Source organism: Frateuria terrea, assembly GCF_900115705.1.
GTDB lineage: Bacteria > Pseudomonadota > Gammaproteobacteria > Xanthomonadales > Rhodanobacteraceae > Frateuria_A > Frateuria_A terrea.
On sequence record NZ_FOXL01000006.1, the window covers coordinates 282,878 to 340,548 of the forward strand.

Sequence of the window (57,671 nt, forward strand, 5' to 3'; positions counted from 1 at the left end):
CAGCCTCGAACCAATGGCGCTCGGCCGTGCCCAGGGCGCAATCGCGCTCAAGCTCGCGCGTATTGATTTCCGCATTGGCCCTACCCGCCCGGGCCAACGCCCGTTCGCGCGCCTGGACCACTCGTGCGCGCACGGTGGCCGAGTCCTCGTCGTATGCGCTGCGTGGTGCACCCAGTTCTGCCAGCGGCACGCGCGGTACCTCGACGCACAGATCGATGCGGTCCAGCAGCGGGCCGGATATCCGCCCACGGTAGCGCTGGATCTGGTCGGGCGTGCAGCGACAACGGTCACGGGCATCGCCGGCATAGCCGCACGGGCAGGGGTTCATCGCCGCAACCAGTTGGAATTGGGCTGGAAAGGTAGACTGCCGTGCCGCGCGCGAGACCAGGATGTGGCCTGATTCGAGCGGCTCACGCAGCACCTCGAGCACGTGTCGGCTGAACTCTGGCAGCTCGTCGAGAAACAAAACGCCGTTGTGCGCGAGCGAGATTTCGCCAGGCCGCGGATGGGAGCCACCACCCACCAGCGCCACCGCCGAAGCGGTGTGATGCGGTGCGCGGAACGGACGCTGACGCCAGCGCGAGGGCTCTACGCGTTGGCCTGCGACGGACAACACGGCGCAGGTTTCAAGCGCTTCGGTTTCGCCCAGCGGCGGCAGGATACCGGGTAGTCGCTCGGCCAGCATCGTCTTGCCCGTGCCAGGCGGACCGATCAACAGCAGGTGATGCCCGCCGGCTGCAGCGATCTCCAGCGCACGGCGAGCCTGCAGCTGGCCACGCACATCGACCAGGTCGGGCACGCCAGGATCCACCGCCTGTCCTTCGTCGGCCTGACCTGGCAACGCAAGCTCCCCTGCGTTGCGCAGCCAGCTGCAGACGTCGGCCAGGGTGTCGGCCACCAACACGTCGGCTTCGGGCACCAGGGCGGCTTCGGCGGCGTTGGCACGCGGCACCACCACGCGCCGGCCGCGTGCGCGTGCGCGCAACAAGGCCGGCAGCACGCCGGAGACGCCGCGCAGGTCACCCGACAGGGCCAGTTCACCGAGGAATTCGCATTCGTCCAGTTTCTCGCGTGGCACCTGCCCACCCGCAGCCAGGATGCCCAGCGCAATGGCCAGGTCGAAGCGGCCGCCGTCTTTGGGCAGTTCGGCCGGCGCGAGGTTCACGGTGACCTTTCGGTTGGGATATTCAAACGCGGCGTTCTGGATCGCGACGCGCACGCGGTCGCGCGCCTCGCGCACGGCCGCCTCGGGCAAGCCAACGATATGCGTACCAGGCAGACCGCCGGAAAGGTGCACTTCGACCATCACCTGTGGCGCGGAGACGCCTTCCTGGGCACGGCTCAGCGTGACGGCGAGGCTCACGGCAGCATCCGCGGCAGCCAAAGCGCGGTCGTCCCTGACCGCAACGGCTGGAGAAACACGGTGCACCGGCTCTGCCCGTAAAGGGCAGACCAGACGGCCGATGGCATGACCGTGCCGCCAAGTCGGCCATACGCGATGGAGTCGCCGGAATGCATGGTGGAACGCGACTCCATCGACGAACAGGCAAAAATAACCGCCCCCGATCGCTTCTCGGGGTGAGGGTGACGGATCGGGGGCGGCTCCCGGGAGCTGGCAGCTAGAGTCCGCGGGCCGCGTCGGCCTCCAGTTCGGCGACGCGCCTTTCCAGTTCGTCGACCTTGGCGCGAGTGCGCGCCAACAGTTGGCTCTGGACTTCGAACTCCTCGCGGGTGACCAGCTCGAGGCGACGCAATCCTTGCATCAGGACATCGTGGAAGTTGGTTCGCAAATCCTGCTGCGCCTGTGCCAACCCTGGCGGTACCAGCGACACAAGTCGCAGGGCAATTCGGTCGATTTCCTGCCGATCCATCATGGACGGCGCCTCGAGCGGGTCGGTAGTAAGTCTAGGTAACGTGAATGCAGGTGCACCATCGGCCGGCTCCGCCAGAGAATGTAGGGATTGTCCTACACGCCCCGCCGGGGCGACAGCTCGCGGGCCGACAGGCACAATGGCGGCCGACCTTGGAAAAGCGAGCGAGGAACATCCATGAAGCTGGTCGTGGCGGTCATCAAGCCGTTCAAGCTGGACGACGTGCGCGAAGCGCTGGCCGAGGTGGGTGTCCAGGGGATCACGGTGACCGAGGTCAAGGGCTTCGGCCGGCAGAAAGGGCACACCGAGCTCTACCGCGGCGCGGAATACGTGGTCGATTTCCTGCCCAAGATCAAGCTGGAGGTGGCGGTGGCGGACGACCAGCTGGAGCGGGTCATTGAGGCGATCCAGCAATCGGCACGTACGGGCAAGATCGGCGATGGCAAGATCTTCGTCAGCCCGCTGGAACAGGTGATCCGCATTCGGACGGGCGAGCTGGACAACGACGCGCTTTGACTCGGCCCGCGCCTGTGGAGACTCAGCCCCGCGCCTGCACGAAACGCCGGTGATGCACCAGCAGGCCGGCGTAATAGCTAACGTAGTAACCGATCATCAGGCCCAGCACCAACAGGGTCAGCGGACTGTTGCCCAATGGCGGCGCAGTTGAGGCAGTCATTGCGCCGGTCATGCCTGCGTGCGGTACCACGGCCATGAAACGCCAGGCCAGCCGGGCAACCAGCAGAGCCGTCACGGTGGCGCCGATCCAAGGATTGGGCAGATACAGGTCGCGACCATCGGGGCCCCGCTCGAAGCGGGTCAACCGCAAACCGGCCAGGCCCAGTGCGATGCCGCCAAGCAGGCCGCCCGCCAGGCCTTCGAGCAGCCGCGGATCACGTATTCCGGCAAGCGAGATCAGGCCCGCCAGCAAGCTCAGAATCGCCACGCGGGCGATCATCGCGCCGCGACGCACCGGCTGGCGGCCGAACTGGCGACGCGCGCGGCGCCAGACCATGAAGGCCACCAACGGCGAGACCAGCGTGGGCATGAGCAGATTCGGCGCCATCACGTGCTCCAGGACCATGGATGGCCGAAGCCTAACCGTGCAGGAAGCCGCGCGCGATGGATGGGCGGCAGGCGGCTGGCATGACAAATGTCAATGAAGGTCTGGGCCAAGTGCCCTCATCCGCCTTTTCGGCACCGGGATGAGCAACTTTGCGAACTATCTGCGTTACTTTGCCCTGCCCTGGTTTGCCACGGCGGCCATCTTCGCCGCGATCGCCTCGGCGTCGCCCAGGTAGTAGCTGCGCAGCGGCTTCATCGTCTCGTCGAACTCGTACACCAGTGGCACGCCATTGGGCACGTTCATTTCGACGATCGCTTCGTCGGAAATATGATCCAGGTACTTGATCAGCGCGCGCAGCGAGTTGCCGTGCGCAGCGACCAGCACACGCTGGCCCGAAGCCACCGCCGGCGCCAGCACGTCGTGCCAGTAAGGCAGTACGCGGGCGACGGTATCCTTCAGGCACTCGGTATCGGGGATCATCGACGGGTCGAGCAGCGCGTAGCGCGGGTCGCTCACGGACGGGTTGTCGGCACGTGCTAGCGGCGGCGGCGGGATATCGTAGCTGCGCCGCCAGATCTTGACCTGGTCCTCGCCGTACTTCGCCGCCGTCTCGGCCTTGTTGAGGCCGGTCAGGCCGCCGTAGTGGCGCTCGTTAAGGCGCCAATCGGTAACCACCGGAATCCACATCAGATCCATCGCGTCGAGCACGCCCCACAGCGTACGCACCGCACGCTTGAGCACCGAGGTATGCGCCACGTCGAAGGTGTAGCCGGCTTCCACCAGCAGCCGCCCGGCTTCCTTTGCCTCGGCCATGCCCTGGTCGGTCAGGTCGACGTCGGCCCAGCCGCTGAAGCGGTTGTCGAGGTTCCACTGGGACTGGCCGTGGCGGATCAGGACGAGCTTGTGCATGGCGGCAACCTGGCGGCGGAAAACGCGAAATGGTGCGGCGCCCTTGCGACGGCGTCAAATCGCTCCATGCCGAAGGTCACGCTAAACCGCGGAGCGCGGTGCTGCATCTGATGTCCTATTCCCACGAAGGAGCACCACCATGCGCCACCTGCTCATCGCCCTCGCACTGGCCCTGCCGCTGGCGGCGGTCGCCTCGGACAACGACGTCGACAAGATCAACGGCGACATCCGCATCGACGCCGGCCAAAGCGCCGGCGAGCTCAGCACCGTCAATGGCGACATCTCGCTCGCCGACGGCGCCAGCGCGCGCAAGGCCGACACGGTCAACGGCGGAATCACGCTGGGCCAGCGCGCCACCATCGGTTCGGTCAATACCGTCAACGGCGGCATCGAGTTGCGTGAGGGCGCCAAGGTCAACGGCGAGATCGAGGCGGTCAACGGGCACATCGAACTGGCCAGGGGCGCCGACGTGAGCGGACAGGTGTCCAACGTCAACGGTCGCATCGAGCTGGATGCCGCGCACGTGGGCGGCGGCGTGGAAACCGTGGACGGCGACATCGACATCGGCGCCAATTCACGTGTCGAGGGCGGCATCCTGGTCGACAAGCCCAATGGTGGCTGGTTCCACCACAACCGTACACCGCACATCGTGATCGGCCCGCACGCCGTCGTGCAGGGCACCCTGGAGTTCCGCCACGAAGTGGTGTTGCAGGTCAGCGACAGTGCGCAGATCGGCCCGGTGAAGGGCGCCACGCCGGTGAAGTTCAGCGGCGCGCAGCCGTAAGACTCTTGCAGGAAATGCACCTGTGCGCGACCGGGATGTCCGCGGTCGGCACGGGTGCGCTCCTACAGCCAGTCGCGCGGCTTGAGGTAGTCCTGCAGGCGCGCCTCGGGCGAACCGGGTTCCGGCGTGTAGGCGTATTCGTAGCGCACCCGCGGCGGCAGGCTCATCAGGATCGACTCGGTGCGCCCGCCCGACTGCAGGCCGAACAGCGTGCCGCGGTCATAAACGAGGTTGAACTCCACGTAGCGGCCGCGTCGGTACAACTGGAACTCGCGCTCGCGTTCGCCCCAGGGCGTGTCGCGGCGACGTTCGGCAATCGGCAGATAGGCATCGAGGAAGCCCTGCGCCACGTCGCGGGTGAAGGCGAAGCAGCGCTCGAACCCGCCTTCGTTGAGGTCGTCGTAGAACAGCCCGCCGACCCCGCGCGTTTCGCCACGATGCTTGAGGTAGAAGTAGTCGTCGCACCAGCGCTTGTAGCGCGGGTAGACATCCTCGCCGTAGGGCGCACACAGGTCGCGCGCGACGGCGTGCCAGTGCCGCACGTCCTCGTCGAACGGGTAGAACGGCGTCAGGTCGAAGCCGCCGCCGAACCACCACACCGGCTCGACCCCTGGTTTGCTGGCCTCGAAATAGCGCACGTTGGCGTGCGTGGTCGGAACGTACGGATTGTTCGGGTGCAGCACCAGCGATACGCCGGTGGCGATGAAGCTGCCGCCGGCCAGCTCCGGCCGGTGCGCAGTGGCGCTGGGCGGCAGGGTGTGGCCATGCACGCGCGAAAAATTCACGCCTGCCTGCTCGAACATGGCTCCCTCGCGCAGCACGCGGGTACGGCCGCCGCCACCGGCTTCGCGGGTCCAGCGGTCCTCAACGAAACGTGCGCTGCCGTCGAGGCGCTCGACCGCAGCGCAGATGCGGTCCTGCAGTTCGCGCAGGAAGGTTTCGGCCTGGCCGGATTGCTCGCTCATCGGGACGGATGGATGCGGACGGGAGTGCCACAGAGCTTAGCAAGCGGATCCACGCCGGGGCTGTGGCGTGTCGACGCGGATCCGGGGTGGCTCAGCCGGCCGTGGCGGAAATCAGCTCGAGATTGCGCCCGATGTCGCCGGAGAGGTACTGCATCCAGCCCATGTAATTGGAATGGATCAGGCGGGTGCCATCGCGCTTGACCTCGTACTTGAGGTTCTTGCTGTCGACGTAGCGGATCTGCACCTGCCTGGCATCGAAGTCGACGCGGATCTTGGCGACCCATTCGTCGCGACTGAGTTGGGCGCTGATGCTGCTGGTCTGCTGGTCGGTGACGGTCCAGCCGCGACCGAGCAATGCGCCTTTTACGGCCTTGCCCACCTGCACGCCGTTGAGTCCGGCCGGCACGGCGATCGGTGCCGGGTCGACCAGGGGCGACTGGCGGAACGCCATGGTCAGCAGCAGGAGCGGGAGCAGCAATACCAGCACAAAGCGTGAATGGAACATCGGACTTCCCCTGTCGTGAGTGGCCGCGGAGTGCGGCGCGGCGAGTCTGCCGTGCCCGCCGTTGCACGCACAAGGGCGCCTCCGCCGATCCGCGCGGCCATGCGCGCCGTGGCCGATCGGCCGCGCCCTGCGCATGCCCAGGTCGATCCACATCAGTTAGGTCGCCTCCATCAACCGCAGGGCAGGTAGCGCAGCGTGCAAGGGAAGGTGTCCTCTGCCGCCACCGGATGGCCGCATCCAGCCGCCGGGCCAGCGCGAGGCAACGTTCCAGTGGCGGCGGCTGGCCGGTAGCGCCATCGGTGGCGGCATCTCGACGCGGTCGCCGCCCTGCAGCAGGCCGCGCGAGGCGCAGGTTCTCCGGTGCATCGGCCGACTCCTGTTCCAGCTTCGCCCGGAGCTTGGCGACCAGCGCTAACCACTGCAACCCGGCGAGTCCGGCCCGCGCCTCGCTGCGCGCCGCCGCTGTATCCGCCGAGCAGCAGCACGCCCTGGGCCGCCCCGGCGCCGACCAGCTGCTGCCCGAACACCAGCACCACTCATCGTCCCGGGAGCATGGTCGGCGCGCGCCGCGCGATGCGCCACACATGCACGATGTAACCCAGCCAGACCAGGCCTGTGCTCAGCAGCGCCCCGAGCAGCTGAACGCCGCCACGTGCAGCACGTCGGCATCGCGCAGGTAACACCAGGGACTGCCGGGGAATGAGGACGACGGCGCGGCAGATCGGCGTGAAGGCAAACCAGCAGCAGCCGCGGCTACCGCATACCGCATACCGCGTATTTCCTTCCACGCAGGCCCTGGGCGACAGGCCTCTTTCGCAAAGAATTCACATCTTCGCCACGGCTCGCTTGCGGCCATGGCGTGGGCCAGGACCTCGCCCGCCGCTACCGGGAAAGCGTCTTGCCTGAAGGAGGTAAACGCCGGTCGCAAGCAAGGCTAGGCAAGCTCGCGGCCCGCCGCTAGGCTGGTTCGATGTTGCAACCCATCACTCCCCTGGCGGTCACCGCCTTCACCGCCACCTCGGCCCTCGGGCGCGGCCTGGAAGCCCATCGCCTTGCCTTGCAGGACGCCCGCACGGGCCTGCGCGCCAACGATTTCAGCCTGGCCCCGCTGGCGTGCTGGGTCGGCCGCGTCGACGGCGTCGAACAGGCCGCGCTACCCGCTTCATTGGCTGTCTGGGAATGCCGCAACAACCGGCTTGCCTGGCTGGGCCTGAACCAGGACGGCTTCCTCGGCGCGGTGCACGCCGCGCGCGAGCGTTATGGCGCCGCCCGCGTGGCACTGCTGGTCGGTACGTCCACCGCCAGCATCGGCACCACCGAGGAGGCTTACCGCCGGCTCGACCCGGACGGCGGCTTCCCTGCGGACATGCTGCGTCCGCCGATCCATGCGCCGCACTCGCTTGCCGGCTTCCTCGCCGAGGCGCTGGGACTGGAAGGACCATGCCTGACCATCTCCACCGCCTGTTCCTCCAGCGCAAAGGTCTTTGCCAGCGCCGAACGGATGATCCGGCTGGGCCTGGTCGATGCCGCGCTGGTCGGCGGCGTGGACACGCTGTGCGAAAGCGTGCTGTTCGGCTTCAACGCACTGGAGCTGGTATCGCGCGCGCCCTGCCGCCCGTTCGATCGCACGCGTAGCGGCATCTCGATCGGCGAGGCTGCCGGTTTCGCGCTGATCGAGCGCGCCGAAGCCGCGCCGCGCGCGCCGCGCCTGCTCGGCTACGGCGAGGCGAGCGACGCCCACCACATGTCCACGCCGCACCCGGATGGCCTCGGCGCCGAACTGGCGCTCCGCGATGCGCTGGCGCGCGCAGGGCTGGAACCACGACAGGTCGACTACGTCAACCTGCACGGAACCGCGAGCCTCAAGAACGACGAAGTGGAGGCGGCACTGATCGGGCGCGTCTTCCCGTCCGGCACGCGCGCAAGCAGCACCAAGGGATACACCGGCCACACCCTCGGCGCTGCCGGCATCCTCGAGGCGGTCATCACCTTGCTGGCGATCCGGCACGGGCTGGTGCCTGGCAACCTCGGTGGCAATGAACCGGATCCGGCCTGCGGGCCGCAGTTCGCCTGGCGCAACGAGGCGCGGTCAATCGGGGTGGCGCTGAGCAACTCGTTCGGCTTTGGCGGCAACAACGCCTGCCTGGCCTTTGGCGGCGCGGGGAGTGGCGCATGAACGCGCTTGCCGTGCACGTCGATGGCGTCGGCCTGTGGTCGCCGCAGCTGGGTAGCTTCGCCGCATTGCGCGCGATATTGGGGGGTACCCCGGTGCCGCCGCCAGCCCGTCCGGCGGCCGCCCTGCTGCCGGCCGGCGAGCGCCGTCGCGCGCCGGAAAGCGTCTTGCTGGCGGTCGAAGTGGCGAGCCAGGCAGTGACGATGAGTGGTTGCAACCCGGCCGGCCTGCCGTGCGTCTTCGCCTCGTCGCACGGCGACCAGGCGATCATGGATTACATGTGCGCGACCCTGGCTGCCACTCCCGCGGAACTCTCGCCCACACGCTTCCACAATTCGGTGCACAACGCGCCGGCCGGCTACTGGACCATTGCCACCGGCTGCCACGCGTCCTCCAGCGCCGTCTGCGCCCAACGCGCCAGTTTCGGCGCCGGCCTGCTCGAGGCGGCCAGCCTGGCCCTGGCGGACGCGCGACCGGTGCTGCTGGTTTGCAGCGACACCGCCGGCAGCGGTCCGTTGGCCGAAGTCACCGGCAGTCCCTCGCCCTTCGGCTGCGCCATGGTGCTCAGCCCGCAGCCTGGCGCGTCCACGCTGGGCCGACTTGCTCTGCACCTTTGCCCCGGTAGCATCGCCGACGCACCGGCCGCATCGGCGGTGCCGGCCGACTGGGTGGCTGCTAGCCCGTCGGCTTCGGCGCTGCCTTTGCTGGCCCTGCTCGCGCAGGGCGCGGGCCGCTGCCGCGTAATGGCAGCCGGATCGCTCGGCATGGATATCCACCTGGAGGAATGTGCGTGAAAGCCACCCCACCGCGCTGGTGCGTACTCATCCCCTGCCTCAACGAGGAGGCGGCGATCCAACAGGTGGTGGAATCGGTGCTGGCGCTGAACGTGCCGGTGATCGTGGTCGATGACGGCTCGGACGACCGCACGCCCGACATCGTCGGCGCCATGCCGGTGACTTTGCTGCGCCACCCGCAACGCCGCGGCAAGGGCGAGGCCCTGCGGTACGGCTTCCGCGAGGCGCTGAAGCAGGGATTCGACGCCGTGGTGACGATGGACGGCGACGGCCAGCATCTGGCCAGTGACGTGCCACGCATCGTCGGCGCCGCCCTGCGCTATCCGGAACACATCGTGATCGGCGCGCGCCTGCTTGAGCGCGAGCAGCAGCCCAGGGGCCGTCGTCGCGCCAACGCGGTGGCCGATTGGGGCATCTCGTGGGCATGCGGTGTGCCGGTTGTCGATACACAGAGCGGCCAGCGCTGGTATCCGCGCGCGGCGCTGGAGCTGGTCGACCTGCCGGCCGAGAACTTTGTCTTCGAGGCCGCCATCCTGATCGCCGCCTGCCGCGAGAAGGGCCTGGGCGTCATCTCGGTACCGATCGCGTCGCGCTACCACGGCGAATTCCGCCTGAGCCACTTCAGCCCCGTGCGCGATGTGGTCCGCATCACCCTCTACACGATCGGCCGCGTGGCCCGCTACGGCGGCGTCCTCGCCAGCTACCGCCGCTCGCACGACGCTCCGCCGCTGATCATCGACGACGCCGGCCTGCTCGCCATGGAGGCCGGCGAGCCGGCGCGCGTGACCCGCTGAGGGCCTGCTGCGCCGGCAGCCATCCATAGGTGCAGCCAGACCCCGTCTGCTGCACCATCGCTCCATCCAGCCAGGGAGAGCGGTATGGCGGACGCGCACACAACGCATGACGCGGTCATTCTTGGCGGAGGCCTGGCCGGCTTGTGCCTGGCCCTGCAGCTTCGCCGCGAATTCCCGGAGTTGGACATCGTGGTGCTCGAACGCCACCGCCATCAGTTGCCCCTGGCCGCGCACAAGGTGGGCGAATCGACCGTGGAGATCGCCGCCCACTACTTCGAAGAAGAGCTGGGGCTGCGCGAGCACCTGCAGCAGGCCCAGTTGCGCAAGTTCGGCCTGCGGATGTTCTTCAGCGAGGGCCAGGACCGGCTCGACCAGTGCACCGAGCTGGGCGTGAGCCGTGTCCTGCCCACGCCCAGCTACCAGATCGACCGCGGCCTGTTCGAGAACTTCCTCGGCGAGGAGGCACGCCGTCGCGGCATCGACTTCCGCGACGGCACGACGGTGCGCGGGTTCGAGCTCGGCCGTGAGGGTGAACTCCATCGCGTCCGCTGCAACGATGACGCGGGCGAACACAGCCTCGCCTGCCGCTGGCTGCTCGACGCCTCCGGCCGCGCCGGCCTGCTGCGGCGTCGTCTTTCGCTGACCCGCGACAACGGGCACCACGTGAATGCCGCCTGGTTCCGGCTCGACTCACGCCTGCTGCTGGACGAATGGTGCGCGGACAACGCCGCCTGGCGCGACCGCTGCGAGCCGCCGGAGCGTTGGCGCTCCACCAACCACCTGTGCGGGGAGGGCTACTGGGCCTGGCTGATCCCGTTGTCGAGCGGGGCGCACTCGGTCGGCATCGTTGCGGACGAGGCGCTGCATCCGCTGGAGGGGTTCCAGGACTTCGCCCGCGCACGCGGCTGGCTGGCGCGCTACCAGCCCGCGCTGTCGCGGGCTGTGGAGCGCTGCGCGGACTCGCTGCTGGACTTCCATTTCCTGCGCGGCTGCTCGTACGGCTGCGCGCAGGTCTTCAGCGCCGATCGCTGGGCGCTGACTGGCGAGGCCGGCCTGTTCCTTGACCCGTTCTATTCGCCCGGGGGCGATTTCATTGCGATCGCCAACACCTACATCTGCATGCTGGTCGCGCACGATCGCGCGGGCCGACCGCTGGCGCCCCACGCGCGGTTCTACCAGCGGCTGTACTTCTCCTTTTACCAGAGCACCCTGGCGCTATACCGCGGGCAGTACGCGCTGTTCGGCAATGCCCTGGTGATGCCCGCCAAGGTCGCCTGGGACTACACCTACTACTGGGGCGTGCTCTGCCAGTTGTTCTTCCAGAAGCGGCTGGGCGACACGGTGCTGTTCGCCGAACTCGCCCCGCAGCTGGCGGCCGCGCAGCAGTTGAATGAACGCATGCAGGTGTTCTTTGGCCGTTGGCACGCCGCCTCGCACCGGCGCAACCAGGCGGGTTTGCTGGACCAGTGCCGTGTGCCCTGGCTGGTGGAAATCAATCGCGGCCTTCGCGACACGCTCGACGATGCCGGCGTACGGGAGAGGCTGAAATCCAACCTGGCGCTGCTGCATGAAGTGGCCGGCGCGATCGCCGCGATGGCCATGCGCGATGGCGTGCCGGTCGAGGGTCTGCCCATCTGCAACGGCCCGCCGCCAGCGCTGTACGAAGTGGCTGCGGCCGCGGGCATGGCTCCTGTCACCTGACCGCTGGCGGCAGCTGGCCTGTGCACGGCAAGGCCAGCATGCGCTGCCCCGGCCAGGCAAGGCCGGACCGGCTGTAGAGCGCCCCGACCTGGGCGCGGCCGATCACTGGCCGCGCCCGCAGCGACCTCAGTCCTTCGGCATCGTGAACTTGAATTCCTTCGGCGGCGTGTCGCCGGCGAGGTGGGTCACGAAGTAATCCCAACGACGGCGCATCGCGTAGGTGCCCTTCTCCACACCGTAACCGTGGTGCACGTTGGGAATCAGCAGGAGGTCGAAGTCCTTGTTGGCCTTGATCAGCGCGTCGGCCACCAGCAGCGTGTTGGACGGCGGCACGTTGTCGTCGATGGTGCCGTGCACCAGCATCAGCTTGCCCTTGAGATTGGCCGCGTGGTTCTCGTTGGCCTGGTCGTCGTAATTGGTGGTGCCGTCCTTGTGGGTGACCAGCGGGCCCTGGTACTTCTCGGCCCAGTCGTCCTCGTAGTTACGGTTGTCGTGGTTGCCGCTCTCGGACCAGCCGACCTTGAAGAAGTCCGGATAGCGGAACATCGCGTCCGCCGTGGCGTTGCCGCCGCCGGAGTGGCCCCAGATGCCAACGCGATGGGTGTCGATCCACGCGTAGCGCTTGCCCAGCTCCTTGATGGCGGCGACCTGGTCGGGCAGCGTGTTGTCGCCCATGTTGCCGTACCACGCATCGTGGAACGCCTTGGAACGCCACGGCGTGCCCATGCCGTCGATCGCCACCACGATGAAGCCCAGTTCCGCCAGCGACTGGTTGTCGCCGCGCGAAGGCAGGAAGTTGCGCCCGCGTACCGAGCCGGTCTGCGGGCCCGGGTAGATGTAGTCGACGACCGGGTACTTTTTGTGCGGATCGAAGTTCGTCGGCTTGAACAGCATGCCGTAAAGGTCAGTCTTGCCGTCGCGTGCCTTCACCGTGATCGGGGTCGGCGGCACCCAGCCGGCCGCACGCAGGCGGCTGACGTCGGCCTTGGCGACACTGACGAGCGTGTGGCCGTCGGCGCTGTCGCGCAGCAGGGTGACCGGTGGCGTGGTCGGCGTCGAATAGGTATCGACGAACGCGTGGCCGTCCGGCGAGAGGGTGATCTCGTGGTTGGCCGCTTCGGGTGTCAGCAGCACCGGCTTGCCGCCGTCCAGGCTGACCTTGAAGAACTGCTGGTAGTACGGATTCACGCCCGGGGTGCGGCCGACGCCGCGGAACCACACGGTGCGCGTCTTCGGATCGACCTTGAGCACCTCGGTGACGTTGCCCTCGCCAGTGGTGATGGCGTGCTTGAGCTTGCCCGTCTGGAGGTCGTACAGGTACAGGTTGCCCCAGTTGTTGCGCTCGGAGAACCAGACCGCCTCGTGGCTGGCGGGCAGGTAGAACCAGTTGACCTGGCCGTTGCCGCTCTCGTAGTAGGTCGGCACGTGTTCCTCGAACACGGTGCGCACCGCGCCGGTCTTCGGATCGGCGATGCGGAACCATTCGTCCTTGTGGTAGCGCGAGGTGGAGACGAAGGCCAGCGTCTTGCCGTCGTCCGCCCACTTGACGTCGTCCCAGCCGCCCTCGGGGCCGCAGCTGACGTCGTCACACAGGGTCGAGCGGTGCTGGTCAGGCGCCATCTTCAGGCGCACGACCTTCTTCGACGGCACGTCGATGACGACGCGCTCGATCATGGTCACGTTCTTGTCGCCGGCGAGCGGTCCCTTCCAGTGCAGCAGCTCGGAGTGGCCGACCTGCGTCTTGAGCAGGTACATGTCGCCGGTCTTGCGCTCGTCCTGCTGGAAGGTGGCGATCTGCTTCGAGTCGGGCGACCACACCAGGATCGCGTTGTCGGTGTGCTTCCAGCCGGCGTTGTCGGTGGCGTAGCCGAAGTTCTCCACGCCATCGGTGGTGAGCTGGGTCTCCTTGCCGGTGGCCACGTCGCGCAGCCACAGGTTCCAGTCGCGGATGAAGGCTTCGCTCTTCTTGTCCGGCGACAGCACGCCCGGCTCCTTGCCGGTCTTCTTCGCCACGCACTCGCCCTGCGCGGGCTTGAGGTCGCACAGGTAGTGCTTGCCGTCGAGCTGGACGTCCAGGCGGCCATCGGCGGCGACCACGTATTCGCGGATGCCGAGTTTGTCCGACTTGATGGGCTTGGCCAGCGCTTTGCCCAGGGCGGCGGCGAGCCGGGGCTGGTCGAACGCGTCGGTGGCCTTGCCGGTGGCCGCGTCCATCACCCGGTAGTGGTCGCCCTTGGCATCGTGGTCGACGTACCAGAAGTGGCCGTCGTCCAGCCAGGTCACGCGCTGGATCGCGTGGTCGACCAGCGGCGCGGTGTTGGGGCCGAGGAAGCGCTCCGCGCGTGCATAGTCGTCCGTGGTCAGCGTGTGGCCCTGCGCCAGCGCGCCGGTGGCCACCAGGCCAAGTGCCAGCGCGCCCGCCAGGCGCGAGCTGCCGATCATCGATGCCATCGTGTTTCCCCTTTGTCAGGACCTGCCAAATAGGCCGATCGTAACGTGCCCAAAGTCATGCCACCCATGCCATTAGTCGGGGGCGTTGACGGCGTGGCGCCGGCGCCGGCACGCTGGGCCTTCCTCGCCCCGGAGCGCGCCATGGCCTTCGTCGTGATCGGCAACTACCTCTCGCCCTTCGTGCGCAAGGTGCTGGCGTGCATGGAGCTGAAGGGGCTCGGGTACGAGATCGACCCGATCGTGCCGTTCGTCGGCAACGAGGCGTTCGAGCGGCTGAGCCCGCTGCGGCGCATTCCGTTGCTCATCCAGGACGGGCGCGTGTTCCTCGATTCCTCGGTGATCTGCCAGTACCTGGAAGACATCCATCCGGCGCCGTCGCTCTACCCGGCCGATCCGGCCGACCGCGCGCATGCCCGCTGGCTGGAGGAGTACGCCGATACCGCGTTGGCGGACGCCCTGATCTGGCGGCTGTTCTACCAGAAGGCGATCCGCCCCTACGTGTTCGGCGAGGAACGCGACGAGGCCGTGATCGGCGAAACGCTCGAGCGGCACGTTCCGCGGACGCTGGACTATCTGGAGACCCAGCTGCCCGCCGAGGGCTATCTGTTCGGCGCGTTGTCGATCGCCGACGTGGCGATCGCCAGCATGTTCCGCACGGCCGCTTTCGTGCGTTTCACCATCGATGCCGCGCGCTGGCCGCGCAGCGCCGCGTTCGTCGAACGCGTACTGGCGCACGAAGTGTTTCGAAGGCTGGCCGCATGGGAAGACGTGATGCTCCGTCTGCCCGTGTCCGAACAGCGTGCGGCCCTGGCCGCGGCGGCGGCGCCGCTCACGGCCGGGACGTTCGGGACGGCGCCGCCGCGGCATGGGCTGCCGCGTATGTGAGGGTGATCCGCACCCGACGGACTGTGCCGGTTTCGCCCGGATCGCCTACCCGCAGCACGCAGTCCACGCCCTCGCGCAGCAGGTCGACGAAGCGGTCGCCGGTACCCAGGTCCAGCTCGATCTGCGGAAAGCGCGCCATGAACTCGGGCAGCGCCGGGATCACCATCAGTCTTGCCAGCGCCGACGACAGATCCACCCGCAGCCGACCGCGCGGCACGACCGACGCCTCGCGGAAGTTGGCTTCCACCTCGTCCACGTCGGCGAGCAGGCGCACGCAGTGCTGGTAGTAGGTCTTGCCCTCGCAGGTCACGCGGACGCGCCGCGTCGTCCGCTGCAGCAGCTGCGCACCCAGCCTCGACTCGAGCGCCTTGATCGTATGGGTGACGGTGGCGCGCGGCAGGCCCAAGTCGTCGGCCGCGGCGGTGAAGCTGCCCAGCTCGACGATGCGGGCATACAGGCGCATGGCGTGCAGGCGATCCATTGTTGATCACGCTTGAAAGGTATTGTTGATTATTGAGCATTTATCGGCAGGCCGCCGGCGCGCACGATGCGCACACCTTCGGCGGCGTAGTTTCGCCACTTCTTGAGGAGTACCCCATGCAAATGCGCACGCTCGGCCGCAACGGCCCCCAGGTTTCCGCCCTCGGCCTCGGCTGTATGGGCATGAGCGATTTCTACGGCGCGCACGACGACGCCGAGTCGATCGCCACCATCCACCACGCGCTGGAACGCGGCGTCACCTTGCTGGACACCGCCGACATGTACGGCCCGCATACCAACGAGCAACTGGTCGGCCGCGCCATCAAGGGCCGGCGCGAGCAAGCCTTCATCGCCACCAAGTTCGGCATCGTGCGCGACCCGGCCAACCCGCAGGCACGCGGCGTCAGCGGCCGGCCAGACTACCTGCGCGCCGCGTGCGAGGGCAGCCTCAAGCGCCTGGGCATCGAAACGATCGACCTTTATTACCAGCACCGCGTCGACCCGAACGTGCCGATCGAGGAAACTGTCGGCGCCATGGCGGAGCTGGTGCAACAGGGCAAGGTGCGCTACCTCGGCCTGTCCGAAGCTTCGGCTCGAACCCTCGCGCGCGCCTGCGCGGTGCATCCGATCGCCGCACTGCAGAGCGAGTTCTCGCTTTGGACCCGGGATCCGGAGGAGAACGGCATGCTCACCGCCTGCCGCAAGCTCGGCGTCAGCCTGGTCGCCTACTCGCCGCTTGGGCGCGGCTTCCTCACCGGGGCGATCCGCTCGCCCGACGACTTCGAGGCTGACGACTTCCGCCGCAACAACCCGCGCTTCCAGGGAGAAAACTTCGCGCGCAACCTGGCGCTGGTCGATGAGGTGAAGAAGATCGCCGCCGACAAAGGCTGCTCGCCCGCGCAATTGGCGCTGGCCTGGGTACTGGCGCAGGGCGAGGACGTGTTGGCGATCCCCGGCACCCGCCACCGATCGCGGCTGGACGAAAACCTGGGCGCGCTGGACCTGCAACTCAGCACGACCGAGCGTGCTGCCATCGACGCGGTGTTCCCGCCCAACGCCGCCGCAGGCGAACGCTACGCGGGACCCTCGATGCAGATGATCAACGCGTAGACACCGAGGCCGCGCGCTGAAGCCCTCTCCCCGGGGGAGAGGGCGCGAAGGCTTACACTTGCCGCATGAGCACCCCCGAACATTCCCCCCTCGGCAAAACCACCGTCTACGCCGGCCGCTACGACCCTGCCCTGCTGTTTCCCATCCCGCGCGAGCAGAAGCGCGTGGAAATCGGCGTCATGGAACCGCTGCCGTTCCATGGCGTGGACATCTGGAATGCCTACGAACTGTCCTGGCTCGACGCTCGCGGCAAGCCGCAGGTGGCGCTGGCCGAGTTCCGTGTGCCGGCGCATTCGCCGAACATCATCGAATCCAAATCCTTCAAGCTTTACCTCAACGGCTTCTCGCAGGAGCGGATCGCCTCCGATGCACTGCAAGAGGCGCTGGCACGTGACCTCGCCGCCGCCGCCGGCGCCCCGGTAACAGTCACGTTGAGCGCACCTTCGGCACAGGGCCACGCCATCACGGACCTTCCGGGCGCACTGCTCGACGAACTGCCGCTGGAAGTGGACGACTACGGCCCGCCCAAGGCCGGCTACCTGAGCGCCAACCACCATGCCGCGCCGGTGGAGGAAATCCTGCTTTCAAACCTGCTGCGCTCGAACTGCCCGGTGACCGGCCAGCCGGACTGGGGCACCGTGCAGATCGCCTACCGTGGCGCACCGGTCGACCATGCCGGCCTGTTGCGCTACCTGATTTCCTTCCGCACCCACAACGAATTCCACGAACAATGCGTGGAGCGCATCTTCGTCGACCTGATGGCACGCTGCGCGCCGGAACGGCTGACCGTGTATGCGCGCTACACCCGCCGCGGCGGCCTGGACATCAACCCGTTCCGCAGCACGGACCCGGCGGCGGTGCCGGGCAACCCGCGCGGCCCACGCCAATAACGGGCCCGCAGACGCCCGGTAATCGGCGCTTCAGATCAACACCGCTAGCCTTTTTCGCCTGGCCGATCCGCGGCCCAAGACGACTGCAAGGGACTTTCGCCATGACGATCCATCCACGCTCCCTCGCCCTGCACGGCATGGCCCTCGCCGGCCTGTTGCTGCTCGCCGCTTGCGGCAAGCACGAAAACGAGGCCGCCACCACGCCGCCGGCCGCCAGCACCACGCCGGCACCGGCCGTGGCGCATACCGCACCGGCACCGGCGGCCTCCACGCCTGCCCCGGCCGCCGCGGGCACCGCCGCCATGCCGGCCAGCGCCGGCACCAGCGCGTCGGCCACGCCCACGCCGGCCAATGTGTTCAAGGTGGACCAGGTGCAGTTGGGCGAAGCGGTGACCGCCGGCTACAAGATCGCCAAGCCGACCACCTCCTTCGACGCCTCGCAGAACACCATCTACGCCAGCGTCGCCACCACCGGCACCACCCCCGGCGCGACCCTGAGCGCGCACTTCAGCTACCTGGAGGGCAAGGGCGAGGACGTCACCACGATCAGCCAGACCATCGCCACCGATGGCCCGGCCACCACCACCTTCAAGCTGCGCAACCCGAACAACTGGCCGGCGGGCAAGTACAAGGTGGAGATCGCCATCGACGGCAAGCCGGCGGCCAGCCAGACGTTCGAGGTAAAAGCGGCCTGAGCTTTCGCGGGGAGCCCCACACCGGAGCCACACGCCGATCTACCCCCACGCGAGAGCGGCCTTCGCTCAGGCCGTCTTCGCGGAGGCAAGAGCCAGCAAGTCGCTGCCGTCAGCGCGCGGCGCGCTTGAGCTGCCGCATCTGGTCGTGGCCGGACCGCACGGAGCGGTAGGTGTCGGCGATCAGTGCATGCGTAGGCGGCGAGACGTCCTCGTCGTCCAGCGCGTCCTCGAACTTGTGCTTGATGTGGCCCTCGCCACGCTCGACCTCGTCGATCACCGCGGTGGCGTCGTTGAGGCTCTTGCGCAGGTTGGTGAACATGCGGTGCGCGGAGGCGAGCACGCTGCCGTCGTCCTCCGGCGTGCCGCCCAGTTCCTCCACCTGGCGCTGCAATCGCGTCGCCACCAGCCGGCGTTCGCTGGCGCGCTCGCGGAAGGTGACGCTGAAGCGGGGGCTCTGCGTCTCGCTGGCGGCCTCGGCGTAGCCTTCGGCGCTGTCGATGGTGGTCTCGATCAGGTCGTTGAGCACGCGGATGTCGTGGTTCTGCATGAGGCGATCCTCGTGATGTGCGGACACCATCGTAGGAATTCGCGGCGATGGGTCCGTGAAGCGCCGTCGTCGCGCAGCGGACACGGCGGCCGACGCATGCTCGCCGCATGCCTGCTCCGCCGGTCTTCAGCATTGGCCATTCCACGCACCCGCTGGAAGCATTCGTCCGCCTGCTCCAGATGCATGCGATCGAATGGGTCGTCGATGTGCGCCGCCTGCCCGGATCGCGCCGCTTTCCGCAGTACGACGGTCCCGCGCTGGCAGCCTCGCTCGAGCCGCTGGGCATCGGCTACATCCACCTGCCCGCGCTCGGCGGCCGGCGCGGGCGCAGCCTGCCGGCGGGTACCTCGCCCAATGGTTTCTGGCAGAACGCGAGCTTCCGCCGCTACGCGGACTACGCGATGGGCGAGGACTTCCACGGCGGGCTCGTGCAGCTGCTGGAACTTTCCTCACGACGCTGCACGCTGATGTGCGCCGAGGTGCTGTGGTGGCGCTGCCACCGGCGGATCATCACCGACTACCTGCTGGCCGACGGCCGCACCGTCTGCCACATCGACGGCAACGGCCGTGCCGAACCGGCCAGCATGACACCCACGGCACGACGCGAAGGCGATCACCTGATCTACCCGCCGCCGCCCGGCGCCGGTTGAACCGCCGCGCCACGGCCGGATCGGGCGTGGCGGGGATGGACTCCAACGGCGCGATGTAGTCGCCCGGCAGGCCGAGCTTCTCGTTGATCTGCCGGTACGGGAGATCCTCGCCCCGCACCTGCACGCGCCATGAGCAAGCCGCGCCCTGGCCATGAAGTTGCGCGCCTGCGGGCAGGATTCGCGGCGCCGGGTCGAACGCAGCGCCAGGAGCGACACGCCACACGTCTTCAGCTATCGCAGCGGCCTGGCCATGCCCTGGTCGAAGGCGAGCGCGGTCTCGGCCGCGATCAACCCGATCCGATGGGCGCCGGCTGAATGGCCCATCGAGATGAAGCGGCCGCAGTCGGCACCTCTGCGCGCGGGGTGGCTGCAGAGCCGTAGCGTGGGGGCTGGCCAATCGTCCCGGCGGCGGTTTCGTCGCGACGTCGCGTTTACCCACCTCAGCGCCCTGCCCGTACTACCGTTTACTCGCGCCGGGCCCGCACGGCCGCGCCTGTTCCGGTCGGTGGAAAGATTCGAAGGTCATCCGCCGGCGCCTGCCGTACAATCCGCCAAGCGGCGCCGGCTTGCCGGTGCCCGCCTGGCAGGGGGAACCATCGATGAATACGGGGACTGCGGAGGCGCCGCCGAGTTCGCTGCGCGTCATCGCCCAGCGTTTGCGCGACGGACGGCTGGCCCGGCTGGTCGCCAGCTACGGCGAATACCACGTGTCGGTGCGCCGCGTCCTGCTGCTGGCGCTGACCATCCTGTGGTGCCTGTACTGGCAATACCTGGCCGGGCCGTCGCACTCCCGGCAGGTGCTGTCCCACGAAGCCTCGCTGCTGCGCCCGTGGGCCGAGCTGTGCTTCACCCTGAGCCTGGCCTGGATGGGCGCCGTGCGGCTGCGCGTGGTGCGCACCACTGAAGTGGTCGACGGCACCGGCGCGGCCGTGAACGTGCTGGGCATCGGCGTGCTGCTGGGCCTGGCCTGGAATCTGTGCATCTCGATGATCACGCTGCTGCCGCTGGCGACGATCATGGTCGGCACGCGCTTCGGCCGCGGCATGTTCTTCGGTTTCATGGCCGGCTCGTTGCTGGTGCTGGGCCTGGCCGCGCCGCCGCACTACTGGGTCGATCGTCCAGCCTTCATTCCCTTCGCGCTGGTGTTGCTGGTCGGCCTGCCGCTGAGTGTCTACCGCCTGCTCGGCACGATCTCGGCCATCTCGCAGTCGGCGCTGCGCTCGCGCGATGCGCAGAGCCGCTTCATCGCCACCATGAGCCACGAGCTGCGCACGCCGCTCAATACCGTGGTGCATGCCGCCTCGCTGATCGACACCGCCGCGCTGGAGGCTTCCGACCGCCAGCTGATGCACGCCCTGCGTGCCAACGCCACCGCGCTGCTGCAGCGGGTCAACGACGTGCTCGACGTGGCGGCGATCGACGCCGGCCGCCTGCACTTCAGCCGCGAGCCGTTCCTGGTCGCCAACGTGCTCGGCCAGGTGCGCGACGTGGTCGGCCCGCTGGCACACCAGCGTGGCGTGCGACTGCGCACAGTGCAGGGTCGCGGCCTGGACGACGCCATGCTGGGCGATCCCGGCCGCATCGCGCAGGTGCTGATCAACCTGGGCACCAACGCGGTGAAGTTCACGCCGGCGGGTGGCGACGTCGGCATCGAGTTGCGCCTGGCCGACAACGGCCTGATCCAGCCGCGCCTGCTGTGCACCGTCAGCGACACCGGCGGCGGCGTGCCGGACGAAATGAAGGCGCGGATCTTCGAACCGTTCTATCAGACCAGCGACGGCCTGGTGCGCCGCCACGATGGCACCGGCCTGGGCCTGCACATCGTGCGCAGCATCTGCCAGCAGCTGGGCGGCCGCGTCGCGGTCGGCGACAACCCCGGCGGCGGCAGCATCTTCACTGCCGCGCTGCCGCTGGAGCGCGCCGCGCCCGAGCAGGCGGTGACCGAACCGCTGGACACGATCAGCGCGCTGGACGCCCATCGCGCCCGCGTGCCGTCGATCACCTGCCTGGTAGTCGACGACAACCGCTCCAGCCGCGACACCCTCGGCCACCTGCTCCGTCGCGCCGGCCACCGGGTGCTTTTCGCCGGCAACGGCGGAGAAGGCCTGCAGGCGATGGAAGGCCCGCCCCGCCCGCAGCTGGTCTTGCTGGACATGCATATGCCCGACCTGTCCGGCCTGGACGTGCTCGCCCGCCATCGCCAGCGCCACCCCAACGACGGCATGACCATCGTGATGCTGAGCGCCGACTCCGATCCGGACGCGATCGAACAGGCCCGCGCCACCGGCGCCACCGCCTACCTCACCAAGCCGGTCTCGATCGAACGACTGCTCGGGCTGCTGCGGCAGGTCGGCACCAGCACGCCGAGCGTCCCGGTCATCGTGCCGCTCTCCGAGGCGCCCGCCCCGGTCGACCCGGCGCCGCGCCAAAGCGAGAGCTCGCTTTCGCTGATCTGCCGTATCGCCACCCCCGAACAGCGGCGCACCTACCTGCAAAGCTGGCAGACCGAGCTGCAGAACGACAACGAGGAACTCCTCGCCGCCCTGCGCGCACATGACCGCACCGCGACCGCGGCGCAGCTGCACCGTCTGCAGAACGCGTTCCTGGTGATGGGGCGTAGCGAAGCGGTCAACTTGTGTGCGCAGTTGCGCGAAGCCGTCCGCGCGGAGCGCGGCATCGAGCCTGCCCTTGGCGCACTACAGGCCGAACTGCAGGCCACTGCGCTCATGCTGTGCGAGCTGTTGGAGAAGGCGGCACCACCCAAAAAGGATGCGGCCGCGGGCCTTCGCCCTGCCTGACTTTGCTGGTCTCTCCAGCAAATCTGGTGAAGCCGGCTTGAGGAAAATCCTCTCAGGAACCCCAGTGAGCGGCTGCATGGAGCAGCTGACCACTAAGCCCGAGTTGCAGATAGCCACCGCAGTGCTGCGCGAGCTGCTGGTCTGAACAAGCCAATGAAGCAATCAGGGCAAATATGAAGCTCCTAACGGCCGCGGGCAAGCCTACACTCGAAAGTAGGATCCGTGCTTCGCCTAGGGCAGCCACTTCACGCCACGGCTAGCGTAGTCAAGGATGACATTCATCACTTGATCGCATTTTTCGTTAAACACGGTCCGGTCGTAGCTCTCGGGCAATCTTGCATCCAGCACGGTAACTACCGCACTACGCACGACCAGTTGGCTCTGGCGATCCTTGAACCAGTCCTGCACCAGCACCCTGGGGCTCTCGTCCAGCAACCGGTGCAGCAGGTGACGGGCCGCCAGCTTCACCTTCTGCGTCTCGTCCTTAGTCAGGTCGTCCTTGCATAGCAGGTCGAACAGTTCAAGCTCGTCTTCGGAGAGACCTTCCTCGACATTGCGGCGGGCCTCGGCCTTCAGTTCGCGGGTAAAGCGAAGCAGCTCTTCGAAGTACTGCTCGTTGGACGAGCCGCCGGCGTTGTAGCGGTCGATGATCGCCTGGAAACGGTGGGCAAAATCCGTCCGCGTCGCGTTGGCCTTCATCATCTGCGCCAGCTTCTGGCTGATGAAGGCACGCAGGTCGGCGATCTCGATGTTCTTGTATTGGGTGGCGGCGTATTCCTCGCGCAACTTGTCGATGTCGATCTTGCTCAGGTCCCAGACCTTGCCCTTCTGCACGATCTGGTAGGCAGGGCTGCCGGGCTCCGCCTGCCAGCTGCCCGACTGCCGGCTCACCACCACGCTTTGATCCAGCAACTCGCCGATGCGGCGGCTCACCGCGTCGATGTCCGCCTCGCCGACCAGGCTGTCGATCACGCCACGCAGGTATTGGAATGCGGCGACCTGCCGCGTCACCGGGCGTCCGAGCACCTCGGGCTTGCACGCCTCGTAGAGCGCGCTGAGGCTGTTCTCGTAGACATTGAATGACCGGCGCCAGTCGTCGCTACCGAGCAGCGTGTCGGCGAAGCGCTTGAACTGGCCCAGCTTGTCGAACACCTCGCCCAAGCCGAGCACCGCGCCAATCTCCACGCCGCGTTCGGTGCAGAACGTCGTGGCCTGCGCCACCGCGTCGTCCAGCAACTCGAACAGGCGCGCCTTGTCCTGCACCGGCGGTGTCTCGTCGTCGTCACCCTGGGCATAGTCACGCAGGGCGCGCTTCATATTGCGGAACACGTTGTAGTAATCGACGATTTCGCCGTTGCGCTTGGGCACGCCTCCGATGGTCCAGCTCGTCACGCGGTTGGCGCGGGCGATGGTCTGCATCAGGGTGTGGTCCTTCATCGGCTTGTCCAGGTACAGCGTGGACGCCGTCGGCGCATCGAAGCCGGTCAGCCACATGGCGCAGACGAACACCAGCTGCAGCGGGTCGGCCGGGTCCTTGAAGTTGTATTCGATGTCGTGGCCGTGCGCATCGAGCCGGTTCATGCGCTCCCGATGCGGCTTGATGTCCAGCTTCTGCTCGGCGAATTTCTTCTCCTCGCCCGCCTCCTCGCTGACGATCACCGCCATCTCGACCGCGCGCATGTACTCCAGGCGTTTCTTCTTGCGCGCCTTGTCCAGCTCGTCGGAGGCCGCCGCCACCTGCCCGATCAGCGCCTTGATCTCGGCCTTCCACAACTGCTGCACCTTGTCGTACATGCGCACGGCGGTGAACTTGTCGACCGAGATGACCATGCCCTTGCCGAGATAACCGCGCGCCGGGAAGTGGGCCAAGATGTCGCGGGCGATCGCGTCCAGGCGGTCGTCGCGCTTGATCACTTCCATCTCGGTGGAGAAGCGCTTCTCCAGCTTTTCCTGCTGCGCCTCGTCGAGGTTCTCCTCCTCAAGGATCTCGTAGAACTCCTCGCTCAGATCCTCGTTCTGGATCAACACTTCCGGCACACGCTTCACATAGAACAGCGGCACCGTGGCGCCATCGTCCATCGACTGCTGGAAGTTGTACTCCGACACGTAGCCGCCGAACCAGGTGGCGGTCTTGCGCTCACGGCCCAGCAGCGGCGTGCCGGTGAAGGCGAGGTAGTTGGCACGCGGCAGGCCGGCACGCATGTTCTCGGCCAGGTTGGCGTACTGCGTGCGGTGCGCCTCGTCCACGATCACCACGATATCGTCGCGATCGGACAGCAGCGGATACGCCGCGCCCCGGGCGAAGCGGAATTTCTGGATCAGCGTGAACACCAGCCGCTTGTTCTGGCCGAGGAATTTGCGCAGCTCGGCGCTGTTGGCCGGCTGGGCGGATTCGGCCTCGCTCACCGTCTCGGTGGCGAGGAAGTTGCGGTAGATCTGGCCGTCCAGGTCCTCGCGGTCGGTCACCACCACGAAGGTGAAGTTGCCCGGCACGCGGCGGAAGATCTTCCGCACGTAGAAGATCATCGAGAAGCTCTTGCCCGAGCCCTGGGTGTGCCAGAACACGCCCAGCTTGCCCTCCAGTTCGCCGCGCCGCTCAAAGCGCTCCAGCGCCCGGTTCACGCCAATGAACTGGTGGTTCTGCGCGATCACTTTCTGCGTCTGGCGATAGAACAGGATGAAGTTCTCGACGTAGTCCAGCAGGCGCTCGGGCACGAACAGGCCGTCGATAAGCCGCTCCAGGCTGGTGCCGTGCTCGCGGATCGCCTCGCGGTCGATCTTTTCCTTCTCGTCGTCCGGCCGCAGCCAGGTGAAGAAGTGCTCCCACTCGGCGGTCATGCTGCCCAGCCGCGTCTCCAGCGCATTGCTCAGCACGCAGAACGCGTTGCAAAGGAACAGCTGCGGAATCTCGGCGCGGTAGGTGACCAGGTTTTCGTTGTAGGCGTTCTTCAACGCCACGTTGGAGTTCTTCAGCTCGATGAACACCAGCGGCAGGCCGTTGACGTACAGCAGCACGTCCGGCCGGCGGTAGCCACGCTCGCCGTGGATCCACAACTGCGCCACGGCGAGGAAGTCGTTGCCCGCCATGTCGGTGAAGTTCATGAGGCGCAGTCGCTCGTGCCGGCGGCGCCCCTGTGCATCGTCGTACTCCACCGCCATGCCGTGGCGCAGCAGGTCGTGGACTTCCTTGTTCGCCATCACTGCGGTCATCGCGCGGCGCGGATCGCACAGGCGCTCCAGCGCCTCGTCGATCACCGCCTCCGGCACCGTCGGATTCAGGCGGCGAGCGACAGCGCCGAGCCGGTCGCGCAGGATGACCTCCCGCTTGTCGCGGCGGCCGCTGCCGTCGTCGAGATCGGCCGGGTCCGTGGTGTAGGCGTTCAGCGTCGTCCAGTGCCCCAGCGCCGGCAGCCGCGCCAGCAATGCCCGCTCGATCTGGTCCTCGGTAATCAGGTTGGGCATGCGGTGGCTTTCCTTACGCCGCGCGTTAGTTAACGGAAATGCGATTACGTTAACTTAAAAAGAGGCTTAGGTAACGCTGGAACTCGTACACCCGGCCGCGCGCCTGACCCGTCACCTCCACCAGCACGCCCAGCCGTTCGAACTCGGCGATCAACTTGTTGGCGGTCGGCGTGCTCACGCCCAGCGCCTTTTCCACGTCGCCGGCCGAGACCACCGGCTGGCGATACAGCAGGTTCAACAGCAACCTGGCGTTGGGTGCGCGCTTGCCCATGCCAAGCAGCGCCGTCTCCACCTCGGTGCGCAGCGCCAGGATCTGCTGGAACACCTGCCGCCCCTTGGTCGCCGTCTCGGCCACGCCGCGCAGGAAGAAGCGCACCCAATGGATCAGGTCGTTGGACACGCGCACCCGGGTCAGCGCGTCGTAGTAGCTGGCGCGGTTGCGCTCGAAGAAGTCCGACAGGTACAGCGAGGGCTTGGCCAGCAGGCCGTGGCTGATCAGGTACAGCGGAATCAGCAGGCGGCCGATGCGGCCGTTGCCGTCGCAGAACGGGTGGATGGTCTCGAACTGGTAGTGGCTGATGGCGATGCGCACCAGGTGCGGCACGGTGATCTGCTCGTTGTGCCAGAAACTCTCCAGATCGCCCATCAGCGCCGGCACCCCGTCCGGGTGCGGCGGCACGAACGCGGCATCGGCCAGACTGGAGCCGCCGATCCAGTTCTGGCTGCTGCGGAACTCGCCCGGCTGCTTGTGCTCGCCACGCACCCCGCGCATCAGCAGCGCGTGCGCCTGCCGCAGCAGGCGATTGGACAGCGGCAGGCGATCCAGCGAGGCGATCGCGTCGTTCACCGCCTCGATGTAGTTGTGCACCTCCCGCCAGTCGTCGCGCTTCTCCGGCTTCACCAACTCTTCGCTGAGCACCGCCTCGCCGATGCCGGTCTGGGTGCCCTCGATGCGGCTGGAGGTCTGCGCCTCCTTCACCACGTGCATGGTGATGAACAGGTCGATGTCCGGCACGATCAGCGAGAACGCGTTCAACTCGCCCAGCGCCCGGTTGGCCGACTCCAGCAAGGTGTTGATGCCGGCGTTCTCCCAGCTCCAGTCGTGGTCCACCGGCACCGGCTCGAAGCTCTTGTACTGGTAGCGGGAGATCCAGCGCCCGGCCTTGAAGGTTTCGAATTTCATGGGGCTGCCCCTTCCCTCGACATCTCAGCGCCGTCATCCCCGCGAAAGCTGGGATCCAGCGTCTTTCCAACATGGCATGCATGCACTGGACGACCGGCATCCGCCGTTGTGAAGCGCCTCCCGCTTTCGCGGGAATGACGGCAATGGAAATACCTCGCGAAAACCGTCATGCCTGCGCCGGCATGCTGGGCGGAAACTGGATGTCGAGCTGGTCCACGCGCAGTTTGCCGGAGATCAGGCGGGGGAGGAGCAGGTCGCGGGTTTTGGCCAGCACGGCATTCACCCGCTCCAGCTTTTCCATAGACGAAAATATGGGTGCCACTCGACGGTCGAACTCGGCAACAAGCGAAGACGGCGGCGTCAGCACTTCGATCCGTTTGAAGGTGCCCTTGGTCAATTCAGGGAAGGTGGCGCCGCCGCAGAGCGACAGGAAATAGTCTTTGCTCAACTTGAGCCAGTGATAAAGATAGCTGAGCGGATAGCGCTCATTCGGTAGGCAAGCGATGAAACCCTGATTGGTGCACGCTGGCGTCGTATTGATGCCAATAGCGCCGATGGTCGCGCGGCTCGTCATCATCACCGAATAGGCTGGAAAAAGAGTTGCTGAGCAACTGGACAGCCCTTCTTCCGTGCACTTCAGGCCCGACTCGCCAAGAAATAGGCCATCGGCAGCCGTGATGTCCGACGGTGTAAACCAATTGATCGTCCCGTCCTTCCAGTAGCGCGCTGTGTCCTTTGAAGGCGTGGCACCCCCTGTGAACCGGAACGCCTTCGCGACCGGGACACTGGACCAACCTACGGGCTTGCCCTTTTCAAATTTGGCCTGCCGATATTCCGGAAAGCGGAAGCGAACGAACCATTCGCGGTAGAGCTGCTCGGCCATCCGCTCCAGCAGGGCGATCCGGCGCCGGTTGTTCTCGATCAGGTCGTCGTAGGCAACGAGGACTGCTGCGATCTCGTCTTGCTCCGCCTTCTCGGGAACGCTGAGAACCAGCTCCTTCGCGACCGTGATGTTGAAGTGCTGCTGGGCGGCGCCCACAAGATTGCCGGCAACCACGTCTCGACCGAACGTCGAATTGAAAATGGCGCAGAGGAAGTGTGGATTGAGCTCCTTGCTGGGTCGAACGATCACAAGATCGCTGCAATTCGAGCGCGGTAGCGACTCGGGGACCACGCACGCGACGCCTGGGTAGCCGGTTCGCACGATGGCGACATCGCCCGGCCGCAAAGCCGACTTCCTGATCTTATGGTGGAAAGCCTCATCGATGAACATCAGCTTGTCGAGGCTGATGCGATACGGCCTGACATTGAGGGAGCGAAGGAACGGTACGCCGGATGGCACATACTGCTGCGCCATCGGACCGACGTAACCCACAGTCACGCGCTCGCACAGGTCCTTCAATTTGACCTTCGGCCACACGCTCACGATTCGCCTGCGATCTGCAAAGCGTTGGACTGGATAACAGTCTCCAGGTCTCGGGCGAAAGCGTTGAGATTTGCCAGCTCATCGTTCATCGCCAGCAACTCGGCGACAAACTCCTCCTCCGTCTTCCCATCCTCCTCGGTCACCACGCCCACGTAGCGCCCGGGATTGAGCGACCAGTCCTGCTCCTTCACCTCGGCCAGCGTGGCCAGCTTGCACAGCCCGGTGACATCCTCGTAGGCGGCGCCGGGGAAGCGCTCCTGCAGCCAGCGCACGTGCTCGAACCAGTATTCGGCGCGGCGCACTTCGCCGTGCAGGGCTTCCAATGCGGCCTTCAGCGCCTTGGTGTCGCGGTCGATACCGCCGCGCTTGCCCTCGGCCTGCGCCGCCTCGGTGAGGCGCTTCTCGTGCTGGCGCACGAGGCGGTCCAGCCGCTTGAGGTCGGCATGCAGCGCCTCGAAGAACGGGTCGCAGTGTTCGCGCAGCGCATGCTGGGCGGTTGCTGACGGCGATCGAGGCATTGGGATCGGCCTTGGCCTGGTAGGCGGCGAAGCGCTTCTGCAGCGGCTTCAAGGCTGCCCATTCCTCCTGCATGGTCGACACAGCCTGCCGGCCCTCGGCGTCGTCCAGCACCGCCAGCAGTTGCTCGGCCAGCGGCGCGATGTGGGCATGGCTTTCGGCCAGCGCGGCGAAGCCGGCGGCGAAGTAGTCGTCCACAGCCTCGATGAATTCGTGGCGGTCGCCCAGGCGCAGCTGGCTGATCAGCGACAGGTTGCGCACCTGCTCGTCGCTGAACTCGCGATGGGCACGGTCGATCTGGGTGAACACGTTGCGCGCGTCGATGAACAGGATGCGCTCATCCGGCTTGGCCTTGTCGAAGAACCACAGCGTGGCCGGCAGGGTGACCGTGTAGAACATGTTGGACGGCAGGGTGAGCATGCCGTAGATCAGGTTGGCCTCGATCAGTGCCCGGCGGATGTCCGCCTCGGAATGGCGGGCGTCGCTGGCCGAGTTGGCCATCACCAGCGCAGCGCGACCGTTGGGTTTGAGCGAGGTGGCGAACAGGTTTATCCACAGGTAGTTGGCGTTGGGCACGGTCTGCTTGCCCTCGTCCGCCTTCTTGACTTTGGTCTTGTTGCGCGGGATGCCGTAGGTGTTGAAGCGGCGGTCGCCCTCCACGCTACCCAGCGACACGTCGTCCACGTTGAACGGCGGATTGGCCATCACGTAGTCGAACGCACCGAAGCTGTGGTGCGGGTCTTCGTAATAGGTGTTGGCCTGCATGATCTCGCCGCGCAGGCCGTTGACCGCCAGGTTCATCTTGGCCAGCTTGACGGTTTCGAGCGTTTTCTCCTGGCCGTAGACGTAGATGTCCGAACCACCCTCGGCCTGGTCGCGCCGGTGCTGCTCGATGAAGTGCGCCGACTGCACGAACATGCCGCCAGAGCCGCAGGCCGGGTCGTAGATGGTGCCGCCGTGCGGCTGCAGGATGCCCACCATCAGCTGCACCACCGAGCGCGGGGTGAAGAACTCGCCGCCGCCCTGTCCCTCGGACATGGCGAACTCGGCGAGGAAATATTCGTAGATCTGGCCGAACAGGTCGCCGTCGGCGTCGGCCGGGATGTCTGCAAAGTTCTTCAGTAACTGGCGCGGGATGCCGCGGTTCTGCTCCGAGCGGGTGAAACGGAAATACTCGTCCTGCGGCAGCACGCCCTGCAGCTCGGGCTTGTAGATCTCGATCGCCAGCATCGCTCCCTTGATCGCCTTGGCGATGTCCTCGCTGTCCGGCAGGTGGAGCAGGTAGTCATAGCGGGCGTGCTCGGGCAGGTAGAAGCCGCAGCGCTCCACCGCGATATCGGCCAGCTTGCGCTCGCTGCGCTTGCCCTTGTGTTTGCTGTACTCGGCGAGGATCGCATCCTCGTGCTTGCGGTAGTTGTTGTCAGCGAACTTGAGGAAGATCAGCCCGAGGACCGGGGTGGAGTACTCGCTGGCCTTGAGGTCGGAGTTGGCGCGCAGGCTGTCGGCCGCGCGCCACAGGTCGGCTTCGAGTTTCTTGAGCTGGTGTTTGGTCATGGGTCGAGCATCGTTCTTTCGGTAGCGCGGGCAGCGAGACCGCCACGCGAAATGGTGTCTTGTATGGTTGCTTGCGTGTCAGCAAGACGCTGGAGCCAGGTATCCATGGTGTGGATCAGGCTGCAGACAGCTGTCGCTTGGGCGCGCGACGCGGCGAACTCGTTACCGTGGGCAAGCTGGTTGCGAAGCCATTCCAATTGGCTGAGGTCCTGCTCAACCTCTTCGGCGGTCAGGTTGCCGAAGCCAAGTGGCTCGCGCAGCTTGCGTATCAGGGTGGCCTTGTCGCAGAACTGCGTGTAGAGGATCGGCGCCATCTGGTTGCCCTCCTCGCGAGCCGATGCCCACTGACGATCAAGCTTCTGCTGTCGCCCTACGGAGAGATGCCGGCGCCAGCTGCCGTCAGCAAATGCGGCTGCGATGACCTCCGCCGTCGACATTTCGAGTTGCGTAATCACGGCGAACAGCGCCGCCCGAACCGGTAGCTGCTGCAGGTCGGACAGGCTCACCAGGCCACTGATGTGCTGGCCGTCGACGATGAATCGAAACGGCGGCTGCCTCGCCTCGCGGGCAAAGTCAAGAATGCTTGCCTCGGCGCCGATCAGCAGCGCTTCGTGGAGCGGCTGGTAGCAGTCGCTGACCAAGCTATGGCCGGGGCCTTCGGCGAGGTCGACCGTGCAGAGCACACCAAGGATTGCCCCCGAGCCGGCATGCCTTACCGGCAGATGGTCGAATTGATTACCCACGTTGCGCGCGAGTACTTCGGCGATCGATTCGTCCAGCCGGCAGGCAGCAAATTCCTCTCGCTTGGTCGCGATCAAGCGCACCGGCAGGCTGGCCTGGTACGCATCCAAGATTCGCTGCGCGCCCTCGTCCGGCATGCCTCCCCCCTTTCCATCAAGGGCGCAAGCATAGCGTCAGCCAGATGCGCCGTCGCTTCGGAGACAACCCGTGAACCGGCCAAAGCAGAGGGAAATGGCGCGCCCGGAGGGATTCGAACCCCCGACCAATGGCTTCGGAAGCCACTACTCTATCCGGCTGAGCTACGGGCGCGTGGTGTTGCGGGGCCGCGTGGATCGGAGCCGATCCTCGGCGGACCGGTAGTATAGCGGAGTTGGGTGGAGAGGTTCATGCCGCCCGCTCGTGCGCCGCGGGGTACCCGGCGGCTGGGTGGGTCCGGGCAGAGCGCGGTATCCGGGCTCTGGCGGACCTTTCCCCAACCCCTCTCCCGAGGGGAGAGGGGCTTTTGTTGCTGGCTCGGGTGGAGCTTGGGGCACGCCTTGGCTCCTCACCCCGACCCTCTCCACGAAGGGAGAGGGAGCTACAAACGTTACAGCGGCTTGATCAGCTCGCCCAGGGTGTCGGGCTTGCTCTTGTCGCGGACCAGGTGCGGGTACTTGAGGCCGTCGTGGTAGTCCACGCGCAGGGTCTTGTACTCGTCGAAGTTCTTCACCAGCAGTTCGATCGGCTGGCTCTTGTCCTTCGCCGCGGCGGTGACCGCGTCCTTGATGGCGTCGCCGGAGAACTCCTTGCCGTTGACCGCCACGATGCTCATGCCGGGCGAGAGGCCGGCCTTGAACGCCGGGCCGTCCCAGAGCACGTCGGCGATCGCGCCATCCTTGCCGAGCGAGACGCCGAGCGAGTAGGTCAGGTCGGTGAAGTGGCGGCGTGATTCGATCGCCTTGACCGCGGCGGAGGGCTTGTCGGTGTAGACCAGTTTCCAGCCGTGCGAGGCGATGCCCCCGATCAGCGGGCCGTGGCCATCCAGGCGCGTGCGCAGGTAGCTCTTCCAGTCATACGGCTGGATGTCGTTGAGCGTCTTGACCACGTCCTCGAAGGTGTAGGTATTGACGCTCCAGTCACCGTTGTTCATGCCGAAGAAGGCACGGGCGAAGTCGTCGATCTTCTTCTTGCCATGCGAGAGCTCGCGCAGCTTGCCGTCGACGTCCAGCCAGATCATCTCGCCGGCCGAGTAGTAGTCCTCGCTGGCCTGGTAGTTGCGGTACGGCAGCGGGCGGCGCTGGGCGATCGGCGGGTCGTTGGTGGTGTCCTGCACGTTGCGCCAGCTGGCCAGGCCGGGGCGGCCCTTGTCGTAGGTGGCGGCGACGAAGGCGAGCATGTCCAGCGTCTGCTCGGTGTTCCACAGACCCGAGCGCGCGGCCATGATCTGGCCCCAGAACTGGGTCTGGCCCTCGTACACCCACAGCAGGGTGTCGCTCATGGGCACGTTGAAGTTGGGCGTGGTCAGATCCGCGCCGCGGCGGTACTTGCCGTCCCAGGAGTGGTTGAACTCGTGCGAGAACAGGTCGCGCGCGTAGACGTTCTTGTCCCACTCGGTGAAGTAGTCGGCCGAGGTGCCGTCCTCGCTGGAGCGATGGTGCTCCAGGCCGTTGCCGCTCATCTTGTCGCTGAGCGAGGTCAGGAAGTCGTAGTGGTTGTAGTGGTGCGCGCCGTAGAGCTTGTACATCTGTTGCACCAGGTTGCGGTGCGCCTTCAGCTGCTCGGGCTTGATCTCCAGGTACTTCGGATCGTCGGCGACGATGTCCATGTGCACCGGCGTCTTGGCGCCCGGATCGAGATCCACGCGCTTGAAGTACTTGCCGGCGTAGATCGGCGAGTCGACCAGCGCGTTGTAGGTCAACGGCTTGTAGTTGACCGTGCTGCCGCTGGTCGAGGCGATTTCCAGCGCCGTACCGGCCTGCCAGCCTGCCGGATAGGTCACGCTGGCCTGCGCCTCGATCTTGCGGATGTTGTAGCCGGCCGGGTACAGCGACACGGTATTCCACTGCAGGTTGAGCATTTCCGGCGTCATCACGACGCGACCCTGCTTGGTGTCCTGCGGCGAGAGGAATTCGAAGTAGGCCTGCACCTCGGTGGCGCCCTGCGGCACGTCGACGTGGAAGGCGTAGACGTTGAGCGGGTCGCGCGTCCACGGCAGCACCTTGCCGTTGGCCTTGATCACCAGGCCGGCGAACTTGTCGATCGGGCCGGTCGGCGAGTGGTTGCCGGGAATCCACTGCGGGTAAAGCAGGGTCAGCGGACCAGGCTGGGCCGGGATGGTTTCGTTGACGCGGAACACGCGATGCGCAAGGTCGGTGGCGTCGACCGAGATCTTCAGCGTGCCGTTGAACGAGGCATCGCCGATCGGCGGCACGTCGGCAAGAACGGGCACGGCGACCAGCGCGAAGCCGGCGGCCAGCAGGGCGGATGCGAGGGGTTGGGTTTTCACGGAAAAGGCTCTCCGGTGGTGGCGCTCGAAGTTCACCAGTTCGTGCCGGGTGCGGCGCAGCGAAGTCGGGGGACATCCGCCGCGCGCCGGTCCTTCGACTCCAGCCCTGCGGGCCTGCGCTCGGGACGAACGGTGAGGGATGGATGGGTTATTTGCGTGGAGCGGTGATTGCGGTCATCAGATCCTTGCCGCCGGCGCGAACCAGGTGCGGATACTTCAGGCCGCCGTGGTAGTCGACCTTGACGGTGCTGTAGACGTCCACGTTCTTGACCAGCAGCTCGATCGGCGCCTTGCCGGTCTTGGCGGCGGCGACGGCGTCCTTCAGCGCATCGGGCGAGAAGTCCTTGCCGTTGACCGCGACGATGGTCAGGCCCGGCACCAGCCCGGCGTCGAACGCGGGTCCGTTCCACTGGACGTCGTAGATGTTGCCGCTCTTGGAGGCGGACAGGCCCAGCGAATAGGCCAGGTTGACGTTGTGGCGCAGCGACTCGGCGGCCTTGGCCTCGGCGTTGGGCGTGTCGGTATAGACGAGCTTCCAGCCACCGCGCTCGATGCCGTGCTCGGGCAGCTGGTCGCCCACATAGTCCAGCCGCGTGCGCAGGAAGGTCTTCCAGTCGTAGGGCTGCACCTGGTTGAGGGTGTTCACCACGTCCTCGAACGTATAGGTCCTGGTGACGTAGCTGCCGTTGTCCATGCCGAAGAAGGCGTGGGCGAAGTCATCCAGCGAGTGCTTGCCGTGCGAGAGCTCGCGGATCTGCGTGTCCACGTCCAGCCACAGCAGCTGGCCTTCCGGATAGAAGTCAGTGCCGCGGCGCCAGTTGCCCCAGCCGTTGCCGCCGAAGTAGGTCAGCGGCGCGGCGTCGGCGGTGTCCTGCAGCGGACGCCAGTCGCGGCCGGTGCGCGCCGACATCGCCGCAGCGATATTGGCCATCGAGTCGCGGTACTGCGCGGCCGTCCACATGCCCGAGCGCGCGGTGAGCACGCCGGACCAGTAGTCGGTCAGGCCCTCGTAGACCCACAGAAGGTCGTCCTCTTCGACCGTGTTGAAGTCCGGCGCCCACAGCTTCGCCGGGCGGCGGAACTTGCCGCACCAGGAGTGCACGTATTCGTGCGGCATCAGGCTGGCCATCAGCGTGTAGGACTTGTCGTCCGTCAGCATGTCGGCTGGCAGGCGGTCGTCGCTGGACTGGTGGTGCTCCAGGCCGAAATGGCCGGTATGGTCGGACAGCGTGAGCAGGAAGTCGTAATGCCCGTAATGGTGCGCGCCGAAGAGCCGGTTGGCCTGCTCGACGAGGTGGCGGTGCTGCTCGAGCTGCTTGTCGGTGAGCTTGACCTGGTCGGCCTCGTCGGCCACCACGTTGAGGTGCACCGGCACGTCGCCCTTGGGAGCGAGGTCCACGCGGTTGAAGTGCTCGCCGGCGATCAGCGGCGAGTCGACGAAGTTGTTGAAGCTGATCGGCTGGAAGACCGTGGTGGCGCCGGCGCGCGACTGCACTTGCATCGCGGTGCCGAACTGCCAGCCCTTGGGCAGCGTCACGGTCGGCTGGATCTGGATCTGCCGCGTGTAGTAGCCGGCCGGGTAGAACGCCACCTGGTTGAATTCCACGTCGACCAGGTTCGGCGTCGACGAGGCGCTGGCGCCAAACAGCCCGCCCTCGCCCGGTGAGAGGAACTGGAACTGGAGCTCCAGCGCGGTGGCGCCCTCGGGCACGGCCAGGTGAAGCGTGTACATGTCGCGCAGGTCGCGGCGCCAGGGCACCCGCTTGCCGTTGGCGGTGATGATCAGACCCGCCAGGTTGTCGATCGGACCGGAGGGCGCGTGCTCGCCGGGGATCCACTGCGGGTAGTACAGGGTCATCGCACCGGGCTTGGCCGGGATGGTCTCGTGCACGCGGAAGATCTTCTTCGGCGCATCGGTGAGGTCCACCTTAAGCGTCAGCATGCCCGGATAGGGCTGGTCGACCGGCGGCGCCTTCTCCGCGAGCGCACCGAACGACAACGCCGCGCCCAGCGCGACCACGAGCAGCTTCGAACGAACATTCTTCACGAGCACTTCCCCTGACGGACGACGGGCGCCTGCGCGCCTCACCTGCCACGCCGGGGCCACGACCGCGACCCGATAACCAACATGACAGTCATCCGATGGTAGGACGAAGGTCACGCCCCTCCCCCTGCCAGAGGTCACGCCGGAACCATGCGCCGGCGTCTGGAAAACGCATGTCAGTCGCGCCCGCCTTCCAGCCGGCTGTGGCGCATGCCGTAGAGGAAATAGATCGCCAGGCCCAGCACCATCCACACCACGAAGCGCCAGATGGTCACCGCCGGCAGGCCGCCGAGGAAATGCAGATGGCCGTTGGCGATCCACGGCCAGCCGATAATCAGCAACAACGAGAACAGCATGCCGGCCGGGGCGACCAGCCACAGCGCCGGGGTGCGGAAGCTGCGCTGCAGGTGGGGCTTGCGCACGCGCAGGATCAGCACCGAAGCGCAGATGACGATGAACGCCGAGAGCGTGCCGATGTTGACCAGTTCGGCCACCTCGCCGATCGGCAGGAAACCGGCGACCAGTGCGGTGAACACGCCCAGGATCATGGTCGGCCGGGCCGGGGTGCCGTACTTCGGATGCACCTGCGAGAACCATTTGGGCAGCAGCCCGTCACGCGAGAGGGCGAACCAGATGCGCGCCGCGCCGAGCATGAAGGCAAACAGCACGCTGGTGATGCCGGCGATCGCCGCCACCGAGATGATGCCGCGTACCCAGTCCAGCCCCAGCGCCTTGAAAGCCGCGTCCACCGGAGCCGGCGAGTTGAGCTGCGCATAGGGCACCATGCCGGTGAGCACCAGCGACACGGCCAGATAAAGCGCCATCGACACCGCCAGCGAGAGCAGCACCGCGCGCGGCAGGTCGCGCTGCGGGTGCCTGGCTTCTTCGGCCGCGGTGGTCAGCGTGTCGTAGCCGAACACGGCGAAGAAAACCACGCTGGAAGCGGCCAGCACGCCGCCCCAGCCGAAGTGGTCCCCATCGGTGCCGTGCACGACCGGCGGGATGAACGGGTGCCAGTTGGCGGTATCGACGAAGAAGGCACCCACGCCGATCACCAGCGCCACGCCGATCACCTTGATCACCACTACCGCAGTGTTGAAGCGCGCGCCCCATTCGGTCCTGACCGTGAGCATCACGGCGATCAGCAGCGAGATCGCCGCCGCGATCACGTTGAACACCTTGCCGTTGCCCGGGTGGGCGGGGTCGTACGCGCCCTGCGCCCAGACCGGCAGCTGCACGTGGAAGAGCTGCTCGATCAACGCCTGCACGTAGCCGGACCAGCCGATCGCCACCACACCCACGATCAGCGCGTATTCGATCAGAAGGTCCCAGCCGATGATCCAGGCGAACAGCTCGCCCAGCACCGCGTAGCCATAGGTATAGGCACTGCCGGTGACCGGGATCAGACCGGAGAATTCGGCATAGGCCAGCGCCGCGCAGGCGCTGCCCAGGCCGGCGACGATGAAGGAGACGATCACCGCGGGGCCGGCGTTGACCGCCGCCTGCTGGCCGGCCAGCACGAACACGCCCACGCCGATGATCGCGCCGATGCCGATCGCCGTGAGTTGCCACAGTCCCAGTACGCGACGGAAATCGCTGGAGCCTCCGGCCTCGGCCTGCAGTTGCTCGACCGACTTGTGGCGCACCAGCCTGGCTAGAAAACCCATCGCGTGTCCCCTTCAGAGCGAGGTCGGATCATAGCGTGGGCTTTGGTGGCGACGGCACTGCCAAGAGGTGGATGCATCTCTGCATGAGCGCGACGGTCCGTACCCTGCACAACGCAAGCGGTGGGTTAACGTGGATCGCGCGTTTGGAACGAAACCGGCGCGAGTTCCGCACCGCGTGCGTTGCCCAGCCATGGCAATGCCAGGGCGGCCAGGCCGAAGGCCAACAGCAGGCCGAAGGCCATCCGCGGATCCAGCTGCGCGATGCCGAACCAGCGGCCCGTCAGCCAGGGCAGCAAGGCAGTGCCCAGCACGCGCACGGCTTCGGCCCATCGTGCGCCGCGGCGTCCTTCCATCAGCGCACCGAGCACGGTGAGGCTGCCGACCAGGTAGGCGGCGTAGCCGAGCAAGGCCGGCAGGCTGGCGCGCGCGCTCAGGCCGAGGAACTGCGTGGTCATGGCCAGCAGCAATGCGAACTGCAGCAGGCTATAGGCGATGAGCGCGTGCGACATGGGTGGGTCGAAGCGCTCGCGGCGCATATCGAAGGCCGGCTTCGGAAAACGCGCCGCCACGTCGGCCGGCCGCCAGCCCGGCGGCTTGAGCCAGACCAGCGCCTTGTCGCGCCAGTGCCGCGCGTGCCACGCGTCCTTCGCCGCCGCCCAGTACACCTCGGCGTTGGCCCACAGCGGGTTCCAGCTGCGCAGCGGCGCGCGGGTGCCGTAAACCGGCCGGTCGGCATCGTCTTCTTCGACGAAGGTGCCGAACAGCCGGTCCCACAGGATCAGGATGCCACCGTAGTTGCGATCCAGGTAGCGCTCGTTCACCGCGTGGTGCACGCGATGGTTGGAGGGCGAGCAGAACACGCGGTCGAACCAGCCCAGCCTCCCGACCTGCTCGGTGTGCACCCAGAACTGGTACAGCAAATCGACCAACGCAACCGGCACGAACACTTCGACCGGGATGCCGGCCAGCGCCATCGGCAGGTAGAACAGCCAGCCCAGCAGCACGCCGCTGCCGGTCTGGCGCAGCGCGGTGGAGAGGTTGTAGTGCTCGCTCTGGTGATGCACCACGTGGGCGGCCCAGAGAATGTTCACCTCGTGCCCGGCGCGGTGCAGCCAGTAGTAGAGGAAGTCGTAGGCGAGCAGCGCGATCACCCAAACGGCGAGGTGGTCGGCGGGCAGTTTCCATAACGCGGCATGCGCGGCCACCCAGGCATAGATGCCGATCGAGAGCAGCTTGGCGAACACGCCCACCACCTGCGAGATCACGCCCAGCCCGATGCTGCTGATCGCATCGCCGGTGCGGTAGGCGGCACGCCCGCGCCAGCGGGCCACCAGCAGCTCCAGGCCGATCAGTACGAAGAACACTGGCGTCGCCCAGCTGATGATCTGTTCCTGCGTATGCATGGCGCGCGCTCCTCCGGCCCCATCGTAGCGCGCGGCAATGCGCGCGTCCGTCGCCGCACAGCCATCGTCCCCGCATGGGATTCCCCCTTGGCAGGACGACCCCTCGGCAAAAAAAACGCCACCCCGGAGGGTGGCGTTCTCGTCCTTCACTACCGAATGAATCAGTAGTCGTAGGACACCGACAGACGCACGTAACGCGGATCTTCGAAGAAGATGCCCTGGCCGTACGTGTTCGACACGGTGTAGCGATCGTTCTCGGAAACCGGATCGATCTGCACCGCCTTCTGCTCGTTCAGCACGTTGAAGACCTGCAGCTGGAAGGCCAGCTTGTGTGCCGCGAACGCCGGAGCGTAGCGCACCGCCAGGTTCAGCTTCTTGGTCCACGGAGTGAAGCCCGTGCTGCCCGGAGGCGTCGGCTGGCCGAAGCACCAGTGGTAGTTGCCACCGTAGGTGCTGGGGTCGCTCTCGTTGGTGCCGTAGTAGCCCAGGCAGGTGGCCGGCGTGCCGGACTGCACCAGCAGGGTGCCGGACAGCAGCCACTCCGGGTTGACCTGGTAGGAGCCACGGACGCGCAGCGAGTGCTTGCGGCTGTTCAGCAGATCACCGTAGGAGTGATCCATCAACTGCCAGGTATCCCAGTCTTCGGTCTTGGAAACGTCGCCCTGGCCGAAGTCCGAACGCACCTGGCCCTCGGTATTGCCGCGGGCGCGGGCGAAGGTGTAGTCGACGCGACCCTGCCACTTGCCGTCGAACGGATGCTCAAGGTACAGGTCGACCGACGTGTACTTGCGCTTCGCGCCACCGTTGGTGTAACCCCAATCGGCCGCGTTCATGGACACATTGGCGTAGCCCATGCCGTCGTTGCGGGCGACCGCGAAGGTGTTCGTCTCGCCCGGGTTGAACAGGCGGCAGTACGGGTTGTAGACCGAGGTCGAGTAATCGTCGACGTTCAGGCCGCTGGCGGTCATCTTGGCCGCCATGGCGTCCGGATCACACTCGTCGTCGATGGCGGTCTGCAGCTGACGATAGGTCAGCTTGGCGCCATACACCCAGTCCGGACCCAGCGTCTTGTCGAAACCGAGGATGTACTCGTCCTGGTACTGCGCCTTCAGGTTGGTCGCCGTGACCTGCTTGGCGTCCTTCGGCTGGCCGTACTCGTTGCCGGAGGACACCGGGCCCGGTGCCGGGCCGCCGTTCACCCCGCCCACCGGGGTCAAACCGGTCGGCACGCCGTTTGCGTCGATGCCGGTGTAGGTGAAGTACTCGGACGTGTAGGTCGAGCGGTTGGCCGCACGTTCCGCCACGTTGTCCGGCAGCGCCAGGTAGTAGCGACCCGCATTGCCGTACACCTTGAAGGTCGAATCACCGTTGACGTCCCAGCTCACGCCCAGGCGGGGTTCCCACTGGTTCTTCTCGTCGACGAAGGCGATGCCCAGGTCGTTGTAGTTGGTGAAGTGGTCGTTGCGGATGCCCAGGTTCAGCTGGACCGTGTCGGTGACGTTCCAGACGTCCTGCAGGTAGTAGGCCTTCTGCGACATCGACATGCTGGTCTGCACATTGTAGATGTAGCGGCGGACGTAGTAGCCGTCACCGCCGGCAGGACCAACGTCGAGCCCCGGCGAGATGTCCTTGGTCGGATCGGACGAGTGGCCATAGATCCAGCCATAGCCCGGGCCGCTCATGGCCTGGCCCTGATGCTGAGCGGCGTAGTTCATGTTGTCGATGCCGACACCCAGCTGATGGTTGCCCAGCTGGTAGGTGAAGTCGGCACGCAGGCCACGGGTGCTGTTACCGGCATCCGTCGCGTAGTGGTAGAACGTGTTGTTGTCGTTGACGATGCCAACGCCATACAGCGGGTTCTGCGACGAAGCGCCGGAGATGTGCGGGTTCTTGCTGTTGTTGGCGTAGACCCACGGATTCTCGAACGTGCCCTTGCCCCAGGTGATGCTGAGGTTGGCGTTGTCGCTGATGTAGCTGGTGTACTTGCCGATCAGGAACTTGGCGTTGTCCTTGGTGACGTCGTTCGGTGCCACGAACGAGCCGACCTGACGCGTGTCGTAGTCGTAGGCGTAGGTCGCGCCGCTGCCGTTGACCGTGTCGCCGCTGGAATTGCTCTGCATGGCGGTCAACTCGAAGACATTGTTGTCGTCGATGTTCCAGTCCAGCTTGCCGTAGAAGTTCTCGGTGTGGTCGCTGTAGTAGATGGCCTTCTGGCTATCGATACTCTGGACGTTGGTGCCCTTGGTCTTGGTGGTTTCCGCCGCCAGGAACACGTACAGCTTGTCCTTGATCAGCGGGCCGCCGACGTAGGCCGAGTAGATCGTTTCCCAGCTCTTGTTGTGGCTGCGGTCGCGGTACAGGGTGCCCTGGAGGTCCGGGTTGTCCACGGCGTAGCCCGCCGGCAGGTTGCCGAAGGTCGGATAGTAGACGTTCTTGCCGCCTTCGTCCCAGAACTTGGGCGACCAGGCGATCTGGCCACCGAAGTGCCACTCGTTGGTGCCGCGCTTGCCGATCTGGTTGATCACGCCGCCGTCGGAGCGGCCGTACTGGGCGCTGTAGCCGCCGGTGTAGGTCTGCTGCTGGTCGATCGCACCGTAGGGCAGCTGGAAACCACCGGTGTTGCGGTACGGCTCGGTCGTGTTGTAGCCGTTGACGTAGTAGGCGTTCTCGGTCACGCCGGCGCCACCGAAGGACACCGCATTGTTGAAATAGCCACTGCCCTGCACGGTGCCCGGTGCGAGCAACGCGATCGATTCGGCACTGCGCCCGACCGGCAGCTTCTGCAGATCGGCAGAGGTGATCACGGTGCTGGAGTTGACGCTGGTGACGTCGATCGCAGGCAGCGCGCTGGCGACGACCTGCACGGCGTTCAGGTTCTGCGCGTCCTTGGCATTGGCCGCGCTGAACGGCACTTCGGTGCCACCGCCGGCCGAGATGCCGACATGGTCCTGCGTGGCCAGCACCTGGCCGTCCTTGCGCAGGCTGACCGTGTACTGGCCGACCGGCAGGCCGTTGATCGCATAACGGCCGCTAGCGTCCACCGCCACTTCACGGTTGGTGCCATTGGCGCCCTGGACCATGACGGTTTCGCCCACGCCAGCCGGCGCGGTACCGAAGATGCTGCCGGTGGTCGACTGCGCGAACGCGACCGTGGCAAAGCCCATGCTCAGGGCAAGAGCCAGGGCCGTCCGGCGAATGGCCGGACGATGGGTAACTTGCAAACGCATGCAATAACTCCCCGAAAAACTTATCGAATTTAGGACTGGGCGACTAGGGTCACCCCGCGGCAACGAGCACAAGCATCCATCCGCATCCGGAATCCGGTCTTTCAGGAGTGCCTGAGAGAAGTCAGCGACCGCATAGGGGGATCGATCACTGACGAGACAGGCTGTGGGGAAGCGGGGCTCGTTTGACTGAACCTTAAGATCAGCCAAGCAAAAATTCAACATTTGGCAAGACCGCGTCAAGCGGCAGCCTCGAGCACTCAGTGCTCCGATGCTTCCAATGCCTGCCGGCCAAGCGAGGGATCGTCGGTAAAAAAGGCATCGATGCCTGCCGCCAGGTGCGCACGAATCTCCGCGATCGATCCGTCGGCGTTGTACGTGGCCGGGTCCCCGCCGTGCCAGAGGCTCGTCGGCAGGAACACGTTTTCCGGCCGGAAGGTCCAGGCATGCACCTGCAGCCCGGCCGCGTGCGCCTCGCGCACCAGCGGCGTGGGTGGGCCGAGGCGGCCCTGGTCATCGAGCGGGAGGATCGTTCGCGCGTTGGGGCCGATGGCGTCGGCGTAGGTGGCCACCTCACGCAGGCCGGCCGGGGTGAGCAGGTCGGCGTAGCGCAACGCGCCGCCGCTGGCGGCGACGTCCCAAGGCTGCGCAGCGGGCTCGTCGATCAACTGCAGCAGGCGCACGTTCGGCAAGTCGCCGAGGCCGGCGCGCAGCGCACGCAGGTTGGTCAGTTCAAAGGACTGGATCACCACCGGCACGCTGCGCGTACAGGCATGCGCGCGCAGTGTGCCAAGCAGGCGCTGTTCCATCGGCAGGCCCTGCCGGCCGAACCAGGTGCCGTGCTTGATCTCCGGGATCAGGCCGATGGCGCGGCCACGTCGCTCATTCTCGACCGCCAGCAGCTCGATGATCTCCTCCAGCGTGGCCACCGGGTAAAGGCCGTCCTGGGCGGTGCCGCGCAGGGCGGGCAGCCGCTCGCGCGCGCGCAGGCTCTTCAGCTCGGCGAGGGTGAAATCCTCGGTGAACCAGCCTTCGAGCGGCACGCCGTCGACGTGCTTCAACGTCCGCCGGGCGGCGAAGCGGGGATGGTCGGCCACGTCGGTGGTCCCACCGATCTCGTTTTCGTGACGAGCGACCAGCACGCCGTCGCGCGTCAGCACCAGGTCCGGCTCGATCAGGTCGGCGCCGTCGGCGATGGCGCGCGCATAGGCGGCCAGGGTGTGCTCGGGCAGGTGCGCGCTGGCGCCGCGATGGGCAATGACCCGGGGGCGCGGGACGAGGGGGCGTTCGCTCATCGGGCGATCTTAGCGATCAGGCGCGGTCCCGACCGAAAGCCCTCGCCGCCGGTCCGGCGGACCCGCGGCGAGGGTTTTTCACCGCTTCGCTTCCAGCGACACACGGCGCAACGCATACAGCGCGCCGTCGATGGGTGCGGTGTAGACCAGGCACAGGCTGTGCTCGCCCTCCTGCGCCGGCAGCCCCGCATCGAGCTTGAACCGGCGCAGGCTGTGCGTGGGGTCGGGCAGCGGCAGGGTGGCCAGAACGGGGCCGTCGCAGCGGTCGGCGTGGACCACCAGTTCGCCGAACGGCGTGGTGTGCGGACGCGACACCACCAGATTCTGCTCGTGCGCCAGCTGGAAGTTGCGCGGCAGCCGCACCGCGTCCACCCGGATCGCTGCGATGCCGTCCATCAGCGTGGGCGGGAAGACCTGGCAGCTGTCGAACACGTTCACCGGGTACACCGGCTGCGTGCTCGTCGCATCCGGCATCGGCTGCAGGAGGAGGCGGAAGTCGCTGCCCGGGCAGTTCGCCAGCGCCGTGCCGGGCAGGGAAAGCAGGCTGCTGCGGTCCAGCACGCGCTCGCGCGGCGCGGCCAGTGCGCTGCCGTCACCGGCGAAGCTGGCGGCGCGCACGGTGGCCGGCAGCGCCACGTTGAACGGCGTGCGATAGCGCGGCGATGCCGGCGTGGGCGCGCTGCCGTCAAGCGTGTAGTGGATGGCGCCGAAGTCGACCTGGTTGGCGAGCGTGACCGTGGCCTTGCCGGTGGCCAGCGCCACGTTGCGATCGGTGCCGATGTCCACCGCGAAGGCGCTGTCTGCCACGTTGACGTGTTGCGCACGGTAGCGCGCCAGTTGGGCCGGCAGGCGCGCGAGGAAGCCCTTCCAGCCGTTGCTGGTGGCGGGCGACCAGGCTGCTTCGCTGAGCGCGTCGAGCCGGGGAAACACCTGGTGCTCCACGTGCGCCATGGTGGGCATGTGCTCGGTCCATGCGTTGGCCTGCACACCCAGCACGTGCTTCGCCTCCGTCGCGTTCAGCACGCCAGGCACGGCCTGCAGCGCGTACACGTCCTTGAGCGACTCCACGCCGAAGCGGCTGGCGTATTCATCGGTGAGGTCGCTCTGTACGTGGTCGAAGTACAGGCCCGGCGAGGGCGACATCACCACGTCGTGGCCAAGCAGTGCCGCCTTGATCGCGCCGTCGGTGCCGCGCCAGGACATCACCGTGGCGTCGGCCGGCAAGTTGTCGCCCTCGAGGATTTCGTCCCAGCCGATCAGCTTGCGGCCGTGCCTTTCGAGATATTGACCGACGCGCCCGATGAACCATCCCTGCAGCGCATCCTCGCTGGTGATGCCCAGCTCGCGCATCTTCGCCTGCACCGCCGGCGAGGCCTTCCACTGGTCCTTGATCGCCTCGTCCCCGCCGACGTGGATGTACGGCGACGGGAACAGCGCCATCACCTCGTCGAGCACGCGGTCGATGAAGGTGAAGGTGCCCTCGTCCACGTTGTACAGCCAGGGATTGATGCCGGAGTCGACGGACACCTGCGGCCGCTTGCCGGTGACACCGAACTGCGGATACGAGGCCACCGCAGCCTGCGCGTGGCCGGGCATGTCCAGCTCCGGCACGATGGCGACGTGGCGCGCGGCGGCGTAGGCGACCACCCGGCGGATCTCGTCCTGGGTGTAGAAACCACCGTAGCGCTTCGGCTCGCCGTCGTGGCCGGCATCCGGCGGCGTGCGCCAGGCGCCGATCCGGGTCAGCTCTGGATAGCGCTTGATCTCGATGCGCCAGCCCTGGTCGTCGGTGAGGTGCCAGTGCAGCACGTCGAGCTTGTGCTGGGCCATCTGGTCGATCAGCCGCTCGACCTCGGCCACGCTCTGGAAATGCCGCGCCGAATCGAGCATCAGCCCGCGCCAGGCGAAGCGCGGCCAGTCACGGATGGTCAGCGCTGGCAATTCCACCGCGCCGTGGCGCGCGTCGGGCGTCAGCAGCTGGTAGAGCGTGATCGCGCCATGGAACAGCCCGGCATCATCGCGTGCCGCCACGTCGATGCCCTGCGGGGTGACGCTGAGCGTATAGCCGCCGGCGTGCACCACCGCGGCTTGCGGGTCACGCCGCAGCCTGATCGCCGGCGCATTGCCGGCCTCGCCGGCGACGGCCAGCTTGAGGCCACGCGTGCGTGCGAGCAGGTCGACGAGGTACTGCCCGGTCTGCCGGGTGGCCGCATCGTGGCTGGCCAGCACCAGCGGCGTGCGCGCGTCGACCGTGAAGCGGCCCGGCTGCAGCTTCAGCTGCGCAGGCAGCGGAATCAGGGAGGGCGGTGCCGGCTCGGTCGCGAACGCCGCACACGGCGGCAACAGGACGAACGCGAACCACAGGCACGCCGCGCGGTGCATGGCGCGTCGGATCAGGGCACCACGGGACAAGGACGGTCGGCGCATCATCGGCATCTCCTTGGAACGGCCCAGCATGCCACCACCACGGCCTGCGCAAAAAAAAAGGGCCCGAAAGGTGCAGACCGGGCCCGAGCGGGGAGAGGCAGGCCATCCATGGCCTGCGTAAATCGCGGTGGATCAGAAGCTCAGGTGCGCGTTCAGGTAGTACTGCCGGCCGTTCTCGTAGAACGAGGTCGGAATGGTCGCGCTCTGGTAGTACTTGATCGTGGGATTGTTGAGGTTCAGCGCGTCGAGGCTGAAGCTCAGCCAGTCGGTGGCCTTGTAGCTGAGCGAGGCCGCCAGCGTGCCGAAGCTGTCCTGGTAGTACGGGTTGGTGCCGGACAGGCCGATCAGGAACGACGAGCGGCGGGTATAGCTGACACGTGCGCCGAACGTGTCGTTCTCGAAATACGCCCCGACGTTGTAGGTGTTCTTCGAGGTGCCCAGCAGGTGGTCGCTGCCGTCGGCCCAGGTGTAGTCCGAGCTGCCGTCGGCGTAGGTGTAGTTGGTGCTGAACCCGAAGTACTTGCCGAGCGGCTGGTCGTAAGCCAGTTCCACACCGCGGACCTTGGCGTCGGCATTGATCGGCATCGAGATCTGGTAGGTCTCCAGCTGATGGGTCAATTCGCTGAACAGCTGCTGGTTCTGCACGCCGTAGGCCACGTAGTCCTTCATGTTCATTGAGTACGCGGTGGCCGACAGCAAGCCGCGCGGCATGAAGTACCACTCCAGGCCGGCGTCCAGGTTGGTGGAGATCACCGGCTTGAGCTTCGGGTTGCCGCCACCGCCGGTCTTGTTGAGGTCCGAACCGTAGGAGGAGGCGCCCAGCGCCGAGTAATCGGGCAGGGTCTGGGTTTGCGAGGCGGCCACGCGCAGGACCAGGTCCTCGGCCAGGTTGAACTTGAGGTTGGCACTGGGCAGCACGCGGCTGTACTTGTTGTCGTAGTGGCGGCGGTCCCACGCACCGAACAGGCTGCTCACGTCGGGGCTGACCGTGTCGGCGAAGTAGGTGTCGATGCCCTGCTTGATGTTGACGTAGCGCAGGCCGGCGTTGCCGCTCCAGTTCTCGCCCTCGAAGTTGGCCTGGAAGTAGGCGGCGAAGTTCTTTTCGTCCACGCTCCACTCGGCGCCGTAGTTGTGGCGGCCGGTGGGACCGTCGTTGTTGGACAGCCAGGTGGAGTTGGCGACGATCGCGCTCTTCAGCGCATCCGGGGTGAAGTACCAGAGGTTGCGTGGGAAGGTGCCGCCGATGCCGGCAGCGAAGCCGCTCGGATAATTGGCGGTGGCGCCGTTCTGCAGCGCCGACCAGATGTCGCCCGGCGAGGCGCCCTCGGGCGACTGCGCTTGACGGTCATGTTTGGCATAGCGCACTCCGTAGTCGAAGGACTGCAGCACGCCGGCATTGAAGAACTGGGTGAAATCGGCGGTGAACCAGTTCTCCTTGTCGACCGCGCGGACTTCCTGGTTGCCCCAGGTGCCGAAGCCGGTAACGCCGGCCGGGCTGATGTCGCCGCCCACGCTCCAGTCGACCGGCGAGCTGTTGCCGTGGGTGGTCCAGCTGGCGCCACCGCCATTGGCGGCAGTCACCTCGGCGATGAACTGCCGCGGCGTCTCGCCCACGCCCTTGGTAGTGCCGGCCTGGAACTTGGCCGATACGTTGTCGGAGACGTTCCAGTCGGCGTCCAGGGTGTAGTACTGCGTCTTGGACGAGGCCTCGCGGTAGATCATGTCGTACACGATGTAGTTCGTGCCCGGCACGCCGGCGTAGGTGGCGTTGGTCAGCACGCCGTTCTGCACGGTGTAGCCGGGCTCGGGCGCCTGGCTGGTGGCGAAGTTGCCGCCCCACAGCATGAAGTTGCGGTTGTAGTTGTTCGCTTTCATCTTCGAATAGAAGCCGCTCGCGCCCAGCGTGAGGTCGTCGCTGGGACGGAACTGCAGCTCGACCAGGCCACCCTTGCGGTCACGCACCTGCTCGAACAGGGTCGAACCCAGCAAGCCCGGCACACGCACGCCGGCCAGGTCGGGGTTGCTCTGCGCCAGCGGGGAGGTCGGGTCGATCACCGCGAAGCCGCCGGGGATCTCCTGCGCCTCGCGCCGCAGGTGGCGCTTCTGCTTGAACGCCTGCACCAGCACGCCGAACGTGCCGCCGGTGTTCTTGTAGTTGAACAGGCCGGAGAACTGCGGATCCGTCTTGCCGGGCGCATCGGCATAGACGGCGCCGGCGCTGAGGTTGGTGGTGTACTGCTTTTCGAAGTCGAGCGGCTTGCGCGTGATGATGTCGACGTTGCCGGTGGTGCCGCCATCCTGGAAGCGCGCCTCGGAGGACTTGTGCACCTCTACCCGGCTGACCAGTTCGGACGGCAGCAGGGTGTAGCTCACGCTGCGGCCGACGTTGTTGCCCTGGCTGAGCACGAACCAGTCGGCCGAGCCGACGCCGTGGCCGTTGATCAGGGTCTGGGTCAGGCTCGGGCTGGTGCCGCGCAGGCTGACGCGGTCGGCCTCGTCAAAGCCGCCTTCGTCCGCGCTGGAGGAGCTGATGTTCACGCCCGGCAGGCGCTGCAGGGTGTCGGCCACGTTGTGCGCCGGCAGCTTGCCGACGTCCTCGGCGGTGACCACTTCCATGGTCGAGTTGGAGTCGCGCTTGATGTCGAGCGCCTTCTCCACCGAGCCGCGGATGCCGGTGACAGTGATCGTGGACAGCTGCTTGATCCTGTCCTTTTCGGCCTGGGCCTTGGAGGCCTGCGTAGCGGCGTCGGAGCCGGTGGTGGCCTGGGTCGCATCCTGCGCATGCAGCGCACCGGCGAGACACAGGCTGGCGAGAATGCTCGCGGCTAACAGCGTTTTGCGGTGTGACATGGTCGTCCTCCCCTCAAGAAGTCCAGCGCCGTGTGATGGTTGGGGCGCTGCCTGGTTGTATGGGCTCGCGCCCGCTCGATTGCAGTTGCTACCAGTCGATCTCAGCCGGCCACGACGTGCCCGGCGATGGCCAGGCCGGCCGCGCCGATCACGCCGTGCTGGCCGTGTTCCATCAGTCGTACGGGAACCTGCTGCAGGAACGGGCGCATCACGCCCTTGTTGAAGAAGCGCTCGCGGAACGAGCTGGCAAGCAACGCCTGGCGGATCTGCGGCAGGATGCCGCCGGCGAGGAACACACCGCCGCGCGCGCCATAGAGCAGCACCAGGTCGGCGGCGAAGCTGCCGAGCAGGCCGCAGAAGACCTCCAGTGCCTCGACCGCCGAGGGGTCGCTGCGCATGAGCGCCGCATGGGTGATCGCATTGGGCTCTCGCAGTACCGCCGGGACATCGCGCAGGGTGCAGATGGCACGGTACAGGTTGCGCAGCCCGGGGCCGGACAGTGCGTACTCGAAGGAGACGTGCGAGCGCTCGCGCGCGAACAGGCGCAGGATCTCGATCTCGCGCTCGTTGCCCGGCGCCAGAGCGATCTGCCCCGCCTCGGTGGCGAGCACCGTCGCGTGCGGCTGACCCGGCAGCAGCACCGCCGAGCCCAGCCCAGTGCCCGGTCCCATCACCAGCACCGGGCCCTGCTGCGGCGGCGCACTGGTCTGGATCACCGGCAGCGTGTCGGCGTCGGTCAGGAACTGGGTCGCCCAGGCGACCGCCTCGAAATCGTTGATCACCGCCAGCTGGTCGAGCGCCAGGCTCTGCCGGATGTCACGGATCGATACCGGCCAGGCCAGATTGTCGTTGACGATGGCGTCGTCCAGCACGTAACCGGCGCTGGCCACCACGCATTGGTCGATCGCCGCCGGCACATCGAGGCAGGTGACGAAGTGCTGCAGCACGGCGGCGAGGCTGGGCCATTCGGCGCAGGCGTAGCGCTGGTAGCGCAGCACGGTCACCGGGCTGGCGCCATCGGGCCGGCGACTGAGCAGGCCGACGCGCGCATGCGTGCCGCCGACGTCGGCGGCCAGCAGCAGGGCTTCCTGCGGCAGGCGCTGCGGCGCACTCCTTGGGTTGGCGACCTCGGCCACGCGACTCCTCCCTTTTCCCCGTCCGCGCGGCATCTTGGAACGCCGGCGGGGCCGGAGTCTGGACAGGCATGACAACGTTGTCAACGCGTTTCGCCGACATTTCCGGAAAGTGACTTCACGCACTGCAACACGAGCCACCCTGATGACCCGCCACGACAAAATGGAATCCACGCGGAATACCGCTCCGGCGCTGGCTCGCGCCTTGCGCCCAAATGTCTTGCGCGGCATGGCGCAATGCATCAGGAGAAGGCGCACATAGGCCATTGGATGGGGAGTTTTCGAGGTCCATGCACGAGCCAGGCGAGGACATAAATTGACAACGTTGGCGTCCAAGGCCATAAAGCCCGGCGGGGGAGCGGCCGCGTCGGCGGCGCTCGCATTGCCAATGCGTTTGCCTATTCGGGAGAGCCGTCCATGTCGTCCACCACGCTAGCGGCCGGTCATACCAAGCCTTCGACACTGGGACCGATGCTCGTCATCGGGCTGCTGTTCTTCATCTTCGGATTCGTGACCTGGCTCAACGGGCCGCTCATCACCTTCGTGAAGCTGGCTTTCCAGGTGGAGGACGTCTACGCCTTCCTGGTCCCGTTCGCCTTCTACATTTCCTACCTGGTCTTCTCGCTGCCGGCGTCGGTGGTGTTGCGGCGCACGGGCATGAAAAAGGGCATGGCGCTGGGCCTGTTCGTGATGGCGGTTGGTGCGCTGGCCTTCGGCCAGTTCGCCACCATGCGCGTGTTCGCCGGCGCGCTGGTCGGCCTGTTCGTGATCGGCGCGGGACTGTCCATCCTGCAGACCGCCTCCAACCCCTACATCAGCATCCTCGGGCCGATCGAGAGCGCCGCCCAGCGCATCGCCATCATGGGCATCTGCAACAAGTTCGCCGGCATCCTGGCGCCGATCGTGATCGGTTCGCTGGTGCTCTCGGGCATCGGCGACATCGATGCCCGGGTGCACGCGGCGGCCACTCCGCAGGCGCGCGAGGCGTTGCTGAATGCATTCGCCGCCAAGGTCCACGCGCCCTACCTGGGCATGGGCGTGCTGCTGGCCGTGCTGGCGGTGTGGATCCTGCGCTCGTCGCTGCCGGAGATCCGGCCGGCCAGCGCCAACAGCGAGGCGCCGACCGGCCAGGCGGGCAGCAGCATCCTGGGCTTTCCGCACCTGTGGCTGGGCGTGCTCTGCCTGTTCCTCTACGTCGGCGTGGAGGTGATGGCCGGCGACGCGATCGGCACCTACGGCGCCGGCTTCCACCTCCCGCTGGACCAGACCAAGTTCTTCACCGCCTTCACCCTGGGCGGCATGCTGCTGGGCTACCTGGCCGGGCTGGTGCTGATCCCGCGCTTCGTCTCCCAGCAGCGCTACCTGGCGGTGTCGGCGGTACTGGGCGTGCTGTTCAGCGCGTGCGCGTACGCCACTCACGGCTACCTTTCGGTGGGCTTCGTGGCGGCGCTGGGGTTCGCCAACGCGATGATGTGGCCGGCGATCTTCCCGCTGGCGATCAACGGGCTGGGCCGCCACACCGAGGCAGGCTCGGCGCTGCTGATCATGGGCATCGCCGGCGGCGCGGTGGTGCCTCAGCTGTACGCGCACCTGAAGGCCTACTTCGACTTCCAGGCGGTGTTCGCGGCGCTGATGGTGCCGTGCTACCTGTACATCCTGTTCTACGGCCTGCGCGGCTACCGCGTGGGCCTGCGTGACGGCGATGGCGCGCACGCACGGTGAGGGCACCGCCACGCCGGCATGGCAGTGGGCTAGGATGGCGCGCCGATCCGAAGGAGAGCCCGTCCTTGCTGCACGCCACCATCAAGGATGTCGCCAAGCGCGCCGGCGTGTCGCTGAAGACGGTCTCGCGGGTCATCAACCGCGAAGCCTCGGTGCGCGAGGACACGCGCGAGAAGGTCGAGCGGGCGATCGAGGCGCTGGGCTACCGCCCCAACCTCTCGGCACGCAGCTTGCGGGCGGCACATTCCTATGCGATCGGGCTGGTCTACGACAATCCGAACGCGCACTACGTCATCAGCATGCAGAACGGCGTTCTGTCGGCTTGCCGCGAGCGCGGCTTCGGCCTGCAGATCCATCCCTGCGATTCGACCTCGCCGAAGCTGGCCGAGGAGCTGTGCGCGCTGGTGCGCCGCTCGCGCCTGGCCGGGCTGGTGCTGGCGCCGCCGATGTCCGAGCAGCCGCAGCTGATCGCCACGCTGAAGGCTCACGACATCTGCTTCGTGCGCATCCTGGCGGCACGCACGGACCCGGCGGACGGCTCACCCTGCGTGTGGGTGGACGACCGCGATGCCGCCTACGCGATCACCGAGCACCTGATCCAGCTAGGCCACACGCGGATCGGTTTCCTGTGGGGCGAGCCGCACCACCGCTCCAGTCCCGAGCGCTACCAGGGTTATGCGGACGCGCTGAAGGACTACGGGTTGCCGCTCAACAAGAAGCTGATCCTGCCCGGCCGCTACGCCTTCGACGACGGCTTCCGCGGCGCGCGCAAGCTGCTCGCGCTGAAGGAGCCGCCGACCGCGATCTTCGGCAGCAACGACGAGATCGCCGCCGGCGTGCTGGCCGCGGCGCGTTCGGCCGGACTGGACGTTCCGTGGGACCTGTCCATCGCCGGCTTCGAGGACAACCCCTTCTCCAAGCAGGCCTGGCCGGCGCTGACCACGGCGCGGCAGTCGACCGCCGAGATCGGCCGGCATGCGGCGTTGCGGTTGATGGCGGAGCTGCAGCAGGACGGCTCGGCGCCCGACACGGCCAACGAAGGCTTCGTGCCGGAGCTGGTGGTACGCGGATCGACGGCGCCGCCGCGCAAGGGCTGAAGCCTTTGCTGCGGGCAGGCATCCTGCCCTTCGACTTCGGCCCTTCGCTCAGGGCCAACGGCGCTCTCTCGACCGTTCGCCCTGGGCGTAGCGAAGCGAAGACGATGGGTCGCCACGATGCCGCACGCTCAAGCCCCTCTCCCTGCGGGAGAACGGTTGGGGTAAGGGCTCCGGATCGCCGCACATCCCGCTCCGCCCGAGCCCTCACCCGCCCCATCCTTTATCAAGGCGCGGGCACTCTCTCCCGGGGGCAGAAGGGTTCAGGCGCGCGGCAACCCCTTATATGGAACATTCCATGAAATCACCCCGAGACACCCTGATGTACCAGGAGGCGCACGCTGCCGCCGACGTGATCGCGCATCAGCTGGCCGCCAACGCCGGCGTGCTGGCCGAGCTGGGCGAGCGCCTGCGCGCGCAGTCGCCGCGCTGCATCGTCACCTGCGCGCGCGGCAGCTCCGACCACGCTGCGGCGTATGCCAAGTACGTCTTCGAGACACGCCTGGGTGTGGTCACCGCTTCGGCGTCACCTTCGGTGGCCTCGATCTATGACGCTCCGCTGCAGCTGCAGGGCGCGCTGTTCGTGGCCATCTCGCAGTCGGGCAAGAGCCCCGACCTGCTGCTCAGCGTGCAGGCCGCCAAGGCCGCTGGTGCCCAGGTGGTGGCGCTGGTCAACGACACCGACTCCCCGCTGGCGCAGGCCGCCGATACCGTGGTGCCACTGCATGCCGGCCCCGAGCGCAGCGTGGCGGCAACCAAGAGCTACCTGGCCACGCTCGCGGCGGTGCTGCAGCTGGCCGCCTGCTGGAGCGGCGACGAGGCGCTGCACACCGCGCTCGAACGCCTGCCCGCCGACCTTCGCCAGGGCTGGGAGGCCGACTGGTCCGCGCTCGGCGAGGGCCTGCTCGCCGTACACAACCTGTTCGTGGTCGGCCGCGGCTACGGCTTCGGCGCGGCGCTGGAGGCGGCGCTGAAGTTCAAGGAAACCTGCGGCCTGCACGCCGAGGCGTTCAGTTCGGCCGAGGTCCGGCACGGGCCGATGGCACTGGTCGGCGCGGGCTTCCCGGTACTGGTGTTCGCGCAGGAGGACGGTTCGCTGGAAGGCACCCTCGGCGTCGCCGCCGAGTTCCGCACGCGCGGCGCACGCGTGTGGGTGGCCGCACCCGGCGCGACCGGCCCCGACGCGCTGCCGCTGCCGGCAGGCGTGCCGGCGATCACCACGCCACTGCTCGCCGTGCAGAGCTTCTACCGCGCCACTGCCGCGCTTTCACTGGCGCGCGGCTACGATCCGGACGTGCCGCCGCATCTGCGCAAGGTTACGGAGACCCTGTGATGCCCGAACCCCTGCTCGCGCTCGCCAACGCCCGCGTGATGACCGACGAGGGTCTGCGCGACGACATCGCGGTGCTCGTGCGCAACGGCCACGTGCTGGCATTGGTCGACGCGGACGACCCGCGCCTGAGCGGGGCGCAGCGCCACGACCTCGGTGGCGCGCTGCTGCTGCCGGGCTTCATCGACGTGCAGGTCAACGGCGGCGGCGGGCTGCTGTTCAACGATGCACCGACCGTGGAGACGCTCGAAGGCATCGCCGCCGCGCACCGGCGCTTCGGCACCACCGGCCTGCTGCCGACGCTGATTACCGACACCGCGCCGAAGATGCGCGCCGCGCTCGACGCCGTCGACGCAGCGATCGCGCGCGGCGTGCCTGGCATCCTCGGGATCCATCTGGAAGGCCCGTTTCTGGCGCCCGCGCGCAAAGGCATCCACGACGCCTCGCTGTTTCGCACGCCCGACACCGATGACCTGCTCGCGCTCACCGCGCAGCGCCGCGGCGTGGTCATGCTTACCCTCGCACCCGAGCGGGTCGATGCGGGCGTGATCGCGCGCCTGGCCGCCGCCGGCGTGCGCGTGGTCGCCGGCCATACCGCCGCCGACTACGCCACCACGCGCGCGGCGCTGGATGCCGGCGTCTGCGGCTTTACCCACCTCTACAACGCGATGACTCCGCTGACCAGCCGCGAGCCCGGCGTGGTCGGCGCCGCGCTGGACGACGCGGCGAGCTGGTGCGGGCTGATCGTCGACGGCCACCACGTGCATCCGGCGTCACTGCGCGTGGCCATCAACGCCAAGCCGCCAGGCAAGTGCGTGCTGGTCACCGATGCGATGCCGCCCGTCGGCAGCACGCGGCCCGACTACGTGCTCAACGGCCAGACCATCACCGCGCGCAACGGCATTTGCATGAACGATGCCGGCGTGCTCGCCGGCAGCGCGCTGGACATGGCCGGGGCCGTGCGCAACGCGGTCAACCTGCTGGGCCTGCCGCTGGCCGAGGCCTCGCGCATGGCCAGCAGCTATCCGGCCGAATGGCTCGGCCTGGAACAGACGCATGGCCGCATCGCGCCCGGCCAGCGCGCCGACTTCGCGGTGCTGGACGACACGCTGGCGGTACGCGGGAGCTGGATCGCGGGCACCTATTACCCTGCATGACGAAAGGGCTCCGGCGGGAGCGGGTCGGACTGGTGCTGTGGCCCACCACGCGGCATACCGCAGTAGCGGGCGGTCCATCTGCGCCGCGTGGGCCAGCGCCTTGCCGTTGCGGAAGCGGGGCGCCGGCCAAGCCTACGGCATCCGGACAGGACGGCGCAGCGCCCGCCCATCGTCATGGCGATCTGCTACGTTGCCCGCCTTTCCTGATCGCCGCTGGACCTTCCGATGTCGCTCCGCCCGCTGTTGCCCCTGCTCGCCACCGCCCTGCTCGCCGGCTGCGCCGGCACCGCCACGAAGCCGGCCGTGGCACCGGACGGCACCCGCGCGGACGTGGCGATCCTGGAAACCACCGACGTCCACGCCAACGTGCTGGGCTGGGACTACTTCAAGGCCAAGCCGGACCCGACCGTTGGCTATGAGCGCACCGCCACGCTGATCCGCCGCGCGCGCGCGGAATTTCCCAACACGTTCCTGTTCGACAGCGGCGACACCATCCAGGGCACCGTGCTGGCCGACTATCAGGCGCTGGTCAAGCCGGTCGGCTGCACGCAGGAGCTGGCCATCTACAAGGCGATGGACGCGGTCGGCTACGACGGCGGCACCGCTGGCAACCACGAGTTCAACTACGGCCTGCCCTTCCTCTCGCAGGTCACCGGCACGCCGATGACGGTCGACGGCAAGGCCACGCCACGCTGTGCCGGCCCGCGTTTCCCCCTGGTGCTGGCCAACGTCTTCGACGCGCACGACGGCCAGCCCATCTTCACGCCGTGGACGGTAGTCAGGAAGACCATCGAGGCCTACACCGCCGACGGCAGCCGCATCGAGGTGCCGCTCAAGGTGGCCATCATCGGCTTCACCCCGCCGCCGATCCTCAAGTGGGACCAGCGCAACCTCAAGGGCAAAGTCACCGTGAGCGGCGTGGTGGAAGCGGCGCGGCGCTACCTGCCGCAGATCCAGGCGCAACATCCCGATCTGGTGGTGGCGATCCTGCACGGCGGCCTCGACACCGCGCCATACACCGGCGACATGGAGAACGGCGGCTGGTACCTGGCAGGCTTACCGGGCATCGACGTGCTGCTGCTGGGCCACTCGCATACCGAGTTCCCGGGCCCGCACTACCAGGGCATGAAGGACGTCGATGCCAAACGCGGCTTCGTGCGCGGCAAGCCGGCGGTGATGGGCGGCTTCTTCGGCAAGGACCTGGGCGTGATCAAGCTCGCGCTGCAGCGCACCGGTGGCCGCTGGGCGATCGACGACGCCGACACCCACAGCGAGGTGCGCCCGATCTGCCCGCAGAAGCATGCGTGCGTGCCCGCCGACCCGGCAATCGCACCGCTGGTGGCGCAGGCGCACGCTGCCACGGTTGCGTACGTGGACACGCCGATCGGCACGAGCACGCTGCGCCTGTCCAGCTACTTCGCCGACGAGGGCGACATGGCCGCGCTGTCGGTGGTCAACGCCGCGCAGCGCGACTACGTGCAGCGCGAGCTGCCCAAGCTGCGTCCGGAACTGGCCGGCGTGCCTGTACTCTCCGCGGCGGCCGCCTTCCGCACCGGCTTCGGCGGGCCGGACGACTACACCGACGTGCCACCCGGCCCGCTGACCCTGCGCAGCGCGGCAGACCTTTACTTCTACCCGAACACGTTGGCGGCAGTGAAGACCGACGGCGCCGGCGTGAAAGCCTGGCTGGAGAAATCCGCCGCGCGCTTCAACCGGATCGACCCGGCGAAGACCGGCGAGCAGAAGCTGATCAACAGCCGCATGCCGGGCTTCAACTTCGATCAGATCCAGGGCGACCTCGCCTACGTGATCGACGTCGGCAAACCCGTCGGCCAGCGCATCGAATCGCTGACCTGGCAGGGCAAGCTGGTATCGCCGCAGCAGCCGTTCATCGTCGCCACCAACAACTACCGCGCCAGCGGCGGTGGCAACTTTCCGGGCCTGGACGGCAGCAACATCGTGCTCGATACCACCGACGCCGTGCGCGAGATCGTCGCCGCCTGGCTCAGGCGCACCGGCACGCTCGATCGCGCCGACCTGCCGGCCGGTTCGTGGCACTTCGCGCCGATGAAGACGCGCGGTCCCGTCACCTTCACCGCGGCCGGGGGCAAGCAGGCGATCGCTGCCATGGACGGCGTCACCGGCATCCGCCAGCTGCGCGCTGATGGCGACGGCACCGCCACCTATGCGATCGATCTGGGGGCGTCCCGGTAAGCCGCCGGCTTGTCGCGGGGGCGTCCGCCATCCGCCCTTCGGCCGCAACGCTACGTGCCCGAGTCTTTCCCCGCGAACGCGGTGAAGGGGCCGACAGGCGGATGCGGGGCTCCCAGGTGGCGTGCCCAGCAGCTGCGTTGACGCCGCCCGCTCGTGCCACGTAACGTCCACACCCATGTCGCCGTTTTCCACCCGCGCCCGCGTACTCCCCGCCCCGGCTCAGCCGGGCATGGCCGCGCGCGGCGGCGCCCTCGCGCCATCCGTCACCGCCACGAGCATTACCACCACGACCACTGCCTGGTCCGGGTGGATGTCCGTGCGCGCATAAGTTCCATCACGCAACGGCCCCGCCCTCGACGAGGCGGGCCGGCATGCAGCACTGACCGAAACCGTCGCGCGAGCCAGGGGCCTCTACCCAAGGAGGCTCACGTGGACATCCCCGCTTCATCCGTCGAACCCTCGCGGCCACGGCCGCGTACCGCCGCCTTGCCCACGCGCACGCTGGCGCTGGGCGTGATCGGCCCCGGACGTGTCGGTGGCGCGCTGCTCGAACAGCTGCGCGCGGCGCGCACGCGCCTGGCCACGCAGCTTGGCCTCGCACTCGAGCTGCGCGGCGTGGCCACCCGCCATCGCATGTGGCTGGACTGCGACGATCCACAGCTCGACCGCCGCGCCGGCG

Annotated in this window: 42 protein-coding genes and 1 tRNA gene (2 of these 43 running past the window's edge); 18 read left to right on the forward strand and 25 right to left on the reverse strand. The window is 67.2% G+C overall.

Going from position 1 to position 57,671, the window contains the following annotated elements; genetic code table 11:
* Both BMZ38_RS12575 and BMZ38_RS12580 read right to left on the reverse strand, forming a co-directional pair.
* Window positions 1-1,363, reverse strand: partial view of a YifB family Mg chelatase-like AAA ATPase gene (locus tag BMZ38_RS12575; RefSeq protein WP_091338134.1) — the 5' portion only. Its footprint begins 140 nt before the window's first position; only the first 1,363 of its 1,503 coding nucleotides appear in the window; its start codon is at window positions 1,361-1,363; its stop codon lies beyond the left edge, outside the window.
* Between the two features lie 256 nt (window positions 1,364-1,619).
* Window positions 1,620-1,874 carry an accessory factor UbiK family protein gene (locus tag BMZ38_RS12580; protein WP_091338136.1) on the reverse strand — a complete coding sequence of 85 codons (255 nt, stop codon included), beginning with the start codon at window positions 1,872-1,874 and terminating at the stop codon, window positions 1,620-1,622.
* A gap of 174 nt (window positions 1,875-2,048) precedes the next feature.
* Here BMZ38_RS12580 and glnK point away from each other — a divergent pair, with 174 nt between their 5' ends.
* Complete coding sequence (gene glnK / locus BMZ38_RS12585) at window positions 2,049-2,387, forward strand: P-II family nitrogen regulator (RefSeq protein ID WP_091338139.1); 339 nt, start codon at window positions 2,049-2,051, stop codon at window positions 2,385-2,387.
* 22 nt (window positions 2,388-2,409) lie between these two features.
* On the opposite strand, the gene BMZ38_RS12590 is transcribed toward glnK, so the two are convergent.
* The gene (locus tag BMZ38_RS12590) at window positions 2,410-2,934 is read right to left on the reverse strand and encodes a CcdC protein domain-containing protein (RefSeq protein ID WP_091338142.1); all 525 of its coding nucleotides are present in this window, start codon (window positions 2,932-2,934) and stop codon (window positions 2,410-2,412) included.
* A gap of 165 nt (window positions 2,935-3,099) precedes the next feature.
* Window positions 3,100-3,843 carry a 2,3-diphosphoglycerate-dependent phosphoglycerate mutase gene (gene gpmA, locus BMZ38_RS12595; RefSeq protein WP_091338145.1) on the reverse strand — a complete coding sequence of 248 codons (744 nt, stop codon included), beginning with the start codon at window positions 3,841-3,843 and terminating at the stop codon, window positions 3,100-3,102.
* A gap of 139 nt (window positions 3,844-3,982) precedes the next feature.
* Here gpmA and BMZ38_RS12600 point away from each other — a divergent pair, with 139 nt between their 5' ends.
* On the forward strand, window positions 3,983-4,627 hold the full coding sequence (locus tag BMZ38_RS12600; protein WP_091338148.1) for a DUF4097 family beta strand repeat-containing protein: 645 nt from the start codon (window positions 3,983-3,985) through the stop codon (window positions 4,625-4,627).
* A 62-nt stretch (window positions 4,628-4,689) separates the two neighbouring features.
* On the opposite strand, the gene hemF is transcribed toward BMZ38_RS12600, so the two are convergent.
* The 3 genes from hemF to BMZ38_RS17610 form a co-directional block, all read right to left on the reverse strand.
* Window positions 4,690-5,592: an oxygen-dependent coproporphyrinogen oxidase gene (gene hemF / locus BMZ38_RS12605; protein ID WP_091338151.1), complete on the reverse strand. Its 903-nt coding sequence runs from the start codon at window positions 5,590-5,592 to the stop codon at window positions 4,690-4,692.
* A gap of 91 nt (window positions 5,593-5,683) precedes the next feature.
* Complete coding sequence (locus tag BMZ38_RS12610; RefSeq protein WP_091338154.1) at window positions 5,684-6,097, reverse strand: hypothetical protein; 414 nt, start codon at window positions 6,095-6,097, stop codon at window positions 5,684-5,686.
* 156 nt (window positions 6,098-6,253) lie between these two features.
* Entirely contained in the window at window positions 6,254-6,463 is a 210-nt protein-coding gene (locus BMZ38_RS17610) for a hypothetical protein (protein WP_139202443.1), read from the reverse strand.
* Between the two features lie 604 nt (window positions 6,464-7,067).
* On the opposite strand from BMZ38_RS17610, the gene BMZ38_RS12615 reads away from it, so the two are divergent.
* The 4 genes from BMZ38_RS12615 to BMZ38_RS12630 all read left to right on the forward strand — a co-directional run bounded on the left by BMZ38_RS12615 (window position 7,068) and on the right by BMZ38_RS12630 (window position 11,559).
* Window positions 7,068-8,273 (forward strand): beta-ketoacyl-[acyl-carrier-protein] synthase family protein, encoded by a 1,206-nt coding sequence (locus BMZ38_RS12615; protein WP_175483772.1) that lies wholly within the window; start codon window positions 7,068-7,070, stop codon window positions 8,271-8,273.
* Entirely contained in the window at window positions 8,270-9,064 is a 795-nt protein-coding gene (locus BMZ38_RS12620; protein ID WP_091338157.1) for a beta-ketoacyl synthase chain length factor, read from the forward strand. Before BMZ38_RS12615 ends, BMZ38_RS12620 begins: the two co-directional genes overlap by 4 nt.
* Window positions 9,061-9,858 (forward strand): glycosyltransferase family 2 protein, encoded by a 798-nt coding sequence (locus BMZ38_RS12625; protein ID WP_245747279.1) that lies wholly within the window; start codon window positions 9,061-9,063, stop codon window positions 9,856-9,858. Before BMZ38_RS12620 ends, BMZ38_RS12625 begins: the two co-directional genes overlap by 4 nt.
* Window positions 9,859-9,942: 84 nt before the next feature.
* Window positions 9,943-11,559 carry an NAD(P)/FAD-dependent oxidoreductase gene (locus tag BMZ38_RS12630; RefSeq protein WP_091338163.1) on the forward strand — a complete coding sequence of 539 codons (1,617 nt, stop codon included), beginning with the start codon at window positions 9,943-9,945 and terminating at the stop codon, window positions 11,557-11,559.
* A gap of 126 nt (window positions 11,560-11,685) precedes the next feature.
* On the opposite strand, the gene BMZ38_RS12635 is transcribed toward BMZ38_RS12630, so the two are convergent.
* Entirely contained in the window at window positions 11,686-14,010 is a 2,325-nt protein-coding gene (locus BMZ38_RS12635; protein ID WP_091338167.1) for a S9 family peptidase, read from the reverse strand.
* Between the two features lie 141 nt (window positions 14,011-14,151).
* Here BMZ38_RS12635 and BMZ38_RS12640 point away from each other — a divergent pair, with 141 nt between their 5' ends.
* Window positions 14,152-14,895: a glutathione S-transferase family protein gene (locus tag BMZ38_RS12640; RefSeq protein WP_091338170.1), complete on the forward strand. Its 744-nt coding sequence runs from the start codon at window positions 14,152-14,154 to the stop codon at window positions 14,893-14,895.
* Here BMZ38_RS12640 and BMZ38_RS12645 read toward each other — a convergent pair.
* Window positions 14,840-15,376: a LysR family transcriptional regulator gene (locus BMZ38_RS12645; RefSeq protein ID WP_091338173.1), complete on the reverse strand. Its 537-nt coding sequence runs from the start codon at window positions 15,374-15,376 to the stop codon at window positions 14,840-14,842. The two genes, BMZ38_RS12640 and BMZ38_RS12645, sit on opposite strands and share 56 nt — an antisense overlap.
* A gap of 116 nt (window positions 15,377-15,492) precedes the next feature.
* Between BMZ38_RS12645 and BMZ38_RS12650 the strand changes: the two genes are divergently transcribed.
* The 3 genes from BMZ38_RS12650 to BMZ38_RS12660 all read left to right on the forward strand — a co-directional run bounded on the left by BMZ38_RS12650 (window position 15,493) and on the right by BMZ38_RS12660 (window position 18,070).
* The gene (locus tag BMZ38_RS12650; RefSeq protein WP_091338176.1) at window positions 15,493-16,485 is read left to right on the forward strand and encodes an aldo/keto reductase; all 993 of its coding nucleotides are present in this window, start codon (window positions 15,493-15,495) and stop codon (window positions 16,483-16,485) included.
* A 65-nt stretch (window positions 16,486-16,550) separates the two neighbouring features.
* Window positions 16,551-17,375: an NADPH-dependent 7-cyano-7-deazaguanine reductase QueF gene (queF, locus tag BMZ38_RS12655; protein ID WP_091338180.1), complete on the forward strand. Its 825-nt coding sequence runs from the start codon at window positions 16,551-16,553 to the stop codon at window positions 17,373-17,375.
* A gap of 101 nt (window positions 17,376-17,476) precedes the next feature.
* Window positions 17,477-18,070: a hypothetical protein gene (locus BMZ38_RS12660; RefSeq protein ID WP_091338184.1), complete on the forward strand. Its 594-nt coding sequence runs from the start codon at window positions 17,477-17,479 to the stop codon at window positions 18,068-18,070.
* A 109-nt stretch (window positions 18,071-18,179) separates the two neighbouring features.
* On the opposite strand, the gene BMZ38_RS12665 is transcribed toward BMZ38_RS12660, so the two are convergent.
* The gene (locus tag BMZ38_RS12665; protein WP_245747280.1) at window positions 18,180-18,617 is read right to left on the reverse strand and encodes a PA2169 family four-helix-bundle protein; all 438 of its coding nucleotides are present in this window, start codon (window positions 18,615-18,617) and stop codon (window positions 18,180-18,182) included.
* A 107-nt stretch (window positions 18,618-18,724) separates the two neighbouring features.
* Here BMZ38_RS12665 and BMZ38_RS12670 point away from each other — a divergent pair, with 107 nt between their 5' ends.
* Both BMZ38_RS12670 and BMZ38_RS12675 read left to right on the forward strand, forming a co-directional pair.
* The gene (locus BMZ38_RS12670) at window positions 18,725-19,267 is read left to right on the forward strand and encodes a DUF488 domain-containing protein (RefSeq protein ID WP_091338192.1); all 543 of its coding nucleotides are present in this window, start codon (window positions 18,725-18,727) and stop codon (window positions 19,265-19,267) included.
* Between the two features lie 599 nt (window positions 19,268-19,866).
* Window positions 19,867-22,065 (forward strand): ATP-binding protein, encoded by a 2,199-nt coding sequence (locus tag BMZ38_RS12675; protein WP_091338195.1) that lies wholly within the window; start codon window positions 19,867-19,869, stop codon window positions 22,063-22,065.
* A gap of 231 nt (window positions 22,066-22,296) precedes the next feature.
* Here the strand turns inward: BMZ38_RS12675 and BMZ38_RS12680 are convergent, their stop codons facing one another.
* The 15 genes from BMZ38_RS12680 to glk form a co-directional block, all read right to left on the reverse strand.
* Window positions 22,297-25,527 carry a type I restriction endonuclease subunit R gene (locus BMZ38_RS12680; RefSeq protein ID WP_091338199.1) on the reverse strand — a complete coding sequence of 1,077 codons (3,231 nt, stop codon included), beginning with the start codon at window positions 25,525-25,527 and terminating at the stop codon, window positions 22,297-22,299.
* Window positions 25,528-25,576: 49 nt separating this feature from the next.
* Window positions 25,577-26,710 carry a Fic family protein gene (locus tag BMZ38_RS12685; RefSeq protein ID WP_091338202.1) on the reverse strand — a complete coding sequence of 378 codons (1,134 nt, stop codon included), beginning with the start codon at window positions 26,708-26,710 and terminating at the stop codon, window positions 25,577-25,579.
* A 166-nt stretch (window positions 26,711-26,876) separates the two neighbouring features.
* Entirely contained in the window at window positions 26,877-28,136 is a 1,260-nt protein-coding gene (locus BMZ38_RS12690) for a restriction endonuclease subunit S (RefSeq protein WP_139202444.1), read from the reverse strand.
* 78 nt (window positions 28,137-28,214) lie between these two features.
* Window positions 28,215-30,206: a type I restriction-modification system subunit M gene (locus BMZ38_RS12695; RefSeq protein ID WP_217638752.1), complete on the reverse strand. Its 1,992-nt coding sequence runs from the start codon at window positions 30,204-30,206 to the stop codon at window positions 28,215-28,217.
* Entirely contained in the window at window positions 30,203-31,084 is an 882-nt protein-coding gene (locus BMZ38_RS12700) for a CBS domain-containing protein (protein WP_091338205.1), read from the reverse strand. Before BMZ38_RS12700 ends, BMZ38_RS12695 begins: the two co-directional genes overlap by 4 nt.
* A 95-nt stretch (window positions 31,085-31,179) precedes the next feature.
* Window positions 31,180-31,256 (reverse strand) — tRNA-Arg (locus tag BMZ38_RS12705).
* Between the two features lie 277 nt (window positions 31,257-31,533).
* Complete coding sequence (locus BMZ38_RS12710) at window positions 31,534-33,432, reverse strand: M61 family metallopeptidase (protein ID WP_091338207.1); 1,899 nt, start codon at window positions 33,430-33,432, stop codon at window positions 31,534-31,536.
* Window positions 33,433-33,580: 148 nt separating this feature from the next.
* The gene (locus BMZ38_RS12715; protein WP_091338211.1) at window positions 33,581-35,485 is read right to left on the reverse strand and encodes a M61 family metallopeptidase; all 1,905 of its coding nucleotides are present in this window, start codon (window positions 35,483-35,485) and stop codon (window positions 33,581-33,583) included.
* A gap of 167 nt (window positions 35,486-35,652) precedes the next feature.
* Window positions 35,653-37,143 carry an amino acid permease gene (locus BMZ38_RS12720; protein WP_091338215.1) on the reverse strand — a complete coding sequence of 497 codons (1,491 nt, stop codon included), beginning with the start codon at window positions 37,141-37,143 and terminating at the stop codon, window positions 35,653-35,655.
* A 125-nt stretch (window positions 37,144-37,268) separates the two neighbouring features.
* Window positions 37,269-38,546, reverse strand: a complete 1,278-nt coding sequence (locus BMZ38_RS12725) for a sterol desaturase family protein (protein ID WP_091338219.1) — start codon at window positions 38,544-38,546, stop codon at window positions 37,269-37,271.
* A 161-nt stretch (window positions 38,547-38,707) separates the two neighbouring features.
* Entirely contained in the window at window positions 38,708-41,773 is a 3,066-nt protein-coding gene (locus BMZ38_RS12730) for a TonB-dependent receptor (RefSeq protein ID WP_245747281.1), read from the reverse strand.
* Between the two features lie 257 nt (window positions 41,774-42,030).
* Window positions 42,031-43,065 (reverse strand): glycerophosphodiester phosphodiesterase, encoded by a 1,035-nt coding sequence (locus tag BMZ38_RS12735; protein WP_091338224.1) that lies wholly within the window; start codon window positions 43,063-43,065, stop codon window positions 42,031-42,033.
* A gap of 78 nt (window positions 43,066-43,143) precedes the next feature.
* Window positions 43,144-45,495, reverse strand: a complete 2,352-nt coding sequence (locus BMZ38_RS12740) for a beta-N-acetylhexosaminidase (RefSeq protein WP_091338410.1) — start codon at window positions 45,493-45,495, stop codon at window positions 43,144-43,146.
* Between the two features lie 129 nt (window positions 45,496-45,624).
* Window positions 45,625-48,342, reverse strand: a complete 2,718-nt coding sequence (locus BMZ38_RS12745) for a TonB-dependent receptor (RefSeq protein ID WP_091338226.1) — start codon at window positions 48,340-48,342, stop codon at window positions 45,625-45,627.
* 101 nt (window positions 48,343-48,443) lie between these two features.
* On the reverse strand, window positions 48,444-49,478 hold the full coding sequence (gene glk, locus BMZ38_RS12750; protein ID WP_245747282.1) for a glucokinase: 1,035 nt from the start codon (window positions 49,476-49,478) through the stop codon (window positions 48,444-48,446).
* Between the two features lie 414 nt (window positions 49,479-49,892).
* Here glk and BMZ38_RS12755 point away from each other — a divergent pair, with 414 nt between their 5' ends.
* From BMZ38_RS12755 to BMZ38_RS12780, 6 genes are all read left to right on the forward strand, one after another.
* Complete coding sequence (locus BMZ38_RS12755; RefSeq protein WP_091338231.1) at window positions 49,893-51,197, forward strand: sugar MFS transporter; 1,305 nt, start codon at window positions 49,893-49,895, stop codon at window positions 51,195-51,197.
* 65 nt (window positions 51,198-51,262) lie between these two features.
* On the forward strand, window positions 51,263-52,294 hold the full coding sequence (locus tag BMZ38_RS12760) for a LacI family DNA-binding transcriptional regulator (RefSeq protein ID WP_091338233.1): 1,032 nt from the start codon (window positions 51,263-51,265) through the stop codon (window positions 52,292-52,294).
* Window positions 52,295-52,577: 283 nt separating this feature from the next.
* The gene (locus BMZ38_RS12765; protein ID WP_425431885.1) at window positions 52,578-53,624 is read left to right on the forward strand and encodes an SIS domain-containing protein; all 1,047 of its coding nucleotides are present in this window, start codon (window positions 52,578-52,580) and stop codon (window positions 53,622-53,624) included.
* Complete coding sequence (gene nagA / locus BMZ38_RS12770; RefSeq protein ID WP_091338239.1) at window positions 53,624-54,778, forward strand: N-acetylglucosamine-6-phosphate deacetylase; 1,155 nt, start codon at window positions 53,624-53,626, stop codon at window positions 54,776-54,778. The genes BMZ38_RS12765 and nagA overlap by 1 nt, the downstream gene beginning before the upstream one ends.
* 225 nt (window positions 54,779-55,003) lie before the next feature.
* Window positions 55,004-56,992, forward strand: coding sequence for a bifunctional 2',3'-cyclic-nucleotide 2'-phosphodiesterase/3'-nucleotidase (locus BMZ38_RS12775; RefSeq protein WP_091338243.1), 1,989 nt, complete (start codon window positions 55,004-55,006; stop codon window positions 56,990-56,992).
* Between the two features lie 435 nt (window positions 56,993-57,427).
* Window positions 57,428-57,671, forward strand: the 5' portion of a protein-coding gene (locus BMZ38_RS12780) for a homoserine dehydrogenase family protein (RefSeq protein WP_245747291.1). Its footprint extends 899 nt past the window's final position; the window shows 244 of its 1,143 coding nt (coding positions 1-244); its start codon is at window positions 57,428-57,430; the stop codon falls past the right edge of the window.

Bases quoted from the DNA above. Each gene is read 5' to 3' on its own strand.
- BMZ38_RS12580 (WP_091338136.1), bottom strand. From the start codon at position 1,874: ATGATGGATCGGCAGGAAATCGACCGAATTGCCCTGCGACTTGTGTCG.
- glnK (WP_091338139.1), top strand. From the start codon at position 2,049: ATGAAGCTGGTCGTGGCGGTCATCAAGCCGTTCAAGCTGGACGACGTG.
- BMZ38_RS12590 (WP_091338142.1), bottom strand. From the start codon at position 2,934: ATGGCGCCGAATCTGCTCATGCCCACGCTGGTCTCGCCGTTGGTGGCC.
- gpmA (WP_091338145.1), bottom strand. From the start codon at position 3,843: ATGCACAAGCTCGTCCTGATCCGCCACGGCCAGTCCCAGTGGAACCTC.
- BMZ38_RS12600 (WP_091338148.1), top strand. From the start codon at position 3,983: ATGCGCCACCTGCTCATCGCCCTCGCACTGGCCCTGCCGCTGGCGGCG.
- hemF (WP_091338151.1), bottom strand. From the start codon at position 5,592: ATGAGCGAGCAATCCGGCCAGGCCGAAACCTTCCTGCGCGAACTGCAG.
- BMZ38_RS12610 (WP_091338154.1), bottom strand. From the start codon at position 6,097: ATGTTCCATTCACGCTTTGTGCTGGTATTGCTGCTCCCGCTCCTGCTG.
- BMZ38_RS17610 (WP_139202443.1), bottom strand. From the start codon at position 6,463: ATGCACCGGAGAACCTGCGCCTCGCGCGGCCTGCTGCAGGGCGGCGAC.
- BMZ38_RS12615 (WP_175483772.1), top strand. From the start codon at position 7,068: ATGTTGCAACCCATCACTCCCCTGGCGGTCACCGCCTTCACCGCCACC.
- BMZ38_RS12620 (WP_091338157.1), top strand. From the start codon at position 8,270: ATGAACGCGCTTGCCGTGCACGTCGATGGCGTCGGCCTGTGGTCGCCG.
- BMZ38_RS12630 (WP_091338163.1), top strand. From the start codon at position 9,943: ATGGCGGACGCGCACACAACGCATGACGCGGTCATTCTTGGCGGAGGC.
- BMZ38_RS12635 (WP_091338167.1), bottom strand. From the start codon at position 14,010: ATGGCATCGATGATCGGCAGCTCGCGCCTGGCGGGCGCGCTGGCACTT.
- BMZ38_RS12640 (WP_091338170.1), top strand. From the start codon at position 14,152: ATGGCCTTCGTCGTGATCGGCAACTACCTCTCGCCCTTCGTGCGCAAG.
- BMZ38_RS12645 (WP_091338173.1), bottom strand. From the start codon at position 15,376: ATGGATCGCCTGCACGCCATGCGCCTGTATGCCCGCATCGTCGAGCTG.
- BMZ38_RS12650 (WP_091338176.1), top strand. From the start codon at position 15,493: ATGCAAATGCGCACGCTCGGCCGCAACGGCCCCCAGGTTTCCGCCCTC.
- queF (WP_091338180.1), top strand. From the start codon at position 16,551: ATGAGCACCCCCGAACATTCCCCCCTCGGCAAAACCACCGTCTACGCC.
- BMZ38_RS12660 (WP_091338184.1), top strand. From the start codon at position 17,477: ATGACGATCCATCCACGCTCCCTCGCCCTGCACGGCATGGCCCTCGCC.
- BMZ38_RS12665 (WP_245747280.1), bottom strand. From the start codon at position 18,617: ATGCAGAACCACGACATCCGCGTGCTCAACGACCTGATCGAGACCACC.
- BMZ38_RS12670 (WP_091338192.1), top strand. From the start codon at position 18,725: ATGCCTGCTCCGCCGGTCTTCAGCATTGGCCATTCCACGCACCCGCTG.
- BMZ38_RS12675 (WP_091338195.1), top strand. From the start codon at position 19,867: ATGAATACGGGGACTGCGGAGGCGCCGCCGAGTTCGCTGCGCGTCATC.
- BMZ38_RS12680 (WP_091338199.1), bottom strand. From the start codon at position 25,527: ATGCCCAACCTGATTACCGAGGACCAGATCGAGCGGGCATTGCTGGCG.
- BMZ38_RS12685 (WP_091338202.1), bottom strand. From the start codon at position 26,710: ATGAAATTCGAAACCTTCAAGGCCGGGCGCTGGATCTCCCGCTACCAG.
- BMZ38_RS12695 (WP_217638752.1), bottom strand. From the start codon at position 30,206: ATGACCAAACACCAGCTCAAGAAACTCGAAGCCGACCTGTGGCGCGCG.
- BMZ38_RS12700 (WP_091338205.1), bottom strand. From the start codon at position 31,084: ATGCCGGACGAGGGCGCGCAGCGAATCTTGGATGCGTACCAGGCCAGC.
- BMZ38_RS12720 (WP_091338215.1), bottom strand. From the start codon at position 37,143: ATGGGTTTTCTAGCCAGGCTGGTGCGCCACAAGTCGGTCGAGCAACTG.
- BMZ38_RS12725 (WP_091338219.1), bottom strand. From the start codon at position 38,546: ATGCATACGCAGGAACAGATCATCAGCTGGGCGACGCCAGTGTTCTTC.
- BMZ38_RS12730 (WP_245747281.1), bottom strand. From the start codon at position 41,773: ATGCGTTTGCAAGTTACCCATCGTCCGGCCATTCGCCGGACGGCCCTG.
- BMZ38_RS12735 (WP_091338224.1), bottom strand. From the start codon at position 43,065: ATGAGCGAACGCCCCCTCGTCCCGCGCCCCCGGGTCATTGCCCATCGC.
- BMZ38_RS12740 (WP_091338410.1), bottom strand. From the start codon at position 45,495: ATGATGCGCCGACCGTCCTTGTCCCGTGGTGCCCTGATCCGACGCGCC.
- BMZ38_RS12745 (WP_091338226.1), bottom strand. From the start codon at position 48,342: ATGTCACACCGCAAAACGCTGTTAGCCGCGAGCATTCTCGCCAGCCTG.
- BMZ38_RS12755 (WP_091338231.1), top strand. From the start codon at position 49,893: ATGTCGTCCACCACGCTAGCGGCCGGTCATACCAAGCCTTCGACACTG.
- BMZ38_RS12765 (WP_425431885.1), top strand. From the start codon at position 52,578: ATGGAACATTCCATGAAATCACCCCGAGACACCCTGATGTACCAGGAG.
- nagA (WP_091338239.1), top strand. From the start codon at position 53,624: ATGCCCGAACCCCTGCTCGCGCTCGCCAACGCCCGCGTGATGACCGAC.
- BMZ38_RS12775 (WP_091338243.1), top strand. From the start codon at position 55,004: ATGTCGCTCCGCCCGCTGTTGCCCCTGCTCGCCACCGCCCTGCTCGCC.